This window comes from Xenorhabdus innexi, assembly GCF_002632485.1.
GTDB lineage: Bacteria > Pseudomonadota > Gammaproteobacteria > Enterobacterales > Enterobacteriaceae > Xenorhabdus > Xenorhabdus innexi.
The window spans coordinates 1-57,671 of sequence record NZ_NIBU01000022.1 but is presented as its reverse complement, the minus strand read 5'-3'; the positions used below and the strand labels follow the sequence as shown (position 1 = coordinate 57,671).

General features: G+C 42.7%; 47 protein-coding genes, 1 tRNA gene and 1 rRNA gene (1 of these 49 running past the window's edge). 14 read left to right on the top strand and 35 right to left on the bottom strand.

Annotated features, from left to right (window positions below):
• Both otnK and ltnD read right to left on the bottom strand, forming a co-directional pair.
• On the bottom strand, positions 1-352 hold the beginning of the coding sequence (gene otnK / locus Xinn_RS10805) for a 3-oxo-tetronate kinase (RefSeq protein ID WP_086955372.1). It extends 941 nt beyond the left edge of the window; 352 of the gene's 1,293 nt are visible here — the first part of the coding sequence; its start codon is at positions 350-352; its stop codon lies beyond the left edge, outside the window.
• Positions 349-1,257: an L-threonate dehydrogenase gene (gene ltnD / locus Xinn_RS10800; RefSeq protein WP_086955371.1), complete on the bottom strand. Its 909-nt coding sequence runs from the start codon at positions 1,255-1,257 to the stop codon at positions 349-351. Before ltnD ends, otnK begins: the two co-directional genes overlap by 4 nt.
• A 385-nt stretch (positions 1,258-1,642) precedes the next feature.
• Here ltnD and Xinn_RS10795 point away from each other — a divergent pair, with 385 nt between their 5' ends.
• The gene (locus Xinn_RS10795; RefSeq protein WP_086955370.1) at positions 1,643-2,035 is read left to right on the top strand and encodes a YidB family protein; all 393 of its coding nucleotides are present in this window, start codon (positions 1,643-1,645) and stop codon (positions 2,033-2,035) included.
• 57 nt (positions 2,036-2,092) lie between these two features.
• Here Xinn_RS10795 and metE read toward each other — a convergent pair whose 3' ends face one another.
• Complete coding sequence (gene metE / locus Xinn_RS10790; protein WP_086955369.1) at positions 2,093-4,372, bottom strand: 5-methyltetrahydropteroyltriglutamate--homocysteine S-methyltransferase; 2,280 nt, start codon at positions 4,370-4,372, stop codon at positions 2,093-2,095.
• 108 nt (positions 4,373-4,480) lie between these two features.
• Between metE and metR the strand changes: the two genes are divergently transcribed.
• The gene (metR, locus tag Xinn_RS10785) at positions 4,481-5,437 is read left to right on the top strand and encodes an HTH-type transcriptional regulator MetR (protein WP_143706538.1); all 957 of its coding nucleotides are present in this window, start codon (positions 4,481-4,483) and stop codon (positions 5,435-5,437) included.
• Here metR and Xinn_RS10780 read toward each other — a convergent pair.
• The 3 genes from Xinn_RS10780 to Xinn_RS10770 form a co-directional block, all read right to left on the bottom strand.
• Positions 5,322-6,221 carry a carboxylate/amino acid/amine transporter gene (locus tag Xinn_RS10780; protein ID WP_086955368.1) on the bottom strand — a complete coding sequence of 300 codons (900 nt, stop codon included), beginning with the start codon at positions 6,219-6,221 and terminating at the stop codon, positions 5,322-5,324. The two genes, metR and Xinn_RS10780, sit on opposite strands and share 116 nt — an antisense overlap.
• A 2-nt stretch (positions 6,222-6,223) precedes the next feature.
• Entirely contained in the window at positions 6,224-7,873 is a 1,650-nt protein-coding gene (locus Xinn_RS10775) for a Na+/H+ antiporter (protein ID WP_099137651.1), read from the bottom strand.
• A 270-nt stretch (positions 7,874-8,143) separates the two neighbouring features.
• Complete coding sequence (locus tag Xinn_RS10770; protein ID WP_086955367.1) at positions 8,144-9,490, bottom strand: NCS2 family permease; 1,347 nt, start codon at positions 9,488-9,490, stop codon at positions 8,144-8,146.
• Between the two features lie 499 nt (positions 9,491-9,989).
• Between Xinn_RS10770 and Xinn_RS10765 the strand changes: the two genes are divergently transcribed.
• The gene (locus Xinn_RS10765; RefSeq protein ID WP_086955366.1) at positions 9,990-11,330 is read left to right on the top strand and encodes an MATE family efflux transporter; all 1,341 of its coding nucleotides are present in this window, start codon (positions 9,990-9,992) and stop codon (positions 11,328-11,330) included.
• 99 nt (positions 11,331-11,429) lie between these two features.
• On the opposite strand, the gene Xinn_RS10760 is transcribed toward Xinn_RS10765, so the two are convergent.
• The 3 genes from Xinn_RS10760 to Xinn_RS10750 are packed head-to-tail and all read right to left on the bottom strand — an operon-like array spanning position 11,430 to position 13,160.
• The gene (locus Xinn_RS10760; protein WP_086955365.1) at positions 11,430-12,098 is read right to left on the bottom strand and encodes a DUF799 domain-containing protein; all 669 of its coding nucleotides are present in this window, start codon (positions 12,096-12,098) and stop codon (positions 11,430-11,432) included.
• Positions 12,098-12,454 (bottom strand): DUF4810 domain-containing protein, encoded by a 357-nt coding sequence (locus Xinn_RS10755; RefSeq protein WP_086955364.1) that lies wholly within the window; start codon positions 12,452-12,454, stop codon positions 12,098-12,100. The genes Xinn_RS10760 and Xinn_RS10755 overlap by 1 nt, the downstream gene beginning before the upstream one ends.
• A 34-nt stretch (positions 12,455-12,488) precedes the next feature.
• The gene (locus Xinn_RS10750; RefSeq protein ID WP_086955363.1) at positions 12,489-13,160 is read right to left on the bottom strand and encodes a CsgG/HfaB family protein; all 672 of its coding nucleotides are present in this window, start codon (positions 13,158-13,160) and stop codon (positions 12,489-12,491) included.
• A gap of 1,094 nt (positions 13,161-14,254) precedes the next feature.
• On the opposite strand from Xinn_RS10750, the gene Xinn_RS10745 reads away from it, so the two are divergent.
• Together Xinn_RS10745 and Xinn_RS10740 are read left to right on the top strand one after the other, a co-directional pair.
• Positions 14,255-15,580 carry an SLC5/6 family protein gene (locus tag Xinn_RS10745; protein WP_086955362.1) on the top strand — a complete coding sequence of 442 codons (1,326 nt, stop codon included), beginning with the start codon at positions 14,255-14,257 and terminating at the stop codon, positions 15,578-15,580.
• Positions 15,581-16,493: 913 nt separating this feature from the next.
• Complete coding sequence (locus Xinn_RS10740) at positions 16,494-17,057, top strand: tyrosine-type DNA invertase (protein WP_086955361.1); 564 nt, start codon at positions 16,494-16,496, stop codon at positions 17,055-17,057.
• A 524-nt stretch (positions 17,058-17,581) separates the two neighbouring features.
• Here Xinn_RS10740 and yjiA read toward each other — a convergent pair.
• The gene (yjiA, locus tag Xinn_RS10735) at positions 17,582-18,535 is read right to left on the bottom strand and encodes a GTPase (protein ID WP_086955360.1); all 954 of its coding nucleotides are present in this window, start codon (positions 18,533-18,535) and stop codon (positions 17,582-17,584) included.
• A 197-nt stretch (positions 18,536-18,732) separates the two neighbouring features.
• Between yjiA and Xinn_RS10730 the strand changes: the two genes are divergently transcribed.
• Together Xinn_RS10730 and Xinn_RS10725 are read left to right on the top strand one after the other, a co-directional pair.
• Positions 18,733-20,490, top strand: a complete 1,758-nt coding sequence (locus Xinn_RS10730; RefSeq protein ID WP_211286011.1) for a flavin monoamine oxidase family protein — start codon at positions 18,733-18,735, stop codon at positions 20,488-20,490.
• Between the two features lie 103 nt (positions 20,491-20,593).
• Entirely contained in the window at positions 20,594-21,847 is a 1,254-nt protein-coding gene (locus tag Xinn_RS10725; RefSeq protein ID WP_086955359.1) for an FAD-dependent oxidoreductase, read from the top strand.
• A gap of 98 nt (positions 21,848-21,945) precedes the next feature.
• Here the strand turns inward: Xinn_RS10725 and Xinn_RS10720 are convergent, their stop codons facing one another.
• The 4 genes from Xinn_RS10720 to map form a co-directional block, all read right to left on the bottom strand.
• Positions 21,946-22,149, bottom strand: a complete 204-nt coding sequence (locus Xinn_RS10720; protein ID WP_047678653.1) for a YbdD/YjiX family protein — start codon at positions 22,147-22,149, stop codon at positions 21,946-21,948.
• A gap of 257 nt (positions 22,150-22,406) precedes the next feature.
• Positions 22,407-24,560, bottom strand: coding sequence for a carbon starvation CstA family protein (locus Xinn_RS10715; protein ID WP_086955358.1), 2,154 nt, complete (start codon positions 24,558-24,560; stop codon positions 22,407-22,409).
• A 238-nt stretch (positions 24,561-24,798) separates the two neighbouring features.
• On the bottom strand, positions 24,799-26,358 hold the full coding sequence (locus tag Xinn_RS10710; protein ID WP_169923565.1) for a phosphoethanolamine transferase: 1,560 nt from the start codon (positions 26,356-26,358) through the stop codon (positions 24,799-24,801).
• Between the two features lie 339 nt (positions 26,359-26,697).
• Positions 26,698-27,483: a type I methionyl aminopeptidase gene (map, locus tag Xinn_RS10705; protein WP_086955356.1), complete on the bottom strand. Its 786-nt coding sequence runs from the start codon at positions 27,481-27,483 to the stop codon at positions 26,698-26,700.
• 182 nt (positions 27,484-27,665) lie between these two features.
• Between map and Xinn_RS10700 the strand changes: the two genes are divergently transcribed.
• Both Xinn_RS10700 and Xinn_RS10695 read left to right on the top strand, forming a co-directional pair.
• On the top strand, positions 27,666-28,271 hold the full coding sequence (locus tag Xinn_RS10700) for a plasmid pRiA4b ORF-3 family protein (RefSeq protein ID WP_086955355.1): 606 nt from the start codon (positions 27,666-27,668) through the stop codon (positions 28,269-28,271).
• Between the two features lie 114 nt (positions 28,272-28,385).
• Positions 28,386-28,751, top strand: a complete 366-nt coding sequence (locus Xinn_RS10695; protein ID WP_086955354.1) for a GFA family protein — start codon at positions 28,386-28,388, stop codon at positions 28,749-28,751.
• Positions 28,752-28,830: 79 nt separating this feature from the next.
• Here the strand turns inward: Xinn_RS10695 and Xinn_RS10690 are convergent, their stop codons facing one another.
• Positions 28,831-31,377 carry a TonB-dependent receptor domain-containing protein gene (locus tag Xinn_RS10690; RefSeq protein ID WP_086955353.1) on the bottom strand — a complete coding sequence of 849 codons (2,547 nt, stop codon included), beginning with the start codon at positions 31,375-31,377 and terminating at the stop codon, positions 28,831-28,833.
• Positions 31,378-31,967: 590 nt separating this feature from the next.
• Between Xinn_RS10690 and mutS the strand changes: the two genes are divergently transcribed.
• Both mutS and miaE read left to right on the top strand, forming a co-directional pair.
• Positions 31,968-34,529 carry a DNA mismatch repair protein MutS gene (gene mutS, locus Xinn_RS10685; protein WP_086955352.1) on the top strand — a complete coding sequence of 854 codons (2,562 nt, stop codon included), beginning with the start codon at positions 31,968-31,970 and terminating at the stop codon, positions 34,527-34,529.
• A 26-nt stretch (positions 34,530-34,555) separates the two neighbouring features.
• Complete coding sequence (miaE, locus tag Xinn_RS10680; RefSeq protein ID WP_086956574.1) at positions 34,556-35,359, top strand: tRNA isopentenyl-2-thiomethyl-A-37 hydroxylase MiaE; 804 nt, start codon at positions 34,556-34,558, stop codon at positions 35,357-35,359.
• Positions 35,360-35,547: 188 nt separating this feature from the next.
• Here the strand turns inward: miaE and rpoS are convergent, their stop codons facing one another.
• From rpoS to Xinn_RS10655, 5 genes are all read right to left on the bottom strand, one after another.
• Positions 35,548-36,543 (bottom strand): RNA polymerase sigma factor RpoS, encoded by a 996-nt coding sequence (rpoS, locus tag Xinn_RS10675; RefSeq protein ID WP_086955351.1) that lies wholly within the window; start codon positions 36,541-36,543, stop codon positions 35,548-35,550.
• Between the two features lie 53 nt (positions 36,544-36,596).
• Positions 36,597-37,649: a murein hydrolase activator NlpD gene (gene nlpD / locus Xinn_RS10670; protein ID WP_086955350.1), complete on the bottom strand. Its 1,053-nt coding sequence runs from the start codon at positions 37,647-37,649 to the stop codon at positions 36,597-36,599.
• Between the two features lie 153 nt (positions 37,650-37,802).
• The gene (locus tag Xinn_RS10665; protein WP_086955349.1) at positions 37,803-38,429 is read right to left on the bottom strand and encodes a protein-L-isoaspartate(D-aspartate) O-methyltransferase; all 627 of its coding nucleotides are present in this window, start codon (positions 38,427-38,429) and stop codon (positions 37,803-37,805) included.
• Positions 38,423-39,187, bottom strand: coding sequence for a 5'/3'-nucleotidase SurE (gene surE, locus Xinn_RS10660; protein WP_086955348.1), 765 nt, complete (start codon positions 39,185-39,187; stop codon positions 38,423-38,425). The genes Xinn_RS10665 and surE overlap by 7 nt, the downstream gene beginning before the upstream one ends.
• 271 nt (positions 39,188-39,458) lie before the next feature.
• Entirely contained in the window at positions 39,459-40,022 is a 564-nt protein-coding gene (locus Xinn_RS10655; protein WP_086955347.1) for a P-loop nucleotide/nucleoside kinase family protein, read from the bottom strand.
• Between the two features lie 350 nt (positions 40,023-40,372).
• On the opposite strand from Xinn_RS10655, the gene Xinn_RS10650 reads away from it, so the two are divergent.
• Positions 40,373-41,116, top strand: a complete 744-nt coding sequence (locus Xinn_RS10650) for an SDR family NAD(P)-dependent oxidoreductase (RefSeq protein WP_086955346.1) — start codon at positions 40,373-40,375, stop codon at positions 41,114-41,116.
• A gap of 68 nt (positions 41,117-41,184) precedes the next feature.
• On the opposite strand, the gene truD is transcribed toward Xinn_RS10650, so the two are convergent.
• From truD to cysJ, 11 genes are all read right to left on the bottom strand, one after another.
• Complete coding sequence (truD, locus tag Xinn_RS10645; protein WP_086955345.1) at positions 41,185-42,234, bottom strand: tRNA pseudouridine(13) synthase TruD; 1,050 nt, start codon at positions 42,232-42,234, stop codon at positions 41,185-41,187.
• Positions 42,235-42,236: 2 nt separating this feature from the next.
• Positions 42,237-42,710 carry a 2-C-methyl-D-erythritol 2,4-cyclodiphosphate synthase gene (gene ispF, locus Xinn_RS10640; RefSeq protein ID WP_086955344.1) on the bottom strand — a complete coding sequence of 158 codons (474 nt, stop codon included), beginning with the start codon at positions 42,708-42,710 and terminating at the stop codon, positions 42,237-42,239.
• Positions 42,707-43,477, bottom strand: coding sequence for a 2-C-methyl-D-erythritol 4-phosphate cytidylyltransferase (ispD, locus tag Xinn_RS10635; RefSeq protein WP_086955343.1), 771 nt, complete (start codon positions 43,475-43,477; stop codon positions 42,707-42,709). Before ispD ends, ispF begins: the two co-directional genes overlap by 4 nt.
• A gap of 72 nt (positions 43,478-43,549) precedes the next feature.
• Positions 43,550-43,870, bottom strand: coding sequence for a cell division protein FtsB (gene ftsB, locus Xinn_RS10630; RefSeq protein WP_086955342.1), 321 nt, complete (start codon positions 43,868-43,870; stop codon positions 43,550-43,552).
• 191 nt (positions 43,871-44,061) lie between these two features.
• Positions 44,062-44,706, bottom strand: coding sequence for an adenylyl-sulfate kinase (gene cysC, locus Xinn_RS10625; protein WP_086955341.1), 645 nt, complete (start codon positions 44,704-44,706; stop codon positions 44,062-44,064).
• Positions 44,707-46,149 carry a sulfate adenylyltransferase subunit CysN gene (cysN, locus tag Xinn_RS10620; RefSeq protein ID WP_086955340.1) on the bottom strand — a complete coding sequence of 481 codons (1,443 nt, stop codon included), beginning with the start codon at positions 46,147-46,149 and terminating at the stop codon, positions 44,707-44,709. It abuts the gene before it with no gap.
• A 12-nt stretch (positions 46,150-46,161) separates the two neighbouring features.
• Positions 46,162-47,070 (bottom strand): sulfate adenylyltransferase subunit CysD, encoded by a 909-nt coding sequence (gene cysD, locus Xinn_RS10615; RefSeq protein ID WP_086955339.1) that lies wholly within the window; start codon positions 47,068-47,070, stop codon positions 46,162-46,164.
• A gap of 24 nt (positions 47,071-47,094) precedes the next feature.
• Positions 47,095-48,558 carry a siroheme synthase CysG gene (cysG, locus tag Xinn_RS10610; protein ID WP_086955338.1) on the bottom strand — a complete coding sequence of 488 codons (1,464 nt, stop codon included), beginning with the start codon at positions 48,556-48,558 and terminating at the stop codon, positions 47,095-47,097.
• A 345-nt stretch (positions 48,559-48,903) separates the two neighbouring features.
• Positions 48,904-49,638 (bottom strand): phosphoadenylyl-sulfate reductase, encoded by a 735-nt coding sequence (locus Xinn_RS10605; RefSeq protein WP_086955337.1) that lies wholly within the window; start codon positions 49,636-49,638, stop codon positions 48,904-48,906.
• Entirely contained in the window at positions 49,635-51,371 is a 1,737-nt protein-coding gene (cysI, locus tag Xinn_RS10600; protein ID WP_086955336.1) for an assimilatory sulfite reductase (NADPH) hemoprotein subunit, read from the bottom strand. Before cysI ends, Xinn_RS10605 begins: the two co-directional genes overlap by 4 nt.
• 75 nt (positions 51,372-51,446) lie before the next feature.
• Positions 51,447-53,264: an NADPH-dependent assimilatory sulfite reductase flavoprotein subunit gene (gene cysJ, locus Xinn_RS10595; RefSeq protein WP_086955335.1), complete on the bottom strand. Its 1,818-nt coding sequence runs from the start codon at positions 53,262-53,264 to the stop codon at positions 51,447-51,449.
• Positions 53,265-53,518: 254 nt separating this feature from the next.
• On the opposite strand from cysJ, the gene queD reads away from it, so the two are divergent.
• Positions 53,519-53,884: a 6-carboxytetrahydropterin synthase QueD gene (queD, locus tag Xinn_RS10590; RefSeq protein WP_186435707.1), complete on the top strand. Its 366-nt coding sequence runs from the start codon at positions 53,519-53,521 to the stop codon at positions 53,882-53,884.
• A gap of 57 nt (positions 53,885-53,941) precedes the next feature.
• Here queD and queE read toward each other — a convergent pair whose 3' ends face one another.
• Positions 53,942-54,613 carry a 7-carboxy-7-deazaguanine synthase QueE gene (gene queE, locus Xinn_RS10585; protein ID WP_086955333.1) on the bottom strand — a complete coding sequence of 224 codons (672 nt, stop codon included), beginning with the start codon at positions 54,611-54,613 and terminating at the stop codon, positions 53,942-53,944.
• A gap of 204 nt (positions 54,614-54,817) precedes the next feature.
• Between queE and Xinn_RS10580 the strand changes: the two genes are divergently transcribed.
• Entirely contained in the window at positions 54,818-56,203 is a 1,386-nt protein-coding gene (locus Xinn_RS10580; RefSeq protein WP_086955332.1) for an amino acid permease, read from the top strand.
• 98 nt (positions 56,204-56,301) lie between these two features.
• On the opposite strand, the gene Xinn_RS10575 is transcribed toward Xinn_RS10580, so the two are convergent.
• From Xinn_RS10575 to rrf, 3 genes are all read right to left on the bottom strand, one after another.
• The gene (locus tag Xinn_RS10575; protein WP_086956573.1) at positions 56,302-57,090 is read right to left on the bottom strand and encodes an endonuclease/exonuclease/phosphatase family protein; all 789 of its coding nucleotides are present in this window, start codon (positions 57,088-57,090) and stop codon (positions 56,302-56,304) included.
• Positions 57,091-57,443: 353 nt separating this feature from the next.
• A tRNA-Asp gene (locus Xinn_RS10570) sits at positions 57,444-57,520 on the bottom strand.
• A gap of 54 nt (positions 57,521-57,574) precedes the next feature.
• Positions 57,575-57,671: ribosomal RNA gene (gene rrf / locus Xinn_RS10565) — 5S ribosomal RNA — on the bottom strand; the annotation flags it as partial.

Sequence of the window (57,671 nt, the reverse complement as noted above, 5' to 3'; positions counted from 1 at the left end):
AAATCAAACAAAGATCTATTTGAAGCTCATCCATTAAAACATCTGTAACTGGACCAATATTTCCTTTTATTGTGGAATCAAAAGTAGAACAATACTTAAAAAACAATCTTGAGCAATTAGCTTTTTGCCTCAGCCATCTACAAGCTTTAAGGGATTGCTCAATGGATTCATCAACAGGGCATGAACGACTCTTTAAACTAATAATAATGGCATCTACATCATGTGGGATAAATGTGCTGTCATCAGGAATACTCAATAATAAAGCAACCTGCCAGCCATTTTGTACCATAAGACTGGCGATATCAGTTGCTCCAGTGAAATCATCAGCAATGACTCCCAACTTAATAGTCATGATTTTTTCTCTGGTAAAGTTATTCCTTTAAATGTCTTGATAACAGCACTATCATCCCACTGACCAAACCCTTCATTACTGGCTGCTAGAAACATCTGATGTGCTGTTGCAGCCATTGGCAGCGGAAATTTCATCGTCTTACCGGCTTCAAGTACAATACCCAAATCTTTAACAAAAATATCTACAGAAGATTTAGGTGTATAATCTCCAGACAAAATGTGAGGAATGCGGTTTTCAAACATCCATGAATTTCCCGCTGCATGCGTTACAATATCGTACATTAAGTCCAATGAAATTCCTGCCTTAGCGGCAAGAGCCATACTTTCTGCCGCAACAGCAATATGTACTCCTGCCAATAATTGATGGATCATTTTAACCGTTGAACCCTGACCAATTTTATTACCAATGTAATATAGACGCTCTGAGGTAACATCAAAAATTGGTTTCATTTTTTCAAACAACTCAGAAGAACCAGAGACCATAACAGTTAATTTCCCCTGTTCAGCTTTAAGTGCCCCTCCTGAGATTGGAGCATCAAGCATATTGATATGATACTCCTGTAAACGAATAGCAAAATTTTGTGCCTGCTCGGCAGAAATAGTGCTATGTATAACAATACAAGCCCCAGCTTTAAGCTGTTTGACTAGTGGATTTTCTCCACCAAACAAAATATTTTCGACTTGTGCACCGTTAACCACAACGAACAAAAGAGCATCCAGTTCTGATACACTCCTTGCTGGACTATTAGCTACCTCTATTGCTCCTATTTTTTTTAATTTTTCGCAGGCTTTATTATTTATATCAAATCCATAGGTTGAAATACCTGCTCTTATTAAAGACTGCGCGATCCCCATACCCATCGCACCCAGTCCTATTACCCCTATTTTTTGTATTAAATTTTTCATGAGGTTCCCTGGTGTTTTTTGATACCTTTGTTACCTTTCTGATCTTCACATAGATAATTTCACAAAAAAACGACTGATGTCACATTAAAGATGCGTCTATCATAAGATGGTAATTAACTAATTAATTGAATTTAATAATTTTATTTTCATGATATTGAAAATACTATTTAACACAACGTTGTGACTCACATAAGTAAAAATACTCAATGAAGAAGTATTCCATTTTTCTAAAATAAACCAGCTTAAAAATACTGTGCTATTTTATAATTAAATATTGAATTATCCTTTTCTTTATAGCATTTACACTTATTCATTCCTGTTAAAGCACAAATATTAGTGTTTTATATTGAGTGAGTTGGTAATACCTCAAAAAGGGGGAATTACGATGAGCTTTTTTGATCAGATTTCAAATATGCTGAGTCGGGATAAAAGCCAACAAATCCAGCATATAATGGACTGGGTTGAAGGTCAGGGAGGAATAAGTGGAGTTGTTGAAAAATTTTCCCAACAAGGATTGAACGACACAATTCATTCGTGGATTGGTACAGGAGAAAATACGGCGATTCATGCCGATCAGGTTTCTTCTGTTTTTGGCTCTTCCACCATCCAGAAATTAGCAGAGAAAATGGGTATCGACCCCAATGAAGCTTCATCACTCATTTCACAACATTTGCCTAATCTGATCGATAAGGCCACACCAAATGGTGAAGTCCCTGAAAATCTCGATCTGAAATCAGTAGCGATGAATTTATTGAAAGATAAGTTACTGACCAAATAAATTAATTAGCCCGCCTCAATTATCTTTTTCTGATCCTGAGGCGGGCTGGTTGAAACCTTAGTTATTCACTGAATCACGCAGACGTTTTGCTGCTTCAACCATATTTGCCAATGACTGGCGGGTTTCTACCCAACCTCTCGTTTTCAAACCACAGTCGGGGTTAACCCATAAACGTTCAACAGGGATACGTTCAGCAGCTTTACGCAATAAGGCTTCAATCCATTCAACACTCGGCACATTCGGTGAGTGAATGTCATACACCCCCGGCCCGATCTCATTCGGATATGAGAAGTCTTCAAACGAATCCAACAATTCCATATCTGAGCGAGAAGTTTCAATGGTGATAACATCCGCATCCAGTGCTGCAATGGAAGGCATGATGTCATTGAACTCGCAATAACACATATGGGTATGAATCTGGGTATCGTCTTCCGCAATGGCTGCACTGAGCTTAAAGGCATCTACTGCCCAGTCCAGATATGCCTGCCACTCTTCCCGGCGCAGCGGCAAACCTTCGCGCAGTGCTGGTTCATCAATCTGGATAATGCCAATACCAGCCTTCTGCAAATCATCCACTTCATCACGCAGAGCCAGCGCAATCTGTTTGGCAATAGTTTCCCGGCTGATATCTTCCCTCGGGAATGACCAGCAAAGAATGGTTACCGGCCCGGTTAACATGCCTTTTACTGGCTTATCGGTCAGGGATTGTGCATAAGTTGCCCAATCGACGGTGATGGCTTGCGGACGGCTGATATCTCCGATAATGACCGGTGGTTTAACACAGCGGGAACCATAACTCTGTACCCAACCGTTTTGGGTAAAGACGTAGCCGTCAAAATGTTCACCGAAATATTCCACCATGTCATTACGTTCGGCTTCACCATGCACCAGCACATCTAACCCCAGTCGCTCCTGCTCAGTGATCGCCTGTTTAATATGTTCACTGATATTAGTGCGATAATGATTGCCATCAACACGGCCTTTCTTGAAATCCAGACGTAAGCCGCGAATCTCTGTTGTCTGGGGGAAAGAGCCTATCGTTGTTGTCGGCCACAAAGGAAGTTTATAACGTTGACGCTGAAGTCTGGCACGTTCCGAATAAATTTGATTACGTTCGCTATCCTGCGCCTGAATCTTGTTAAGACGTTCTGCTACAGCCGGATTATTCACTCTCACAGAGCTGCGGCGGGCACGAATTGGCGCACTGTAATGGTCCAGTTCAGACTGTTTGCTGCCTTGCGGAGCATTCAATGCCTGAGATAACAGAGAAAGTTCCGCACATTTTTGTAATGCAAAGGCAAACCAACTCTTAACTTCTTCGTCCAATCCCGTTTCATCATTTAGATCAATCGGGCTGTGTAATAATGAGCAGGAAGTCCCGATCCAAATATCCCGTTTACCGAGTAACGGCGTAACAAGATCATATTTTGCACTCAAATCTGCTCGCCAGACATTACGCCCGTTTACCACTCCCAACGAAAGCAGAAGTGTTTCAGGTAACGATTTATGCAGTTCATCCAGTGAATCCTGCCCTGCAACTAAATCAACATGCAGACCCTGTACCGGCAATGATTTGATGGTCGCCAGATTATGACTAATGCTATCAAAGTAAGTTGTCAGCAGTAACTTAACCTGCCCCTGAATTGCCTGATAAGCAGTCGGGAATGCAGCCAGCCACTCTTCTGGCAGTTCCAGTACTAACGCTGGTTCGTCTATCTGTACCCATTCAATGCCACGTTTTGCCAGTTCACTCAGTACCTGTTGATATACCGGCAGGATGTCCGCCAGCAAAGAGAGGCGTTCAAAAGCTTTGCCTTTGACTTTTCCAAGCCATAAGTAAGTAACCGGCCCCAGTAAAACAGGTTTGACGTTATATCCCAATGCCAGTGCTTCATCGACTTCATCCAGCAATTGAGTCCATCCCAGTTTGAATTCCTGCCCTTCCTGAAACTCTGGGACAATATAATGGTAATTCGTATTGAACCACTTCGTCATTTCTGATGCGGCAGCCGGAGTACCTGTCGGTGCCCGACCACGAGCAATGCGGAATAAGGTATCTAAATCAATATTTCCATCTTCATTTTGATGGCGGGGAGGAACGTTCCCCAACAGCAGGCTGGTTGTCAATACCTGGTCATACCAAGCGAAATCACCAACAGGAATTAAATCTACTCCTGCTTCTTTTTGCTGCTGCCAGTGACGTGCACGTAATTCACGGCCTGTTTCCAGCAATTCTTGTTGAGAAATTTTACCTGCCCAATAGCTTTCTTGTGCTTTTTTTAGCTCTCTTTTCAATCCGATACGTGGAAAACCCAATGTATGATTTAAAACTGTCATGTCGTCACCCTGCAAATTTTAGCCGTCTAGATGTTTACACTTCTATAATCAACAGGTAATGTATAAACCTCAAGCGCAAATTATTCATCATCAACCTGAAGGTTTTTCATGATCGAGATTAAACACTTAAAAACATTGCAAGCATTAAACCTCTGTGGCTCATTAGCAGCAGCGGCGAATCATTTACATCAGACTCAATCTGCTCTTTCACATCAGTTCAGTGAATTAGAACACCGTCTGGGATACAAACTTTTCATTCGTAAAAGTCAGCCGCTGCAACTCACACATCAGGGAGAAGTTCTGCTGAAGCTGGCTGAGCAGGTGTTACCTATGATCAAAGCATCCCTGAGCGAGTGCAATGAGCCGGAGGAAACTAATCTGCGCATTGCGATTGAATGTCACAGCTGTATTCAATGGCTCACGCCAGCATTAAAGCTTTTCCGGGAAAGCTGGCCTCTGGTGAATGTGGATTTCAAATCAGGGGTAACGTTTGATCCACAACCGGCACTGCAACAAAAGGAGCTGGATATTGTACTGACATCCGATATTATTCCCGACAGTAATTTCCACTATACGCCGTTGTTTGATTATGAAGTAAAGTTAGTGGTAGCACCGGATCATCCATTAGCTAATCAGCGGGATATTCAGCCACAGGATCTCGCGCCGGAAACATTACTGATTTATCCTGTTCAACGGCAACGTTTTGATATTTGGAGACGCTTTCTCCAGCCTGCCGAAGTTACTCCAACCCTGAAAACCGTTGATAACACTCTGTTACTCATCCAAATGGTGGCAGCTCGCTTAGGTATTGCAGCATTACCTCACTGGGCTGTGGAAACATTTGAAAGGCAGGGTTTAGTTGTCACACAGACGTTGGGAGAGGGTTTATGGAGCCGGTTGTACGCTGCCTGCCGTAAAGGAGAGCAACACCAACCGGCTATTGATACATTTATTCGTTCTTCGCGCCAGCACGCGGTGGATAACCTGCCGTTTGTAAAGCGGGTTTCAGTATCCAGCGGTGATGCACCCAAAGCGATGCAACAATCAAGCTGCCTCCAATGGTGAAGTTCAGCCAATCAGGATGCTGCTGCCAGATTACAAAGTTAACCAGTAAACCAGCCGGAACCAGCATATTATTCATAATTGCCAGTGTTCCGGTATCAACCTGAGTTACGCCATAGTTCCACATAAAGTAACCAATACCCGAGGCGCCTGCACCTAACCAGATCAGAACCCCCCATTGTAATTGGGTTGTCGGTAGCTTCTGTGGATTACCAAAAACTAACCAGCCGATAATTGCAACAACACAGGCACCTAAATAGAACCATGAAATTGCCACTCTCTGTGGAAGCGGGTTCGTTTCCATCAAACGCTTATAACCAACCTGACCAATAGCAAAGGAAATATTTGCCAATTGCACCAGAATCAAACCTATCCAAAAAGATTCACTCAGCCGGTCATAACGGATAATCGCCGCTCCAGCAACAGCCAGCAGTGAACTGAGTGCATAACCCCAACGCAACCGCTGACGCTTCAGTAAATCGTATATCAGTGTGACATACAGAGGTGTCATGACCGTAAACAGCAAAAACTCTGCCACTGTCAGATAGTGGTACGCATGAAATACAAACAGGTACATCACACCCAGCTGGCAAGCACCCACTGCCATATATAGCGAAATCACTTTCAGTGATAACCCGCGCCAGCGCAGGAATGGCAGGAATACCAAAGCAGCCAGCACGACTCTGACCAGTACGGAAAACCAACTATCAACCTGACCGGCAAGATAAGCTCCGATCAGGCTGAATGAAGCGGCCCACAAAAGTGTTGTGATCGTTAATAGCCACATATTTATTGGGATTTATCCACTAGTAATGCTTCAAGCAGATCAAGGTCATGCAAAAGTGTCTGTAATGTTTCGTTACTGACTTTACGGGTTGCGCGCAAGTGGTACAGCTCCCCTCTTTCAGCCCGTAACGCAGTCAGACGGAAACGGCGCTCCAACTCTTCAATCTGCAAGTTGTGTTCGCCCTCATCTGTCCCCGCAGTACGACGCCGTAAGTAGCCGGTAACCCGGGAAGCGACTTCACTAATCACTTCGGCATCCAGTTTTTCTTCTGTGCTGGCAGACAGGCGCTCTTCCATTTTATTCATACTGACAATCGCAACTTCAGCCATTGCTGCTTTTGCCATTCTGATTTCATCAAGATCAGCCTGTTTATCTCCCACTTTCATGCCTCTCAGCAAGAGTGGCAAAGCAATAACACCAACAAACAGTGAGAACAGGATCACCCCTGCGGAAATAAAGATCAACTGATAACGGGCAGGGAACGGATCACCATCCGGCAGGAAAAGCGGGACGGACAGTGCACCAGCCAGAGTAATGGCACCGCGGACACCTGCAAATGAAGCCAGCCATAATTCACGTGTCGTGTAGGTTGCGAATTCCAGAGGTTTTTTCTTCATCATGATCCTGCTGATATTCTTCATCAACCATAACCAGCAGAACCGCAGCAATAACAGAGCGCCATAAATGATACCTACCGCAGCGAACAACATCCAGGTTTCTACATGCGGGTCGAGATCGGCCTGAGCAACAGACGTTTCCCAAATCCCCGGTAACTGTAACCCCAGCATGATGAACACCAGCCCGTTGAACACGAACGCCAGCATTCCCCAGACATTATCAGCGCGCAAACGCATATCCAGAGGTGCATTGCGGATCACACCAGCCGTACTGATAGTCATACCCGCCGCAACAGCAGCCAGAATGCCGGAAACACCGATATGTTCAGCAATCATGTAAGACGCAAATGGCAACAGCATCATAAACATGATTTGAGTAGCAGGATCATCCCCACTCCAGCGGCTCATCAGTCGCAGTGATTTACTGTACAACCAAGTGACAGCAACACCCGATGCCAGACCACCAATCGCAACTTTAAAGAATTCGAATGTTGCGCCGGTTACTGTAAATGCCATTGTTCCCATGGCAATTGCCACGGCAAACTTCAGAGCAACCAGACCCGAAGCATCGTTCATCAACGCTTCACCTTCCAGCACACTCATCATATTTTTAGGGATGCGACCTTTCCCTACAATCGAGGATAAAGCAACGGCATCGGTTGGTGACAACACGGCAGCCAGAGCAAAAGCCGCAATAAGCGGAATACTCGGCATTAACCAATAAATCAAATAACCGATACCAACAACTGTGACTAAAACCAGTACTAAAACCAGAATAACGATTTCACGCCCATGGTGAAAAAATTCTCTGGTCGGTGTTTTCCAGCCATCAACAAATAACAAAGGAGGGATAAGTAAAACGAGGAATAATTCAGGGTCGAAAGTAACGTGTAAACCAAAATGAGGCCAGGCCAGCAACGCCCCCATTGCTATTTGCACTATCGGCAAAGGGACACGGAACGGGATCACTTTAGTAAGAACACCAGAAACTGACACCACCAAAATCAAGATCAAGATAGTAAAGAATATTTCCATGTTACCCTTACAAATTGCCAAAAATCCGTCGGTGAAGAGATTGTGACTGTTTTTCCCTTTTAATAACAGCGCTAATAACCACATAAATTGAAGTTATTCTGGAAAATCAAAAAACAATCACATTGTGAATCAATGACCCGCAAGCCATTTTCTTATTTTATACTTATCTTAGGAGTTTTGTCGAAAATTTGACAGGTTTTAAAAATTATCTGGCAGGGAATAAATGCGCAGGACTTAACCACCTGCGCATCATTTTCAGGATCGTGCTGGTCAAATAGCCCAACTACTGGCATAGAATACCACCAGTACGGTGGCAATGACTACCGTACTAATATTCAGCTTACGCCATTCACCAGCAAAAAAACGACCGATAACTAACGTACTGAAACCCAACATAATTCCTGTCACGATATTACAGGTCAGAACGATAAATACCGCGCACAGCAGCCCTGATACAGCATCAACAGAATCATCAAAATTCAGCTTTCTCACATTACTCAGCATCAACAGACCGACATACATTAAAGCTGGTGCAGTAGCATAAGCCGGAACCAGATATGACAATGGAGAAAGAAATAAGATCAGCAGAAACAGAATACCGACAATTGCGGCAGTCAACCCTGTTTTTCCGCCTACTGCGGTTCCTGCGGCAGATTCAATATAAACGCCAGCAGGCGAAGAGCCGATTGCACCGGCAAAAATACTGCTGACAGAATCGGCAGTTAATGCCCTGCTACCATTGATAATCTGTCCACGTTTATCCAACAGATTAGCCTGTCCGGCTACGGCTCTGATAGTGCCTGTAGCATCAAATACGGCTGTCATCAGCAGCGCAAGAAGACTTGGCAGTACAACAGGCTGTAAAGCGCCCATGATATCCATACTGAACATCAGAGAAAGCCCGTCTTCTCCTAATGTTGGTAATTTAAAAAACCCCTGATATTTCACAGTGGGATCGAAAATCAGGCCAATGATTGAAATAGCGATAATAACCAGCAAAATTCCACCGGGTACTTTTTTCTTCTCCAGACCGATAATCGCAGCCAGACCAAGCAAAGTCATAAAGACTGGAAAAGCGGTCAATGAACCAAAAGCAACCGGTAACCCTTCATTCGGATTTTTAATCACCAGACCGACACCATTTGCTGCAATCAGCAGCAAAAATAAACCGATACCAATTCCTGCTCCATGTGCAATTCCCATTGGAATATTACGTAATAACCAGGCCCGGATGCCACTAACAGAAATAAAAGTAAACAAACATCCCATCAGAAAAACAGCACCCAATGCGACAGGGATACTAACCTGCTGCCCTAATACCAGACTAAAAGCCGTGAAAGCTGTTAGTGAGATGGCACAACCAATCGCCATCGGCAGATTAACCCATAACCCCATCAGCAATGAACCAATACCGGTCACAAGACATACTGAAATAAATACGGCGGTATGAGGGAATCCTGCTTGTCCAAGCATACCCGGTACAACAATCACGGAATAAACCATGGCCAGAAATGTTGTTAACCCCGCAAGAACCTCCTGACGTACCGAGCTTCCACGTTCAGTTATCTTAAAATACTTATCGAGTTTGGATTGAGTTGGTGCCTGCATGCCAGACATGTTTATCCCCTGCCAGTATGTTAAATATCAATCATTATTTTTCTCATCATTTATTGCCTCTCTTCCCGACGAAAACGATTACGTTCTCTGATAACACGAAAAATGCTGGATCTATCAATTCAGCCACTTTCCATACGCAATCGTTTGGCTTATGAGACAAAAAAATGGTGAGATAATTTGAGGCAGAAGATTATCCAGTGAATCGGGGATAATAATCAAGTCATAGTAATAAATTTTATCGCCGCTTATCTATCAGAAAATGGTGTGTCTTGCCTATCAATCAACCAATAAACCAAGTAAGATTGCGGCTGTTTTTTTGAGTATACCCAATGGATTTCAAAATGCTCGCGGCAGCAAGGGAGTAAATCCCCAGGAGCATAGATAACGATGTGACTGGGGTGAGCGAGCGTAGCCAGCAAAGAGGCAGCTTGAAAGACGAAGTGTATAGTCACACCACAAAAAGACCACTCATTTCAATTCAAACAATAGGTTTTTTATAATGCATCAATCTGATGTTGCGGATCGCTCGCTTTTTTCCCTGAGCTGGCCGATCTTCATTGATATTTTTCTTCATATGGCGACGCTGTTAATCAATACCTATATGGTCAGCCATATTTCTTCGGCTTATCTGGCCGCGATGGGTGTCGGGAACCACGTTTTTGATCTATTCATTACTATCTTCAATTTCATCAGCGTTGGTTGCAGTGTTGTAATTGCGCAATACCTCGGTTCAGGAAAACGGGATAAAGCCAGTCAGGCGATTCACATTTCTATCGCCTTTAATTTTGTATTGGGTTTTGCCTGCGCCTTAGTGACGGTTTTCTTCGGCTACAAGATCCTGCATATCATGAATCTGCCAGAAAACCTGATGGATGATGGGTTCGCTTATCTGCATATATTAGGTATCTGCCTGATACCGGAAGCCATTTCAATTATTCTGGCGGCTTGTCTGCGGGTATATGGCAAATCAAAATCGGCCATGTATGTCACTCTGGTTGCCAATCTGCTGACCATTGTCGGCAATATGATTGTTTTGTACGGGTTCTTCGGGCTACCTAAATATGGGCTGGAAGGCGTAGCATGGTCTACGGTATTCGGCCGTACCGTTGCCGTCATTCTCCTGTGCGGGTTGTTATTTTATGGCCTGAAAATAAAACTGGTACCAAAATTACTCGTGTGCTGGTCAAAGAATATGCTTGGTAAAATCCTGCATATCGGCTTGCCTGCTGCCGGTGAGAACCTCGTATGGATATTGCAGTATATGACTGCACAAGCGTTTATCGGCTTGATGGGCGAAACATCTCTGGCAGCGCAGACGCTGTATTTCCAGTTATCCTTATTCATTATGCTTTTTGGGATTTCCACCAGTATTGGTAACGAAATAATGGTTGGTCACCTTGTCGGGGCGAAACGTTTTGAAGATGCCTATATCCGTGGCATAAAAAGCCTGAAAATCGGTGTTATTGTCACGATTGGTGTAGTTTTATCTTTCTGGGCTTTCCGGCAGCCACTTCTCGGCCTGATGACAGAAGACCAAAAAATCATTGAGCTTTTGCTGCCACTTTTCCTGTTATCTGTATTTCTGGAACCGGGGCGTACTTTTAATATCGTCATGGTTAACGCACTGCGGGCTTCAGGCGATGCCAGATTCCCACTTTATACTGCAATAATTTTTATGTGGGGTATTTCTATTCCTGTTGGCTATTTTCTGGGAATTACCATGGGAATGGGTATTCTGGGGATCTGGATTGGCTTTTTCTGTGATGAATGGGTACGCGGTCTGGTGAATGCATGGCGCTGGAAATCCAAAAAATGGCAAACTAAGCGATTGGATGTTTAATCAGGTTAACAAGTTCGAAAAAAATAAACGTAAAAAAATGCCGCAATTAATCACTGCGGCATTTTTATAATCAGGCAATCTGCAAGATGACAGAAATAATTATTCTGTTTTTTCTTTACGATAAAATTCTGAACGTGGCCCATACAGCAGGTGGCCATTCCAATATTGCCCGGCACTTAACAGGCGGTTGCTGGTAATACCTGCAATATCGTGCCCTCGATCAGCTACCGTATTAACAATTTGCTCAATAGCCGCAGACACTAACATGCCAATAATTCCACCACCGCCATTGTTACGATTTTCTGCGCTGGATGCTGTTGCTATACCCCCCCAGATTTTTTCACCTGTACGCAAATCAACCAGACGAGCTGTGGCAGTCACACGAGTATCACTACTGATGATCTGATATTGTGTACCGTATTGTGTGATATCCAGATAAAGCGCGGCATCTGCACCAAAAATATCATACAGCTTCTTATAGCTGATATTTTGAATATCCTGAGCATCAGCCACCCCATTCTGGCGGAAGGTTTCTTCTACTACCGCAACAGGAAAAACATAATACCCTGATTCTGCCAATGGATAAGTCACCTGAGAAATCACACTACCCGCAGCTTTCACATCTACAGACTTATTCACAGCGGGCAAAACCAGAATTGATTTTGGATCACTTCCCCTCAAGGCAGAATAATCATAGGGTGTCTGTTTGACACATCCGGTCAGCATCAGCAAACATAAAGCACCAATCACGCCTAAAATACGGTTCATTATTTCACTCCCTTATTTTTACTCAGCAAAAAATCCATATAAGGTGAAGATTCTGGAAATAACTTCTTCTCTATTTCAAACTGCTGAAAGGCATCCTCAATATTGCCTGTTTTGCTGTACAGTAACCCCATTTGTGCATGCAGGCCGGGAGGAACAGGTTTATCTTTGGCTCTTGCCTGTTCAATCACTTTTTGCAGAGCCTGTATCTGCTCCTGTGGCCCGGTTTTATCCTGTTGGTAATACTGGTAAAGCGCTGACTGATAATCCCCCCATTCATAAATGGTTTTAGGTGCCTGTACACATCCAACCAATAATAATGTTCCCAGTAACATCCCCGTCTTTTTCATCAAAAACATTAAATAATCTTTCCTATATAATATTTATTATTAATTAGTTAGTTGGCTTCCAAGCGCCATTTTCAACACCTGACACAAGATCATTAACCGCTTCACGAATTGCCAAATCCAGAACCTTGCCGTTCAGAGTGGAATCGTACCCGGAAGCGCCGCCAAAACCGATAATTTCACGGCTGGACAATTTATATTCCCCTGCGCCTGCTGAAGAGAAAACAACTTCGGAAGTTTCCACATTCACCACATTCACCATCACTTTTGCATAAGCGATCTGTGATTTACCACGGCCTAAAATCCCCCATAGCTGGTGATCGCCTACTTCTTTACGACCAAATTCAGTAACCGCACCAGTAATAACATAATTTGCCCCTTTCAGCTTCTGTGCTTTACCCTGCAATCCGGCTTCTGCTTTTAATTCAGCCATATTCGTGCGCTCCAGCACATTAAAACGACCGGTTTGCTGCAAGTGTGTCACCAGAATCGTTTTTGACTGATTCCCCAAACGATCAATACCATCAGAGAAAATACCATTCTGGTAGCTTGAACGGTTTTCAAACTTACCTATTGCGATAGGGCTGCGAATACCTTTGTAGGTCGTGTTATATGAAGAAACTTTTTGAACCTGAAGTGTTGATGATGATTCCGTTGCACATCCGGCCAGCATGAGTGAAGCCAGACAAAGAGACGCTACGGTAAGTTTACTTTTCATTATTATCTTCCTGCGAATTTTTTGATTAAAAGCCTGTCAGATCAGTTATACCCTTCCATTATCTTGCTGGTTTCTATTTAAACAAAATTGGGTATATACAGGCAGATATGACCAAGATAAAACGATCAAATAATAGATTTTATGATAAAAAAAGTCTATGAAATAAAACATGATATTATCGATTATGTTTAAGCAGCATAGTTAAATAAAACTGAAGATATTAAATATTAATATATCATTATGCCAATATCACATATTGCGGAATATTATTTTAAAATACTCTCCTGAAAATAAGAATAGTCATATAAGCTATAATTTAAGTAATACTTGATAAAAACGCCCTGCCACCATTACCGGCTCATCATATACAAAGCCCATCCGGCTGCACTATATACAATAAACGTTGCGTTTAGTCATGAAAGAAAAAATGCTAATCCTAATCTAAAAATATAATCTACTCGCTACAAAAGTGGAAAAAACAAAATAAATACATTCGCTATCTTAAGATGATAAAAAATGTGAATAAGTTGAATTAATAATTCAATAATACTTTATAGTGTTCTATTCATTATTTTTTATTTCATACGTTAACTTCATACTAATTTCTGACCATAAGTTGATTAAACTCAAATAAAGTATAAAGATGAATAAATACAATTCCCCCATAAAATAGGTGGATTTTCATCCAAGCCTTATCGTTCACAAGAAAAAAACTAGATCAGCACTCTAAATTATATCATAATGAAATCAATAAAAAGGATTTAATACTAACGGGATGTTCTTGAGTAAACTTGAATGTGATAAATCGTATCTCCTTCTCTATAGCTGTTTAAATATTCAATATTACAATCAATTACAACTCACTGATATAAGAAGAAAATGATGAACCGCTCTCATTTATACACAAAAATGACTCTTTCAAAAATCGTATTAACTCAGAGTCTTTCGGAAAACATTTTCTTCATGAAATTCTTTAATATCAACACACAACAATTCATTTTCTGAGCAAACAATTTTTTGGTGTTTATATGGTACATCTCTCTGTTCTTAGTTAACCCCTTGCTAAAACACCAAAAATGTAAGCGGGAACTATTATGAAAACAGTAACAAAAAGTAATCAGGCCATGTCTCATATTTCTCCGGCGGCAAAACGCGCAAATATGACGGAAACCGAATGGAAACAAGCCATAAAGTTTAATGGCACCGACATGGGTTGGGTGATCATGAGTATCGGCATGGCGATAGGTGCAGGTATTGTTTTCCTTCCTGTTCAGGTTGGTCTGATGGGGTTGTGGGTTTTCCTGCTTTCTTCAATCATCGGCTATCCTGCTATGTATCTTTTTCAGCGACTGTTCATTAATACACTTGCCGAATCACCTGAATGCAAAGATTATCCCAGCATAATCGGAGGCTATCTCGGTAAAAATTGGGGGGTGTTATTAGGTGTACTCTACTTTATTATGCTGGTAATTTGGATTTTTGTTTACTCCACCGCAATTACCAACGATAGTGCTTCATACCTGCAAACCTTCGGCGTGACCGATGACTTACTTTCCGAAAACCCTTTTTACGGGTTGGTCTTAATCTGTATTTTGGTCATGATTTCTTCCCGTAGTGAGCAATTACTATTTAAAATTTCCAGCCTGATGGTTACAGTAAAATTAGTTGTTGTCGCTGCATTGGGTCTTTCCATGATCGGTATGTGGCATCTGTACAATATCGGCGCGCTCCCCCCTGTTTCCATGTTGATAAAAAAGGCTATTATCACACTACCTTTCACACTGACTTCCATTCTGTTTATTCAGACACTCAGCCCGATGGTTATTTCTTACCGAAATCATGAAAACAACCGTGAAGTTGCCCGTTATAAAGCACTGCGGGCGATGAACATTGCCTTTTCCGTCCTGTTTTGTACGGTATTTTTCTATGCCGTCTCTTTCACGTTGGCGTTGGGACACGATGAAGCAGTTAAAGCTTATGAGCAGAACATTTCCGCACTTGCAATTGCCGCCCAATTCTTCCCCGGCGGCTGGGTTATTGTTGTCAGTGTTATGCTCAATGTTTTTGCTGTCATGACCGCTTTTTTCGGAGTTTACCTCGGCTTCCGCGAAGCCAGTCAGGGAATAGCCATGAATCTTCTCGGACGATTATTGCCTGCTGCAAAAATTAATGAAAAATGGGTGCAGAAGGGAATTATGATATTCGCTATTTTACTGGCATGGGGAGCTATTATCCTGAATGCACCGGTTTTAAGTTTCACTTCTATCTGTAGCCCAATATTCGGGATCGTCGGCTGCCTTATTCCTGCCTATCTGGTTTACAAAGTTCCCAGCCTTCATCACTATAAAGGCGTATCATTAATTCTGATTATTTTCACCGGGGTCTTGCTGTGTATTTCTCCTTTTCTGGCTTTTTCCTGATGTGATAAACACAGCCTCTGGCTGCTTTACCATTCCATCAAAGTCTTACAACTAACGGCCTTCCGATACGGGAGGTCTTTATCTCTCATATTCAAAATTATCACTTTTTATCTCTGTTCATTTATCTCTGACATCATTTTTATAAATATACGACGCCCTTCTTCCGAAGATTATTGCCATAATAGAGGCATTTTTAATTAATCATAATTCATATATATTTAACACTCCTTCCGGCCTCAATAAAAATAAGAGAGGCTAATTTAATAACCATAGAAATAGTAACTCATAAAATAATAACCATAAGCAATAATTACCAATCATACACCTGTTGATCATTTAATACCCGTTCATCCTTCTGTTATTGGCATTAACATATCTACTATCATCATTAAATATTAAATATTGAAATAAAATATTGCATATTCAGAAAACATAATATTTTAATCTATAAAATAACATATGAAGTCTTTTTGAAGATATTTAGCACACAAAATAAGTGCATATTTTGATCCAATTAGATAAATCATTTACTTTTTTCACTAAATGCAGTAAAAAGACGAAACCATTACACCATAAAGGAACAATATAAGAATAAAAAACTAAAAATAAAACTCAGAAAAATGTTTAGTTGCAAAATTTAACCAAACAACATTCTTAGTAGAATTATCTTTATAATTAGCCCATTCTATTCGCGAGGGTTACATAACAAATACTTACACTTTCTCAATAAATATTTTTATTAAAAAAAGATAAATAGAAGCAGCAAATTTTTTCACTGTCTGTTTTCTAATTATATTAATCTGGTATTTATCCAATCATGCTAAAAAGCGCTGATAGCTTGTTGTATTCGATTAGTTTAAATATCCCCGTTATTTATAGCTAATCTATCTGATGTAATAGGAATGATAATTTCATGAAGCAACGTAAATTTTTAACCCGATATGAAATAGATGCAATTTTGGCAGAAACAAAACAAGGACGTCATGCAGAACGTGATTATTGCATGTTATTGATGTGTTTTATTCATGGGTTTAGGGTCAGTGAGCTATGTAATTTATGTTTATCCGACCTCGATTTAAATTCAGCTATTATACATATCAGACGATTAAAAGGCGGCCTGTCAACAACACATCCGCTGATCCCGGAAGAGATTGAAGCACTAAAAAAATGGCTGGATGTACGCCAAAAATGGCGGGAAGCCGATTCTCCGTGGGTTTTCCTCTCCCAAAAATCGGGAGCGGTTTCACGCCAACAAGTTTACGGATTACTCAAACGTTACGGCAAACAGGCTGCAGTCAGTGTTTCCCCTCACCCTCATATGTTAAGACATGCCTGTGGTTATGCACTTGCCGACCTTGGCCGTGATACACGTTTAATTCAGGATTATCTAGGACACCGTAATATTTCACATACGGTGATTTACACGGCCAGTAATGTAAAACGTTTCTCTAATATTTGGGAGACACACTCTAAGTGAATTTTCATCTGTTTTCCCGTTTTTACTAACATGACCTGTTATTGCGACAATCTCCACTACACTCTCTGTGGAGATTGCAGGTAAACAAAATAGGCAAATTAATCATAATACAAATATGATCTTTGACGTATGATAAATCTGATTTATGAATAATATTTGTCTTTATTGTTTTGTGTTTGTTAAATTACTGCTTTATTTTTTTATAAAACTTAAACTCCAGGTTAGAATTTATAATATAAAACTCTATTTAAATACATACAGAAAATGCCTACCTCTACCTAATATACTCAATGGATTTCAGGTTGAAACCAGCAATACTGCAATCTGAAAGGTGGATATAGCAAAGTGTATTGCCAGGCATCTCACTACAATGAATTGATTTCATCAGTAAAGAGGCCGCTTGAAAAATGAAGGGAATCTTCCCTTCATTTTTCAAGTTCATATAAGCAGGGACCCTGTTATCTATGCTCCTGGGGATTCATTCCCTTGCCGCCGTAATACAACTTGAAATCCATTGAGTATAACTATAATTGTGCAAATTTTTCCCTGATTTTCTGTTCCGGCAAGTCTATTCCAATAAAAACCAGCACACTGTGACGCTGTTCATCACTCCCCCATTCACGATCCCAATCGGCACTGTATAAACGCTGTACCCCTTGGAACAACAATCTGCGTGGTTCTCCCTGAATAGCAATAATTCCTTTATAACGCAGTAAATTATCAGCAAAACTCAGTAACAATTCTTCCATCAGATTTGAAATTTCAGTTAATTCAACTGAATGGTTCAGGGTGATAACTATCGACTGGACACTATTTTGCTGTTGAGGAATAAAGCGAAAAACAGGCTTTGAAACAGTCAGCCTATCATTAAGCATGAAACCTTCCAGATCGAACAATAGTGCTAAATCTGCTTTACCATGTACGATCTTATGGATAGGCGCTTTGGCATTCATCCTCTGCAATCGCTCGATTAATGCGTCATTCTCTGGGGCAACATCCGTTTTCGTCAACAAAAGCCTATCAGCATATCCCACCTGTGATTGTGCAATGGAAAAACCATCAAGCTGCTGTTCTGCGTGAACCGCATCCACCAGTGTGATAATACCATCCAATAAAAAACGCTGACACAAAACCTCGTGAGAAAAAAAAGTCTGCGTGATTGGGCCGGGATCAGCCATTCCTGTACACTCAATAATCAGGCGATCAAACACAAACTGCCCGTTATCGATACCATCTAATAAATCAAGTAAAGTATCTTCCAACTCGTTCGAGCGGCTACAACAAATACAACCATTGCTTAGTGTTTTAATTTGTGTTGCCCTGTCCCCGATTAGTTCATTATCAATAGGAACTTCACCAAATTCATTCTCTATGACAGCAATTTTGTAACCATGTTCAGCATTGAGAATATGCTGTAATAATGTTGTTTTTCCTGATCCTAAAAATCCTGTGAGGATCGTTACTGATATAGGTTTCATTTTTTCCTGCTTTACTATAAAAATTGTTTACTTTAAAAGAGATTTCATCTGATACCTACAATAATACACGATTTAAACAATCAGATTAATCCAGTTACCTCAATATTTAAAAAAGAATACCATATGAATATCCTTTCTCAACTTTGTATTAAAAAATAACTCCAGCAGAATACTATTTATATTAATGGAGATGTCTCATGAAAAAAAACAAAAGAATTGAGATGGATCAAATTCCTTATAGTATTGGTACTCAGGAAGATCTATCAATTGATATTGCTATTGTTGGTTCTGGCGTATCTGGTTTATATACAGGATATCGTCTGTTAAGTGGCCATTATTCTGACAATTCCCGTTCCCCTGCAAGTGTGCATATTTTTGATTTAAATAATATTATCGGAGGAAGATTGCTCTCCGTGAACTTACCCGGAATGGATATTATTGGGGAGTTAGGAGGAATGCGTTATTTGTCATCACAAAAAATTACTACTTCATTGATTGAAGATGTTTTTAAATTAGATTATGGACTCTTTCCAGAAAGTGATTCAGAAAACAACTTTTTCTATTTACGAGGTCAACGTTTCAGAGCTGACATATGGTCTGAAATGCAAAAACAGAATAAGAAATTCAAAACTCGTTATTTCCTTAATGATGAAGATAAAGGGTATAGTGCCTCACAATTATTTAATAAAATAATATATGATGTCTTGGTTTCAGACCCGTGGTTTAATAAAAACTACGGTAATCTTATTGAAAAAATAAGTAAATATGATTACAGATTTAAAATCAGTCTCCGTCAATGGGATGTGATTAAAAAGAACATTACGTATATTAAAAAAGGAAGCCCCTATGACAGAATGAAAGTTAAAGATATTGGATTCTGGAATTTAATTAAAGATCAAGTTGGACAAGAAGGGTATAACTTTTTATCTGATGCCGGAGGGTATTATTCCAATACCATTAACTGGAATGCCGCTGAATCAATGTCTTATATGGTGGGTGATTTTACACAAGAGGGTATAGAGTACCGAACTATTAGCAATGGATATGACCAGTTAGCCTATGCTTTAGCCAAAGGCTATACAAATCAGAATGGTGCTAAGCTATGGTTAAAAAATACCTTAATAACATTTAAACATAATGATAGTGGAAAGCGTCGTTATTCCTTAACATTCAGGAATGAAAGCAGCCAGACTTACTGGACTGTACATACTGATACTATTATTCTGGCGATGCCAAGGAAATCCCTTAAGCTTCTGGATCAACACAACTTCTTCTTTGATAAACATTCACAACCAAAATTACACAGAAATATTAATAGTGTGATCTCTGAACCATCGTTAAAATTATTAATGGGATTTGAGTATCCATGGTGGAAAAAACAGTTTAAGGCCAAATCCGGTGCATCAATTACTGATTTAGCGATTCGCCAATGTTACTATTTCGGCACAGACGATCACAATTCACATTCCTTATTTCTATCAAGCTATAACGACATGCGTACTGTGACATTCTGGAAAGCTCTGATGGAAATAAAAGATAAAGATTCCATCTATGAACCTTATGGAACCAATATAATATCAAAAGAAAAATTGAAAGAATTTCCTTTACCCGGTGAACCCGTATCTAAACACCTGGTTGAGGAGGCAATGAATCAGGTTAAAGAGTTACATGGTATTGATATCCCTCCTCCTTATATTGCCAGAATTCAGGACTGGTCTCAGGAACCATATGGAGGCGGATATCACGCATGGAAAGTCGGTGTATCCGTTGAAGAAGTCATGCCTTTTATGAGGCACCCAATAAAAAATGAATCAGTGCATATTATCGGAGAAGCCTATTCTGGGGATCAGGGCTGGACTGAAGGCGCATTTTGTGTCACGGAAAGATTATTACAAGAAAAATTTCGCCTTAATTGGCCTGAGTGGTTAGATAAAGAATATTATTTAGGGAGATAATATCTCACAAAATATCATTTATATTATTTGGCGTGCAATCTGTGTCTGGTTTTATGGTTAATAATAATTAAATTTTAACAATAAATAAAATTGGAGAATATAGATGAATCGACATAACGTGATGAAACCGGAATCATTATTAACACAAGATGAAAGTAAACACATTAATAATAAAAAATATGATATCTGTATAGTAGGAGGAGGAATTATTGGCTTATGCACCGCATATTATGCGGCTAAAACGGGTAAAAATATTCTACTGATAGAAAGAAATACACTGGGAACTCAAGATTCAAGCTCAGCAGGTCATGTCAGAATGTGGAGAACAATTTATGATGATCTTGAACATGCTGAATTATCTTTCAAATCTGGCGGACTTTATCATGATTTAGAAAAAGAGCTGGCTTCTAAATTCATACATATGAATGGATTACTCAATTTTGGTATATCAACAGGTGATACACCACAGGGTACGCTATTCGGGCCAATAAAAGTATTGAAAAAGCTCAATAAAAAATATGATATCATCTCCAAAAAAGAGCTGGAAAGTAAATATCCTTTCAAAAATCTGCCAGAAAACTATATGGGGTTATATAGCCCTGATAATGCCACTATAGATGTTAAGCATATTATCAGGAAACTTGGTCAATATTTAAAAGAAACTGATCATGTCACTGTTGCTGAGAAAACAGAAGTCAGTAAAATAACCAGTCATCACAACGGTGTTTCAATTATAACAAACAACGGAAGCTATCAATCTGACAAAATAGTTATTACCTCTAATGCTTTCACCAATAGAATATTACCTCAGTCAGTAGGAATAAAAATAAACTATATCATTTGGGATATGTGTTTTTCATATTATAAACTGACAGGAGAAATCCCGGAAAAAAACTATCCGATGTTTTTCCAGTTTGAAAACCCTAAAAATGGTTACAGTAATCTATTCTATGGTTTTCCTAGTTATGACTTTGCACGAAAAGGTTTTATCCGTCTGGCGGTAGATTGGGCTTCACATAAATTTTATGATGTAGAAGAAAGGTGTTTCGCACCAAAAGAATTAGATATTGATATAACCAGAGATTTTGCCATCAACCATATGAGAGGTGTTGATATAACACCCATTGATATGGCAAGAGCATTACATGCCGATTTACCTGATAATACCGCTGTATTGGATTTTATACCGAAGCAGTACGATCAATATCAAAATATTATTTTATCATTAGGTGGCTGGGCATTTAAATTTGCGCCACTATTCGGGCAAGCTTGCGCCGACCTTGCATTAAACGGAAGCGCTTCTTTTAATATCTATCCATTCAGGATAAATAGAAAAAATATCATTCAGCCCATTTAACAGCCAGTTTTATCTCACTTAGCCTGAGGCACAATCAACACTTTTTGCTGTAGATAAGATTGTGAGGAGCTTCAGGCTTGTACCACCGGCTACACTGATTAGCAGCAACGCATTCCCCCTTTGCCATCGCCGCCATAACGTGCGTTCTGGCGTTCGCGGAAGAACTCCTCATAAGTCATATAAGGTTGGTCAGGATGATTATCCTTCATATGCTGCACATAAGTATCATAGTCAGGTACTCCCACCAACATACGGGCTGCCTGCCCTAAATATTTTCCGGCACGGCCAAGATTACCAAACATAACACTCTCCCATAACTGTTCTCAAAAGTGGATTTCCTTGATGCTATACACAATGGATTTCAAGATGCGTCGCGGCGGCAAGAGAGTAAATCCCGAGAGCATAGATAACTATGTGGCCGGGGTGAACGAACGTAGCCAACAAAGAGGCAACTTGAAAGACGAAGTGTATATACCTTAAAGAAAGACCCCACATAATACAAAGCCTATTATGTGGGGTCTTGTGATAACCAAAGCCACTCTATGGCTTAGATACTACATCAGTGCGTAGAAGAAACTTTTACTCCGCCTTCCGGAACAGGAACATAAGGCGTTTCTTTATCTGTACGCTGCGGGTTTTTATTCGCTTTTATCGCCGTCTTAATCCCATAAATAATGATGCTATAGACGACAACAAGGAACAAAATACTTAAACCAGCGTTGGTATAGTTGTTCACAACAATATGGTTCATATTGCTGATCTGCTGTGCGGTCAGGTCTGTTCCGCCTTCAGCAATACGTCGCTTGTATTCGTTCGCCAGAAAAAAGAAACCTTCCAGTTTGGGATTATCGCTGAATAACTTCAGCCCCAATGCCCACGTAGTACAAATCAACAGCCAGATAGCAGGTACAACCGTTACCCAAATGTACTTGGTACGTTTCATCTTAATCAGTACAACAGTACCCAATACCAGCGCTACAGCGGCCAACATCTGGTTTGAGATACCAAACAATGGCCACAGGCTCTTAACACCACCCAGCGGATCGACAACACCTTGATACAACAGGTAGCCCCACATTCCCACACAGCCCGCTGTACCAATGATACCGGCAATCAGAGAATCCGTTTTTTTCAGGAATGGAACAAAATTCCCCAGTAGATCCTGCAACATAAAACGACCGGAACGTGTTCCCGCATCCAGAGCAGTCAGAATAAACAGAGCTTCAAACAAAATACCAAAGTGATACCAGAACCCCATATCTGCGGCCGGAATGATCTGATGGAATACGTGCGCAATACCCACCGCCAGCGTTGGTGCGCCACCTGCACGATTCAGAACCGAAGGTTCACCAATGTCTTTTGCTGTTTGCAGAATTTGGTCAGGTGAAATCACAAATCCCCATGAACTGACCGTGGCTGCTGCCTGAGTGGTAACATCCTGCAACGCTACCATAATCGCCGGAGCCTCAGATGTTCCCAGATTATGCAGATCCGGCATGGTAATCCCCAGTGCCGCCGGTGGTGTATTCATAGCAAAATAAAGCCCCGGCTCGATGATGGATGCTGCAACTAAGGCCATAATCGCAACAAATGATTCCATCAGCATTGCACCATAACCAATGAAACGGGCATCCTTTTCGTTTGCCAGCAATTTAGGTGTCGTACCGGAAGAAATCAGAGCATGGAAACCAGATACCGCACCACAGGCAATCGTGATAAACAGGAATGGGAATAATGTCCCTTTCCAGACTGGCCCTGAACCATCAATATATTGTGTTACATCCGGCATTTTCAGATCAGGATTGAGGATCACAATGCCAATCGCCAGACCCACAATCACACCTATTTTCAGGAACGTTGCCAGATAATCACGAGGTGCCAGAATCAGCCAGACCGGTAGTAATGCAGAAATAAAGGCATAGCCAATCAATGCGTAAGTAATGGTGGTATCTTTAAAAGTTAAAGCAGGCCCCCAATAAGAGTCAGCGGCAACAACACCCCCAAACCAAATCGCGGCAATCAGCATCAGGATACCAATAACGGAAACTTCCCCCACGCGTCCCGGGCGGATATACCGCATGTAAATCCCCATGAACAGGGCAATCGGCACGGTAGAACAAACGGTAAAGACGCCCCACGGACTTTCTGCCAGCGCTTTCACGACAATCAGTGCCAATACTGCCAGAATGATAATCATGATCAGGAAGCAGCCGAACAGGGCAATTGTTCCCGGAACACGCCCCATTTCTTCTTTAACGATCTCTCCCAGTGAAGCACCATTACGGCGGGAAGAGATAAACAGCACCATAAAATCCTGTACAGCACCGGCAAGAACAACCCCTGCCAGTAGCCACAACGTTCCCGGCAAATAACCAACCTGTGCCGCCAGCACTGGCCCGACTAACGGCCCCGCTCCGGCAATAGCCGCAAAATGGTGACCAAACAGGACATTTTTGTTGGTCGGAACATAATTGAGGCCATCATTATTAACAACCGCCGGTGTTGCCCGTGTCGCATCCAGCTTCATCACCTTAGTGGCGATATAAAGACTGTAATAGCGATAAGCGACCAGATAAACTGCCACCGAAGCAACAATTATCCATAACGCACTAACATGTTCTCCCCGACGTAGTGCAACAACCCCGAGGCAAAATGCCCCAATTATCCCCAATATCATCCAGGGGATATGTCTTAAAAATTTATTATTGTTCATAAAGCACCCTTTTTAAGGTAAGACGAACAGCAAGTTACTCTTTCATTTCTTCCTCTTCTATAAGCCAGTTATCTGACCACCGCAGGAAGTGATACTACTCGCCACACTGTACTATGATACGAAACTTCCTCCGGCAGGATGGGAAGGATCTGCGCCAACGGTGGAATAACACATTAAGCGGTCAGAATCCTTCCATCAGTGGTTTTACAATGACGTCAGGACAGCTGTTTCATGAAGCTTAAAAACCAAAATCAATGGCATCATCTTTCAGGTGGTTAAAGTCAGCATATTGGCCATCAAATGAAATTACTGTGTGCTGATCGCTGCATTGCTGTTCAGAAAACCAATTACATTCAGAAGCTAACCGTGGCTCTTCGACCCCCAACCACGTGGATAGCATAGGTAAAAGATGAAACCCGCTACGGTGAGCATCGATTCTGGTCTTAGCGTTATAGTCATAACCAGTGATGACGAACGGCACCTGATAATTCTGTTTGTTAGCATCGCTATGGTTCAAGTTTTCTTTGTCCGTACCTTTGCGCACAAAAGACAGACCATGATCAGCAAAATAGAGCATTGTCCAGTTCAGTTGGTTATGTCTGGCGACATTCTCAACTTCAGCCAACAAACTGTCCGTATTATGGATGCTCTGTACATAACAGGAGATATCTTTGGAATGAAAATAGTGGCTGTATTTATTATTCGTTCTGGCACAGGGCTGTGGATGTGACCCCATCAAATGAATAACAATCAATTTCTTTTTGTGATCCTGTTTCAGAGCATTACGGATATAGGGCAACAAATTTTCATCCGGCATGTAGCTCCTGTCATCAGAACTTCCTTCTTTCAGGAAAACAGAGTGCGTGGCCTGCTGCCCTATCATCGCCGAGGGAGAATCAAACCCGCCTTTCATTCCCTGATTGGAAATCCAGTGAGTTTCAAAACCGGCCTTATTTGCCAGTGTTACGATACTGTTATTCAGGTTAATCTGATTTTCCTCACGAATCGCCAGTGAGTTCGTCAATGAAAGCTGAGTGGATGGCGCAGCAGAAATATAATTAGTTAATATTGTTGCATGCGTTTTATCCAGCCAGGGGGTGTTTTTTTCAGGAAAACCGTATTCCGCTAAAAAATCCCGGCGGACACTTTCACCAATAACCATGATGTAGGTGTCATATTTTTCATCTTTAACTGTGGGCTGCCAGTCATCCTGATATTTGATGACTCTGGCAAACCGGTTATTTTCAGACATGACCTTCACATAACTCTGGTAAGCATCTTTGAAAAAGCGGACTTCAGGTAAACTGGTATTCAGAATCTCGGTGTTATCCACAAAACCCGATTTCACATACCCTTTCACGGGTGACCAGAATGCAGAAATAAAGAACAGTGCCAATAACCACTGTTTTCCTTTTGCTGAAATCACCGTATTTAATTTCACCGAGAACCACATCAGAACAACAATAGCAAACACCGTCATATAAGTTGATGCCGGAAATCCGCTGATATATTCCAATGTTTCATTTTGGTTTGTATAAAGCACTGAACCGACGGCATTGATATCTGGAAAACCGTAGTTAAGACCAAGTGGCGCATACAGTATTCCAATAATAGAAAATAGAGAAATCAGTACGACATATAAACGTTTATTAATGGAGGCAAGAAATAAAAATAATGCAAAGGCACTAAAAACATATATTAACTTTAACTGGTATCCCAAACATTTATGGATCAGCAACACCAGCAGAATAAGAGAGATTGAATAAAAAATATTTTTATTTTTATACAGTGAGGACATAATATTATCGGTATTCCTTATAACCATAAATATTGTTGTAAGTCAGTTCCTTTGATTACTTATATAACCAGAAAGACTGGTGGGTATATCAAACAATAGACTTTAATTCCCAATAATACTACGTCATAGCAGGCTGTTAGAAAACAAAAAAACAGCCTGCTTAAGATCAAATTATCTATACATAATGGATTTCAAGATGCGGCGCGGCGGCAAGGGAGTGAATCCCCAGGAGCATAGATAACTATGTGACTGGGGTGAGCGAGCGTAGCCAACAAAGGAGCAGCTTGAAAGACGAAGTGTATATTCGTTAATTATGTACAGACCTGAAAAACACTACGCTCAAAATACATCCCGCTCTTCATCCCGTAAAGTCAAAACCCGGAAGCCATCATGTGTAACCAAAATAGTATGTTCAAACTGAGCTGATAAACGACGATCTTTCGTTGTCACCGTCCAGCCATCTTTATGCAGCTTAACCTCTTTTTTACCCTGATTGATCATCGGCTCAATCGTGAATGTCATACCTTCTTTCAGCACAATCCCTTCACCTGCCCTGCCATAATGCAATACCTGAGGCTCTTCGTGCATGCTGCTCCCGATACCATGACCACAGTATTCGCGGACAACACTATAATTATTCGCCTCAGCATGCTGTTGTATTGTCTGCCCGATATCCCCTAATGTGATGCCCGGCTTTACCATTCTGATGGCTTTATAGAGACATTCTTGTGTGATATCCACCAGCCGGATGGCATGAGAGGGAACTTCTCCGACGCAAAATGTGACACTGCTGTCACCATAGTATCCCTCTTTTTTTACTGTCACATCCACATTAACAATAGCACCATTTTTCAGTCCCTTATCTGAGGGCCAGCCATGACAGACGACATGATTGACTGATGTATTAACGGTATAAGGGAAACCGTACTGCCCCAGACTACCGGGAATTGCCCCCAGCGTATTGACAATATAATCATGACAAAATGCATCGATTTCTAATGTCGTCACGCCGGGGACAATAATCGGACGAACAGCTTCCAGAACCTGCCCCGTCAGACGTCCGGCAATTTCCATTCGTTTTATTTCTTCGGTGTTTTTTATCAATATGCCAGTGCTATCTATCATTAATTTTCTCTTATTTTTGAGTAAGTAGAGTCTTATATAAATAATGCCCTTGCATAAGTGAATAACTCAAGCTATTTATTAAAATTCGTTCGGAATATTATTAGAGGGAATCCATACTGCAATACAGTCTGGATGCACTAAAAATATTCCTTTATCAATTATTCAAGTATTAAGGGCGATAAATGAAAAAATTTTATCAGTTAAAAATTACACTTACAGAAATGAACCCCGCTATATGGCGTCGTTTTATTGTTCCGTCAAATATTTCACTGGATAGATTACATGATGTCATTCAAGTTGTAATGGGCTGGGAAGATAGTCATTTGCATGAGTTTATTTTTGATTCTAAACGTTTTACCGAAAGGCCGGAAACGCCAGAAGAAGGACATGAGGAAGGAAAATTCAAACTTGAGTCACTCATCAAACGTAAAGGAAGTAAATTCATTTATCTGTATGATTTTGGTGACTCTTGGGAACATGAAATCTTGTTGGAAAACAGTAATTATTCACCGGAAGAACTCCCCATGCCGATTTTTTGCCTTGAAGGAGAACAAGCCTGCCCACCGGAAGATTGTGGCGGAATCTATGGCTATATGGAGCTGCTCAATATTCTCAAAGATCCAGCTCATAAAGAGTATCAGGAAATGTTTGAATGGGTAAATGGTGAAACTGAAATATCTCCGGATAATGCATTTTCACCTGAAAAGTTTTCTCCCGAAGAAGTCAATAATATGCTGGCGTTATATTATCGCTGGTCGCGAGATCGTTATCTTTCTCTGTTTGGATGAGTTATCTAATTCAGTAATATAAAGGGTCTTTGCTATTTTATCTCCGTTAATAAAATAGCAAGGGCTTTTATTAACGCACAGTATGGGTATTTTTCGATTAATAAGAGAAAGACTATGACTGAATATGAATATCAGGGTGGGTGTTTATGCGGTAATATCCGATTCATTGCGAAAGGGCTGCCTAATAACCCGCACACCTGTTCATGCACTATGTGTCAGAAACACTCAGGAGCATTAACTCTCTGCTGGGTGGAATTTCCTAAAGACTCAGTTCAATGGGTTGGCAAAGGAGGAGTTCCTTCTTTATATCGATCTTCAGATTATTCCAGCCGTGCATTTTGCAGTCATTGCGGAAGTTCACTGGGAGCTATTGATGAAGGCCCGACTATTGGGCTGATTCTGGGTAATTTTGATCACCATGAGTCAAAAGAGTTAATCCCGATGTCCCATTCTTACCCCCTCTCACCAACTGAAATATGAATAACACAGATAAAGAAAAAGAAAATGCCTACTCCGAATAAGAATAGGCATTTCCATCAGACGATCACAATGATTGGAATTAAAACTTAACGGTAACGTTCGTTCTGAAAGTACGTCCCGGCCCCGGCATTAATCCCATTGCTAACGGATCGAGATAATAGACATCAGTAACGTTATCAATACCCGCCTGAATCCTGATGTTTTTATTAACTTTATACTTCACAAACAGATCAACCGTTGTGTAAGGTTCCCATTCGACATGAACCAACACACTTCCTACACGGCTATTTTTATCATCCTTCAGGCCCACACTGGGACGGCTACCCATATAAGTCAGCGTTGCTCCCATATCTAAATCCTTATCGAAAGCACGCCCGCCCAAAGTCACTGTATAGCTATTTTTTGGCTGAATATGGTTAACAACATAACTGTCCGAAATTCCCCCCGGATTACAGCGATTTTTAGGATCGATGGATGCCTGTTCTGGTGTTAAACAAAATAGGGTATGTGTGTAATACGACCAGCCTAATTCAGCATAGGCCATTCCCACATCATAACTTGATGAGAGTTCTAAACCACGCCATTCCGCTTTATCAACATTTATCATTGTAAGATTGGGGCCGAATCTGCCGAGCTTTGGCTTGTTTATCCTAGTCAGATAATCCTTGACCTGAGTATCAAAGTAACTCAGTTTGGTACGTAATTTATCGCCATCCACCAACAGATCATTTTTCAGGATATTAACCCCAACTTCCCATGACAGGGAACGCTCAGGGGATAACAAAATGTCTGTATCCGGCGTTTGTGACCAGCCTTTGGTTGTTTCAAACAGGCTTGGTAACCGAATAGCAGAGCCATATTTGCCGTAAAACTGAAGGCCTCCTAAAGGCTCAAGTGTCATATTGATGATAGGAGACCAGCCGCCAGAAGTACGTTCTAACGCCTCTCCGTAGGTTACCTCGTTAGACAATGCCCTCATACTGCAAGTTTTAGAATCATAATCAAATTCTGGAAATATAGGGTTATTATCATGGGACTTAAAATATGAGTAACGCAAGCCACCATCTAAGGTCAGCCAATCCAGAGGCTTCCACTCAGCATTAGCAAAAGCGCTGTATTCATTTTTCCAGCCATCCCGAAACGCATCACTCGAATTTGCATTAAAAGATTCTTCTTTCGGAAAACCGATTGTTTCATGTGAATAAGATGCACCATAGATAAATGAAAGATCACCATAAGGAAATAGGATCTCTGACGTATTGTTAACACCTATTCCCCATTTATCTACCTGACTATAAGTGTGACCGACTGATATGTTATAAGGCTCACTTCTTGGTGCGTTTTCCTTTGGAGAACAGGACACTGTTATAGGATTTGAGGAATTAATGCGACTTACAGCACGGTTATAAAACGCATTAGCTTTCAGATCGATAAAATAATTATCCTGTGGATTGAAACGATATTGTGCCGTATGTGAGCTGACATTGATCTTATTCATAAAACCTTCATAAGGATCACCCCAACGTGCTATTGCTGACGGCATGATTTCACCATAGCGGCTGATATATTCGTTTCTGGCTAACTCAAGATTATGGCCTTCAGAGAATTTCAATTTTCCCTTCAGCAAATGAGAAATATTATCCATAGAGGTATTGAGTATCTCCTCACTTGCTCTGTAAGGAGTTAAGCTCTTCGATAATGAAGCATAACTCCAGCCTTTAGGATAAGAAGGCCCGATTGTTATCTGAGGAACATTTTCTCCTTTTTTACCTGCATAGTAATTACCATTATGTCTGCGGGCGAAAGCAGCTACCATATCCAAATATTGGCTTTTGATCCCCAGAGCAATACTACCATTTCCTCCCGTTGGCCTGAATCCGCCATGCCGATCCATACCATCTGTCTCGCCAAACGCTGTATAGACCTGATCATTACGATAACGCTTGCCTTTAGGATAGCCGCCACGCGTACCTATTGCCGGAGGTGTCGTACTATTATTATTAAACCCACCGGTCATTCTCACACCGAATGTTTGTCCATGCAAAACAACATCATTTACATTAAGTGTACTTATCCTGACGACTCCGCCAATGGCTCCATTCGCGTCAGCCCCTGTACTCGGGCCTTTCTCAATATCTACCGAACTGATCAAATCCGGATCAATATAAGTACGTCCGGCAACACCTGAATATCCCCGGTAAATCGTCGTTTCCTGCATGGCACCATCAACAATAACCGGCGTTCTTCCCTGCCCCTGCATCCCACGAATATTGACATCCAGTGCACCAGAGTTACGGTTATCACTATTCAGAACACCCGGTGTTCCTTTCAGAAAATCACCCACCGATGTGCCACGGCGCTGTTCTACCTGCTCTGCTGAGATATGGGTGCTGGAACCGGGTGTCATATAAGGCAAGTCAGCATTTAGCTGTGCTTCACTGAATCCTGAAACTTTAAGCTCACTAAGTACTATTGTTGCTGGTTTATGAGAGTTCTCTGGTGCAGTTTTCGGTGATTTATCTGTGTCTGCTGCATAAGAGGGGAAAGCCGTGTTTCCCAGTAATGCTAACAAAATCCCTGTTCTCAGGTTCAGTGGGGAACTGAACGAGTTTGTTGATGACTCCATTATTCATACTTCCATTTTATGGTTATAAGTTCGGTGTGATAATTAGTTCAATTTGAATTCGGGGCAGAAATTAAGAATGAAGAAAATAATAAAAAACAAATGCGGGTGATTAAATCGGAAGATGGTAGACATATTCATTATATTTGTTGTGTATTGCTGACATTTTTGTCTCATTTTTATCAGTACGCTAATGATAATTAATGTCAAAAATAAATGCAAACAATAATGATTATCATTGATGTAATCATATATTTAGTCTGACTGAGTCAAAAACGACAAGAATCAATGCATCAGAGAAAAAGATTTAACTCGAGCCGCTTCGCAATCCCGTTTAATACTCAAAAAATCCGATACATTCCCAATCACAATCCTGATAACCTACCGTATGACTTTTCCTCTTCATATCAGCAATTGAATCCGCAGATGAATCACACAGATTATCAGTGATAAGATAGTGTTTTCGCCCAGCAGAGGTTCACTGGTGTTCTATCCTTAGCTGATTATATTTAGGTTTTGTCATTTCGATGGGTTGACTGAGCGTCGATAGCCCAACAGAGTCAACAGGAACAATAAAATTGAATCAAATCAACATGAAAGAATCTCCAGCAAAGGATACCGTTACCCACACCCCCATGATGCAGCAGTATTTGCGCCTGAAAGCGCAACACCCCGATATTTTACTGCTTTACCGCATGGGGGATTTTTATGAACTGTTCTATGACGATGCGAAAAAAGCAGCAAAGTTACTGGATATTTCTCTGACCAAACGTGGGCAATCCGCAGGCCAGCCAATCCCGATGGCCGGAGTTCCTTATCATGCAATTGAAAACTATCTGGCAAAGCTGGTTCAACTGGGTGAATCTGCGGCAATCTGTGAGCAGGTTGGCGATCCGGCCGCCAGTAAAGGCCCTGTTGAGCGTAAAGTCGTGCGCATTGTTACGCCGGGAACGGTCACTGATGAAGCTCTGCTGCAAGAGCGTCACGACAATCTTCTGGCAGCTATCTGGCATGACAGTCAGGGGTTCGGGTACGCCACTCTGGATATCACTTCCGGCCGTTTCCGTGTTTCTGAAATGCCTGACGAGGATACCATTGCGGCTGAACTCCAGCGCACCCGTCCGGCAGAGTTACTCTACCCAGAAACCTTTGAGCACATGGGGTTGATTGAGCGCTGTAACGGTCTGCGCCGTCGTCCGATGTGGGAATTTGAACTGGATACCGCAAAGCAACAACTGAATCTGCAATTCGGCACCCGTGATCTGATCGGCTTTGGTGTGGAAAAAGCGCCACAGGCACTGCGGGCAGCTGGCTGTCTGCTGCAATATGTCAAAGATACTCAGCGTACTGCTCTGCCCCATATCCGCAATATTACAATGGAAAGCCAGCAAGAAACGGTCATCATGGATGCCGCTACGCGCCGCAATCTTGAATTGACTCAGAACTTGTCAGGAAGCACTGAAAATACACTGGCCTCTGTGCTCGATCAGTGTGTGACCCCAATGGGCAGCCGGATGCTGAAACGCTGGCTTCATACTCCAATTCGTAACAGAGATATACTGGAAAATCGTCAGCAGGCCATTTCAGCACTTCAGGAGATTGGCTTTGAGCTACAGCCGTTTCTGCGTCAGGTGGGTGATTTAGAACGTGTACTTGCCCGTTTGGCTCTCCGCTCTGCCCGTCCCCGTGATTTAGCCAGAATGCGCCACGCTTTCCAGCAATTGCCGGATATCCACCAGATCATGGGTTCCTCTGACTCACCCTATATTCAGGCACTGCAACAACGTATCGGTCATTTTGATGAGTTACAGCTATTGCTGGAAAACGCAGTTGTCGAAACCCCGCCGGTACTGGTGCGGGACGGTGGTGTTATTGCCCCCGGTTATAATGCAGAACTGGATGAATGGCGTGCATTAGCTGACGGTGCCAGTGATTATCTCGACAAACTGGAAATCCGTGAACGTGAAAAGCTCGGTATCGATACCCTGAAAGTCGGCTTCAATGCAGTGCATGGTTACTACATTCAGGTTAGTCGTGGGCAAAGCCACCTTGTGCCGATTCATTATGTACGTCGCCAGACCCTGAAAAATGCAGAGCGCTACATTATTCCTGAGCTAAAAGAGTATGAAGATAAGGTTCTGACTTCCAAAGGCAAGGCTCTTGCCATTGAAAAAGCCCTGTATGAAGAATTGTTCGACTTATTACTCCCTCATCTGGCTGCCCTGCAAACCAGCGCCGAGGCACTGTCAGAACTGGATGTGCTGGCAAATCTGGCTGAACGTGCTGAAACACTGAATTATACCTGTCCGACATTAACAGACAGAACCGGCATCCAAATCACGGGAGGCCGCCATCCGGTTGTTGAACAGGTTCTCAGCGAACCCTTTATCTCAAACCCGTTAACGCTCTCTTCACAGCGCCGTCTGTTAATTATCACCGGGCCGAATATGGGCGGAAAAAGCACCTATATGCGTCAGGCTGCTTTAATTACATTGCTGGCGTATATCGGCAGTTTTGTCCCGGCTGAAAAAGCGGTGATTGGGCCTGTAGACCGTATTTTTACCCGCGTGGGTGCATCTGATGATCTGGCATCCGGGCGCTCGACCTTCATGGTAGAAATGACGGAAACTGCCAATATTCTGCACAATGCAACAGAGCATAGTCTGGTGTTGATGGATGAGATCGGGCGTGGTACATCAACTTACGATGGCCTGTCTCTCGCGTGGGCCTGTGCTGAGAATCTGGCTAACCGTATTAAAGCAATGACGCTGTTCGCTACTCACTATTTTGAATTGACGACACTACCTGAAAAACTGGAAGGTGTGGTCAATATCCATCTGGATGCAGTTGAACACGGCGATACTATCGCCTTTATGCACAACGTGCAGGATGGTGCAGCCAGCAAGAGTTACGGTCTGGCAGTTGCTTCACTGGCCGGTGTTCCCCGTGATGTTATCAAACGGGCACGTCAGAAATTAAAAGAGCTGGAGTCACTCTCCAACAATGCAACCGCAGGTCATGTCGATACACCACAACTGACACTACTGGCGGAAGAAACATCTCCGGCCGTAGAAGCACTGGAAAATCTGAATCCGGACTCCCTGACACCACGACAGGCTCTGGAATGGATTTACCGTTTAAAAGACATGGTGTAAGAATGACGGATGCACAAATGACGGGGATGAAAATAACTGGTTTACAAATAAAAGGTGATACCAGCCTGTTAGAACCCATTTATCAATTTTTACAGTGTGAAACACCGGATCAATGGGTGGAAAAAGCACGGCAACCGGAAAACCTTCCAGTTTTACTGCGCGATCATCTTTTATGCGAACTCAAGGCAGCACAGAGCGCAATGTTCCTGATCCGCAAATATGCTGTTGATCCGGCAAGTGCGGATGCTCTGCTGGCATGGTTTCAACCCTATGAAGATTTTGCCTATAAAAAAATTGGTAATATCCATTCGTTAAAAGGCAAGAGCCAAATTACGAAACAAATTACCGCACGGGAAAAGTCCCCTTATAGCCAATCGTTAATTGATAAAATGGTGATGCTGATTAAAGAAGAACTGCATCATTTTTATCAGGTACTGGAAATTATGGAAACCAGAGGAATAAGCTATGAGAGCATCAGTGCAAGCCGCTATGCCAAATCATTATTCCAGCATATTACCAATCACGAGCCTTACACTCTGGTGGATAAATTAATTATTGGTGCATATATTGAGGCACGTTCCTGCGAGCGTTTTGCCAAATTAGCCCCTCATTTAGACGAAGAGTTGGGAAAATTTTATATTTCCCTGCTGCGTTCAGAAGCGCGCCATTATCAGGATTATTTAACGCTGGCTGGATCTATATCTAAGAATGATATTACAGAAAGAGTGAAATACTTTGGTCAAATAGAAGCTGAACTTATTCAGTCAGCCGACCCTGATTTTAAATTTCATAGCGGTATACCTATACCCAATGAATTTCAAGATGCATGACGGCGGCAAGGGAATGAATCCCCGGGAGCATAGATAACTATACGACTGGGGTGAGTGAACGCAGCCAACAAAGAGGCAATTTGAAAGACGAAGGGTATATAAATTAAAAATATGTCTATACGCTAAGAAAGGTGGGTTTATTTTACCCACCTTTTAATTTAATTATGCCTTTATCTCAGGTATAAGATTTAAGTGCGGAATAAGGACTCGATATTCAACCCTTGGGTATGCAGAATGTCTCTGAGACGGCGCAATCCCCCAACTTGAATCTGGCGAACTCTTTCTCTGGTTAGCCCAATTTCTCGTCCTACATCCTCTAATGTTTCCGCTTCGTATCCAAGCAGGCCAAAACGACGAGCCAGAACTTCACGTTGTTTTGCGTTGAGTTCAAACAACCATTTGACAATACTTTGTTTCATATCATCATCCTGAATAGTTGTTTCCGGCCCGGAGTCGTTTTCATCAGATAAAATATCTAGCAATGCTTTATCTGAATCCCCGCTAATCGGAGTATCCACAGAAGTAATTCGTTCATTAAGCCGCATCATACGGCTCACATCATCAACTGGCTTATCCAGTTTTTCAGCAATTTCTTCAACTGTTGGCTCATGATCTAATTTATGCGCCAATTCTCTTGCAGTACGTAAATAAACATTCAGTTCTTTAACGATATGTATGGGCAAACGGATAGTACGAGTTTGATTCATAATTGCCCGTTCAATTGTCTGACGGATCCACCAGGTAGCATAAGTAGAAAATCTGAAACCTCTTTCCGGATCGAATTTTTCTACTGCTCGAATAAGACCAAGGTTGCCTTCTTCAATTAAATCCAAAAGCGCTAATCCTCGGTTGCTATATCTTCGGGATATTTTGACTACCAGCCGCAAATTACTTTCGATCATGCGTTGGCGCGCAGCAATATCTCCCCGCAATGCCCGTCTAGCGAAAAGAACTTCTTCCTCTGCCGTCAACAGAGGAGAAAAACCAATTTCTCCGAGATAGAGTTGAGTTGCATCCAGAACCCGTTGATTGACTCCTTGCAACAATTCCAAATCTTCATCAAAACTGGTTAAATCATCCTCGTCTTTCAGCAACGCTTCATCAAAGTCATTGGCTTCCGTGCCATTTTCGTCTAAATCCGCCTCTTCATACAACTCATTAACTTTAAGCGTACTTTGGCTCATCAGCTGCTCCTACCCATGATAATGCGGACAGGAGTTCAGATTCCTGCCCCGGTTTATCGCTGCGGAAGATAACGCAGCGGGTTTACGGATTTTCCCTTGTAACGAATCTCAAAATGCAATCTTACTGAACTGGTTCCGGTGCTACCCATCGTTGCTATTTTCTGCCCTGCCTGTACATCCTGCTGCTCTCGCACCAGCATAGTATCGTTATGAGCATAAGCACTCAGGTAGTCATCATCATGTTTTATTATTATTAGATTTCCATATCCGCGTAATGCATTTCCGGCGTAAACAACTTTCCCACTGGCGGTTGCAAATACGGGCTGGCCACGATTACCCGCAATGTCAATGCCCTTATTTCCACCCTGAGAATCCGAAAAACCTTCAAGAATTTTTCCTTCCGCAGGCCATCTCCAATTATTAATAGGCCTACTCGCATTTAAATCTGCTGCTGACGATGCTTTATAAGGGGCATCGTCACTACCAGAAATTGTTTCTCTTGGCAACGTTTTTTGTGAATTATGCCTGTCAATATTTGCAGGATACGCATTACTTTTTTGAAAATCAACCTGCTCAATTTTAGATTGAGTGCTATTTGATGCTACTGATACACCATTAATGGAGTTTACATTGCCAATTCTCAGGACTTGACCAACATTTAAGCCATAAGGTTCTGAAATGCTATTTATGTGAGATAGTTCACGAAAGTCCTTACCTGTAATCCATGCAATGTAAAATAAAGTATCTCCATGTTTAACTGTGTAAGTTTTGCCGTTATAACTCCCTTTAGGAATGTTCCCATAATTGCGGTTATAGACAATTCTCCCCTGCTGTAAACTATTACCCCCAGCACGATTATCTAGATATCGACTATTTGAAGCATTATTATCTGTTGCCCTATTTTTGGAAATAACCGGGGGAGATGATGGCATTGGTGTCGAAACCGATGAGGGACGGGAGGATATTATTCTATTTTTTTCCTGATTATCCACACTCACTATTGGGGCAGGATGATTGGGTGTATTACTACAACCAGCCAGTATTGTGCCTGCAATTGTATAGATTATTATCCACTGTATTTTTTTCATTAAGTTTCCTACTTTCATACCTTATTCCCCCATAAAGGCAAATATAAGTGACAAGCATGATGATTTATAAAGAAATTAAGATTAAAAAAAATATTTAAGGAAAAATACTTTTTTTTTATCTCAAAAAAATGACTGCTAATTTAAAAATAGCGGTAAAAATAAATCAGCAGATTATGCCAATTCGCCCTGAATAAGAGGTACAAAACGAACAGACTCGATCACTTCACTATGGAAATCGTTCCCATAACGCCGTACCACTTTCAGCGATTGAGAACTTTCACCAACCGGCACCACCATCACACCGCCATCTGCCAGCTGATGTAATAGTGCCTGTGGTATTTCTGGAGGTGCTGCTGTGACGATGATGGCATGAAATGGCCCTTTTGACGGCCACCCATTCCAACCATCTCCATGGCGGGTTGAGATATTATGTAAATCGAGTTGCTTTAACCTGCGTTTAGCCTGCCACTGCAATCCCTTAATCCGCTCTACGGAAAAGACATGTCCGGCTAAATGAGCAAGTATCGCAGTCTGATAACCAGAGCCCGTTCCAATCTCCAGTACATTAGATTCAGGCGTTAAATCCAGCAATTCAGTCATACGGGCAACGATATATGGCTGGGATATAGTCTGCCCGTGTCCGATAGGCAATGCTGTGTTTTCATATGCCTTATGCGCCAGGGCTTCATCGACAAAACATTCTCTGGGTACTTTGGATATCACTTCCAGCAGGTGTTCATCATGTATTCCCTGCTTGTGTAGCTGTGTCAGCAAATTTTTCATTAACCGACTTAACATTCTCCGACATCCCCGACTTTCAACAGCCAATCAGTTATCAGTTCCTGTGCTTGATAGGCTGTCAAATCTACCTGCAAAGGAGTAATAGAAACAAACCCTTCCTCCACCGCTGCAAAATCAGTTTCCGGGCCGGCATCATTTTTTTCTCCCGGAGGCCCTATCCAATAAAGCATATTGCCTTTAGGGTCTTCCAGAGAATAAACCTCTTCTGCGGCACACCGACAACCACAGCGAGTGACCTTGAACCCTTTAATTTGTTCGATAGGGATATCAGGGACATTAATATTCAGAATATTACCGGCTCTCAATGGCAATTTTTGTAACATATTCAATAAACGAACAGTCACTTCCGCCGCTGTTTCGTAATGCTTGTCACCATCAAGTGACACAGCCAGAGCGGGTAATCCCAAATGACGCCCTTCCATCGCAGCAGCAACGGTTCCAGAGTAAATCACATCATCTCCCAGATTAGGGCCACAGTTGATCCCTGACACGACAATATCTGGCCGGGGGCGGACTAACTTATTGACGCCCAAATAAACACAGTCTGTCGGAGTACCTTCCTGAACAGCAACATCACCATTATTCAGCGTGCTGATACGCAAAGGACGATCCAGAGTTAAAGCATTCGACGCACCACTGCGGTTACGATCAGGCGCGACAACCTGCACATGATACTGTTCCCGCAATTTGGCCGCTAAAGTTTGAATACCCGGAGCGGTAACACCATCATCATTACTCAGCAATATCCGCAGCATTGATATATCTCATTGAATTCAATTTAAAATGGTAAACATACATAGATTAATACTGTAACATTCCCTGTACGCTACTCTGCCTGCGTCTTGCTCGACCTTTGATTAAACAGCATCAGGGTTTGCCATAAAATCGTTTGATCTTAGCATGACGTAAGCAGTTTTGTAGAGCGCTTTGCATCCCGTTAACCTAAATAAGAGCATACCTACACTCATCGTCTTTTAGGTTACCCTTTTGTTGGCTACGCTCACTTTCAATCAGAGGTTTATCTCTTTAATTACTATGTAACACAATATTAAACCCTTCTTCTTCCTGAGGGACGACAAAAGAGCGAGTGATAGCAGCAAATTGCTCATCTGTGACCAAAAACTGATGTTCACCGGACTGATTGCGCAGGAGTAGACGCTCGAGACAGACACTATCAGGAACGTCAAGAAAATGGAGGCAGTGCTCGGCCCCTGTTGTATCAATGATTTTCTTCATCCATTTCCGGTTTTCAACCGTGTTAGCCGGGAAATCAAGAATGATGGAAACACCTGCATTTAATAAAGAGATTAAATGAGGCTCCATTGCATCTCTGAGTTTTGCTGAATAAAGCACATAATCAGACACGGTTTTCATTTCACTACCATAAAGTGTTGATAACCAATAGTCTTCGCTCATGGTAATTACCATTGGCTGTTGAGACAACTTTGCAGAGAGAGTTGATTTTCCCGAAGCAATTTTTCCGCATAATATATGAAGCACTGCTCTTTTCTGATGAATTATTTTTTCCTGATAAACAGATTTATCTTGGTGCGAAATATTTCCTGATGAGAATGTTTTCGATAAAGACATTAAGTCACCTTTCATTAATTATGAGAAATATAGAAATTAATATCCTACAAGAGCATTTTTATTTGAGTTCCATCCTGATTAAATATTACCTACTTTATTTCATTAAGCATGGAATAAATAAATCCATAGAATTTAATTAATTGCGTCAATCACTCACCAGAAATTAATATAGAAAACTTCAACCGTAATAACCAGATTAAATGCCAGATAAGTTAAACAATCTCAACATAAAAGTAATCATCCGTATTATCCCGCCGAATAATTTTCACTAAAGCAATTATATTGTTCTAGAATAGTTAATACCACTTAAGAGTTATTATCTGCATTACATAGAAATAACAGAGGCTTATATGAGATTCCAAAATAGTGTGGTGATTATTACCGGCGGAGCAAGTGGAATTGGTGAAGCAACAGCAAAAGCATTTGCTGCTGAAGGTGCACATGTTGTGATTGCCGATTTTTCAGATCACGGGAAAAAAGTTGCTGAAGAACTCAATACAAAAGGCAATGAAAGTATTTTTATTAAAACCGATGTAACGAGTGAAGAGAGCATTAAGTATATGGTCTCGAAGACGGTTGAAAAATTTAAGCGTATTGATGTCTTATTTGCCAACGCAGGGATAGCGATGGATAACAGTGCAGATAACCTTACTGTTGCCAATTGGCAGAAAACGATTGATGTGAACCTGACCGGGGTTTTTCTGTGTGATAAGTTTGTTATTCATGAAATGCTTAAACAAAAATCGGGAGGCGTGATAGTCAACTGTGGTTCGATCCACAGCTTTGTCAGCCGCGAGGCTATAACAGCGTATACAGCTTCCAAAGGCGGAGTAAAGTTATTAACTCAAACCTTAGCGATTGATTACGCCAAAAATCATATCAGGGTGAATACGGTTTGCCCCGGCTATATTAATACTCCGTTATTAAGCAAGATACCCGACGACTTGAAAAAACAGCTTATTTCGCTTCATCCGCTGGGCCGTTTAGGTGTGCCGGAAGAGGTTGCCAAGGCAGTATTATTTCTGGCAAGTAACGATGCATCATTTATTACCGGTACGACATTAATTGTCGATGGCGGATATACCGCACAGTAGTATCTATTCCCCATCACCTTTCAAGTTGCAGCTTTATCAGTAAGCGGCAACTTGAAATCCATCAGGCCTTACTCCGAAATATCAGCCGTATTATTTTGTTTCTGATTAATCAGTTCTCTGATAACACTGGTGGCAAAGCTACCCGACGGCAGAGAAAAATTCAGGGTAACGGTTTGATCATCCTGCCATTTCCAATGCAGATTAAGCGGTTTCACTAACATCGCTCTGCGAACACTCTCAACACGCTCACGTTTCACCAATTCCCAAAGAGATTCGTAATCCTGCAAACATTGCTGTTCGAAATCCAAAGCCTGATGTTGTGTTCCTAATGCCTTGTCACCCGGCAATGGCGCGGTAATCTGTAATTCGCCATCCATAACCCGCTGCTGTAATACAGCCAGTTCAGATTCATCAGCCACAAACCAACTGCCACGCCCGGTTAACTGCAATGCGTCACCACTTTGTACCTGCTGATGTTCACCTCGCCCGATACGTATGCTGGTAATTGCATTAAACATAGCGCTACGGCTGGCTGAGAGGTAAAAACTACGGCGATTGCGCTCCTTAACCTGAATTTCATTTGTCGCCCAGCGCTGTGCCTGAACCAGATTCTGCCCATCGCGCCCAAAACGCTGTTCACCGAAGTAATTAGGAACGCCTGTCCGGGCTACCTGCTGCAAACGTTTTTCTACAGCCTGACGATCAGAAACTTCTCTTAATACCAGCGTAAAATCATTACCTTTCAGTGCACCAATACGTAGTTTACGCTTCTGGCGGGCAGTCGCCAATATTTCACAGCCTTCAAGCTGAAATGTAGTCAAATCAGGATCTTGTTTTCCCGGTAGGTGCAAGCAGAACCATTGCTCAGTCACTGCATTACGATCTTTTAAACCGGCATAACTGACAGAACGGGCGGGGATTTTGGCAAAACGGGCAAGATTATCCGCAACAAACTGTGTGTTACAGCCAGTCTTGCGAATATGCACCATTAAGTGCTCACCTTCTCCGTCAGGAGAAAAACCCAAGTCTTCCCGGACAATAAAATCTTCCGGAATCGATTTAACGATACCTGTAGCTTCTGGACACCCATGCAGCCAATGTAATTCATTCAATATCATGCTTATTCCTTCACCAGCAAAGCAACTGCTTCACAGGCAATACCTTCTTTACGGCCAACAAACCCGAGTTTTTCAGTCGTTGTTGCTTTAACATTAATATCATCCATATGGCACTCAAGATCTTCTGCCAGATTGACACGCATCTGGGGAATATGAGGCAACATTTTAGGTGCCTGAGCAATAATGGTGATATCAAGATTGCCAATCCGATAACCTTTTTCACGAATGCGACGATAGGCTTCTTTCAGCAATTCCCGGCTATCCGCTCCCTTAAAAGCCGGATCAGTATCTGGAAACAACTTCCCGATATCACCCAATGCTGCTGCTCCCAACAATGCATCTGTTGCAGCATGTAAGGCAACATCACCATCTGAGTGTGCAATCAGTCCCTGCTCATAAGGTATGCGGACACCGCCAATGATCAGTGGCCCTTCTCCGCCAAATTTATGTACATCAAAACCGTGACCAATTCTCATACGACATGTTCCTTTGATTTTCGGGATAGATAGAACTCAGCCAGAGCCAGATCTTCAGGCTGGGTTACTTTTATATTGTCCGCCCGTCCGTTGACCAGAACAGGGTGGTAACCACAATACTCCAGTGCAGAAGATTCATCTGTAATACAGGCCTGTTCGGACAGAGCTTTAATCAGGCAATCACGTAATAACTGCAACGGAAATAGCTGGGGAGTCAACGCGTGCCAGAGACCACTGCGATCAACGGTGTGATCGACCGTTGGTGATGCTATTTCAGCTATTCCTTCCGCAGAAGCTGCCAGCATACGTTTCATGGTATCCCTGACAGGTGCGGCAAGTAATCCACCACAAAACCGTTCTCCACTCCGTACAGAATAAATTTGTTTTTTATCAATTATTTGAAGCAAGTTATCAAGATCATTCCGATGTAAACAGGGGCGGGCGGCATCATGAACCAAAACCCAATCCGGGAATTCCGGTGATAAACCAGACAGATAATTCAGCCCGGCTAATACTGAATCCGCACGTTCATCACCACCGATAACCGTTGTAATACGCGGATCAGAAGCAATAGGTAATTGGTTAAACTGTCTGTCAGCAGGGTTTAACACAACAACGGCCTGCTGTATGCGGGGATGTTCAAGCAGTGCAGATAATGTATGTTCAATAATCGTTTTTTCGGCAATGCTGAGATATTGTTTCGGACACTCTGATTTCATCCGGCTACCAATACCGGCAGCAGGAATTAAGGCAACTATTTCAGTCATAAAGTTCAGTCATAAAAATATCAGCGGGAGAATAAAGAATTGAGTGATTCATTTGAATTATTGTTCACTGTTTTATTTCTCGTTATTTTGCCCCGAAGCCTGTTGTACATTTTGTTTCGTTGTATCCGGTACCATACGATAAAAATATTCACCGGGTTTAATCATGCCTAATTCATTGCGGGCACGTTCTTCGATTGCCTGCTGACCACCTTTCAAATCTTTAATTTCCGCAAATAGTTGGTCGTTACGCGATTTCAGAAAAAGGTTATCGCTCTCTTGTTTTGCGACCTCATCCTTAACCCGCATATAATCGTGTATTCCATTTTTGCCGATCCACAGCGAATACTGTAACCAGCCAAGTAAAACCAGTAATAGTAGCGTTAGTTTACCCATTTCCGCCCCCTGAAAAACCCGCTAATCATCCCATAACTCAGGGGATGACGCCACTATCACAAGCGAATCACAAATAGATCACAAAAGAATACAGGTGACATGAGTGTAGAAACACATTACCGGACTCGCAATAATGTGTTTTTACTTTGCTAAAAAAATAGATTCAGGGAATGGAAAATAAAAATGGGATATCAGAGAGTCAGAACACTTCGTTTGTTAAGCGAAACAAGTAATTTCTCCAGCAAGAACTCAATGGATTGTGAGCCATCTAAATGAATATCAGGGAGTTCCGGTGCCTCATAATCTGAATCAATGCCAGTAAAATTCAGGATTTCTCCGGCTCTTGCTTTCTTATATAAGCCTTTCGGGTCACGGGATTCGCAAACGGCCAAAGGTGTATCAACAAATACCTCAATAAATTGCCCCGGCTCCATTGATTGACGTATTTTTTGCCGCTCAGTCCGACTGGGAGAAATGAATGCCGTCAATACCACCAGCCCGGCATCAACCATCAGGTTTGCAACTTCTCCCACACGGCGGATATTCTCCTGCCTGTCTGTTTCAGAAAAACCTAAATCATTGCACAGACCATGACGCAGGTTATCCCCATCCAATAAATAGGTTCTGATCCCCTGTGAAAACATTACCTGTTCCAATAGCCCGGCAAGCGTTGATTTACCTGAACCTGATAACCCGGTAAACCAGATAACTAAAGCCGGATGCCCGTTCACGGCTTCCCGCTGCTTTCTGCCGACAGAGTGTGAATGCCAGACTATATCAGGCGAGATATGATTAGATGAGATATTATCGGGAGAATCCTCCCTGATCTGAACCATTTATTTCCCTCCCAATAAATCACGGGCTCCCCAATGTGGGAAGTGGCGGCGAACTAATCGGTTGAACTCCAGTTCAAACTCACTATACTCTTGCGGCTCCTGATAAACATCAGTCTGAATTTCCCGCACCAACCCTGCACCCACGGTAACATTTGTCAGGCGATCGATCAGAATGATGCCACCGGTATCTGCATTTTGCTGATAACTGTCGATCAGCAGCGGCTCATCAAATGAAAATTCCACCAGTCCAATCGCATTTAACGGCAGTTCAACCGCAACTTTCTGAGTCAGGTTATTGATATCAAACTGATATTGAACATTGTCAATTTTTGCACGGCTCTTTTTACCAGCTACCTTGATATCCAGACTTTGCCCCTGAATCAGCGGCTTTTCTGACATCCAGACAACATCTACCAAAGCATGGTGTGTTACCGTCATTTGGTTTTCAACCGCAACCAACAGATCACCACGGCTGATATCAATTTCATCTTTCAATACGACAGTGATCGCCTCCCCCGGCACGGCAAAAGGCAAATCACCATCAAAAGTCACGATCCGCTCTACCGTCGAAACTCTGCCTGATGGCATCACTTTAATTTGCTGTCCCTGACGTAAAATTCCCGATGACAATGTGCCGCTATAACCACGAAAATCAAGATCAGGACGGTTAACGTACTGCACAGGAAAGCGTAAAGGCTGCTCTGCTGCATTTTTCTGCACATCGACTGTTTCCAGGAGATCCAGCAATGTCGCACCGGTGTGCCACGGCATTTTCTCACTGTAACTGACGATATTATCCCCTTCCAGCGCGGAGATAGGGACAAAATAAATTTGCAGATCAGCAGGTAACTGGCTGGTGAAACTCAGATAATCCTGTTTGATCTGATCGAAAATATCCTGCCGGTATTCCACCAGATCCATTTTGTTTACTGCGACCACCAGATAACGGATACCCAACAGCGTACTGATAAAACTATGGCGGCGAGTCTGCTCCTGCACGCCTTTACGCGCATCGATCAAAAGAATGGAGAGGTCGCTGGTTGATGCGCCTGTTGCCATATTACGGGTATATTGTTCATGCCCCGGCGTATCCGCGATAATAAATTTGCGTTTTTCCGTGGAAAAGTAACGGTAGGCAACATCTATGGTAATACCCTGCTCCCGCTCAGCCGCAAGACCATCGACCAAAAGCGCCAGATCCAGCTTTTCTCCCTGAGTTCCCAGTCGCTTGCTGTCAGTTTGTAAAGTCGCCAGCTGATCTTCGTAGATCTGACGGGTATCGTGTAACAGACGGCCAATCAAGGTACTTTTGCCATCATCAACGCTGCCACAGGTGAGAAAACGCAGTAACCCCTTTTCCTGCTGTGCTCTCAGATAAGATTCAACACCGCCTTGCTGTCTGATTTGGTTAGCGATGATTTCATTATGTGCAAATGCCGACATTTTCTGCTCTCCTCAAAAGTAGCCCTGACGTTTTTTCAGCTCCATTGAGCCGGACTGATCACTATCAATAAGCCGACCCTGCCGTTCGCTGGTTGTCGATATCAGCATTTCTTCAATAATTTCCGGCAGTGTTTCCGCTTCTGATTCCACGGCACCAGTCAAAGGCCAGCAGCCCAGCGTCCGGAAACGCACTTTGCGCTGGCTGATAACCTCACCGGCCTGCAAATCAATACGATTATCATCAACCATGATCAGAGTGCCATCGCGCTGAACAATCGGGCGAGGTTTCGCAAAGTAGAGAGGAACAATATCTATCTGCTCTAAATAGATGTACTGCCAGATATCCAGCTCAGTCCAGTTAGAAAGGGGGAATACCCGGATACTTTCACCTTTATTTATCTGGCCATTATAGTTGCGCCAGAGTTCCGGACGCTGATTTTTGGGGTCCCAGCGATGGGAGCGATCACGGAAAGAATAAATACGCTCTTTCGCGCGGGATTTTTCCTCGTCACGTCGGGCGCCACCAAATGCGGCATCGAATCCGTATTTATCCAGCGCCTGCTTCAGACCTTCCGTTTTCATAACATCTGTATGCTTGGCACTACCGTGAATAAACGGATTAATTCCCAGCTCTTCGCCCTGCGGATTTCGATAGACCAGCAATTCAAAACCGTATTTCTCTGCTGTTTTATCACGAAATTCATACATTTCCCGGAATTTCCACCCTGTATCGACATGTAACAGAGGGAAAGGCAGTTTTCCCGGATAAAATGCCTTACGTGCAAGATGCAGCATCACAGAAGAATCTTTACCAATGGAGTAAAGCATCACCGGATTAGCAAATTCGGCAGCAACTTCGCGGATAATATGGATACTTTCAGCTTCAAGCTGCTGCAAATGGGTCAGTCTTTTTTTATCCATTAATGTTCTCCCATTAATTATTCTTTATGCTAAATCAACAACAGCAGGGCGATTTGCCGACTTAGTAGATTGTGTTTGTTCTGCCAGATTTTTATGGTCAGCTGCTCGCTGCCCGAACCACGCTAATTGATGATGAAGCTGAGCTACCTCTCCCACCACCAGCAATGCTGGCGATGGAGCATCCTGCGCCAACTGTTCCAGTTCGGACAATGTTCCGGTCAACACCTGCTGTTCAGCGCGGGTTCCACAGCCAATGACGGCAACCGGTGTACTGGCATTCCGCCCGTGTGAAATCAGTTTCTGGCTAATCAGGGCTGATTTGATGATCCCCATATAAATTGCCAGTGTCTGGTTACCCCGTGCCAGTGCGGGCCAGTCCAGTTCATTGCCATTTTCACGACAATGCCCGGTAATAAAGGTGACACTTTGGGAATGTTCACGGTGTGTCAGAGGAATACCCGCATAGGCTGAAGCTCCAACCGCCGCCGTAATCCCCGGTACAACCTGAAAAGGAATACCTGCGGATGCGGCAACCTGTAACTCCTCTCCACCACGACCAAAAATAAAGGGATCGCCTCCTTTCAGACGAACTACTTTTTTCCCCTGATGTGCCAGCCGGACGATCAGGGCATTTGTCTCTTCCTGTGCAACAGAGTGACTGCCTGCTCTCTTACCTACGCAAATTTTGTCTGCATCGCGACGAACTAATTCGAGAATTTCATCACTCACCAGATGATCATAAAGCACCACATCGGCCTGCTGGATCACCTGTAATCCTTTCAATGTTAACAATCCCGGATCACCGGGACCTGCACCGACTAATACCAGCTCTCCCTGCTTACTGGTCTGTTTCTGTTGTTCATCAGCAATCTGTTGAGCCAGTTGCTCTTCTGCCTGTTGTAACTGCCCATTAGCAACTAATGCGGCAAAATGCCCGTTAAATGCTTTTTCCCAGAAGTAACGTCGCTGACGCAGAGAATTCAGGCTCTGTTTTACTTTCTCACGCCAACGACCTGCAATTTCAGCCATCGCACCGAGATGAAAAGGCAGCAGCGATTCCAGTTTCTCCCGCAGTAGTCGTGTTAATACCGGTGATTTTCCGGCCGATGAGATCGCCACCATAATCGGAGAACGATCAATAATTGAAGGGAAAATAGCAGAACAGAGTGACTGATCATCTACCACATTGACCAAAATAGCGCGGCGATTGGCTTCAGCAAAAATAGACTGGTTCAGGCTGTGATCATCAGTCGCTGCCAGCACCAGAAATACACCATCAAGATAATTCGTGTGGAATGTTCCCTGTCGCCATTCAAACTCCCCTTTTTGATGGCGCTGTTGCAGTTCAGGATGTAATTCAGGAGCAACAACTGTTAAAGCCGCCCCCGCACGCAATAACAAACCAGCCTTACGGGAAGCGACTTCACCACCTCCAACCAACAAAACAGCACGTGATTTCAGCTCAACGAATAAGGGTAAGTAATCCACAATGACATGCCATCCAGAGTTTAATTTATTAATAATTATCTAAGAGATGAATATATGAGGCTGTGATAGGGTTATGAAATGTCAAAAAGTAATTATTAGTTCCTGAATCGTATAAGGTCAGTTTTTGTATGAGCATACAGAATCTCGATATGCAAAATATTCAAGGGAAATAGCTATTCTTTGATGCTTCATTTCCCTATATACCCTATAGATTTAATTGCATCGCGGCGGCAAGAGAATGAGTCCCCAGGAGCATAGGTAACTATGTGACTGGGGGAAATGAGCGCAGCCAACAAAGAGGCAGTTTGAAAGATGACGGGTATAACAAAAAATTCAGGGTACAATTCATCCCTCATGCAATCCACATTCACGCTTTAAACCGAAAAATCGGGTTTGCTCTTCACTCATGCCCGGCTCCCATTTTTGCGTGGTATGAGTATCCCCTACAGAAAGATAACCTTGTTCCCACAGTGGATGGTATTCAAGGCCATGCTGAGTCAGGTATTGATGTACTTTTCGGTTATCCCAATCAATGATTGGCAGTATTTTGAAAACGTTACGCTGAATTGCCAATACCGGCAAGTTAGCGCGGCTTTCTGATTGCTGGCGACGCAAACCTGCAAACCATGTCTGCGCATTCAGAGATTGTAATGCGCGGTTCATTGGCTCAACTTTATTGATTTGGTTATAACGCTCAATACCCTCTACTCCCTGTTCCCACAGTTTGCCATAACGCGCTTCCTGCCACGCCGGGCCTTGTTCTGCCCGAAATATTTTCAGGTTCAGATTCAATTTGTCAGCCAGCTTATCGATAAATTGATAGGTTTCTGGAAACAAGTAACCAGTATCCGTCAGGATAACCGGAATATCAGGGTACTCCTGTGTGACCAGATGCAGGCAGACTGCCGCCTGAATACCAAAACTAGATGAAAGAACGAGTTCTCCGGGCAGATGCTCCAGTGCCCATAAGACGCGCTGGCGGGCATCCAGTAGTTCCAGTTGCCGGTTTATCTCAGCGAGCGCTTCCGTGCGCTGCTCAGGTTTAAAAGCCAGTAACTCAGCTAAATGTGGCCGGCTCATACCGCCTCCTGCCAGTCGTAAAAATCGACGGCTGAGTTTAAGACTGGTTTGATAATGTCGGTTCGGATCAGGAAGTCACCGAAATCTTCATTTTCATGACGTTCTGTTGCCCAGTGACCAATGAGTTCATCCAAAATTGTCAGAATTTCAGCAGAAGTGATGTTTTCCCGATACATGCGAGGGATCCGGCTGCCATTGCGGTTTCCGCCAAGATGCAGGTTATAGCGATCTGGCGCTTTACCCACCAGCCCGATTTCTGCCAACATCGCTCTGCCACAGCCATTAGGGCAACCCGTTACACGCAGAACAATGTGTTCATGACTGACACCGTGTTTTGCCATTAAAGCATCGACATGATCAACAAAAGTTGGCAGGAAACGTTCAGCTTCCGCCATCGCCAACGGGCAAGTCGGAAATGAAACGCACGCCATAGAATGGTGACGCAGAGAAGTCACACCGTCATCAATCAACCCATGAGCGCGGGCGATTGCTTCAATATGTGCTTTTTCGCTTTCCGCCACTCCCGCCACAATCAGGTTTTGATTAGCAGTCAGTCGGAAATCACCTTTGTGAATTCTGGCAATTTCTGCCATACCGGTTTTCAATGGCTTATCCGGATAATCCAACAAACGACCGTTTTCAATAAACAAGGTCAGATGCCATTGATCATCAATACCTTTTAACCAGCCAATTTGATCTCCCCGTCCGGTAAATTCATAAGGACGGATAGACTCAAATTTCACGCCAGCGCGCTTTTCAACTTCTTGTTTGAAAGTCTCAACGCCGACACGTTCGAGGGTATATTTGGTTTTGGCGTTTTTGCGCTCAGTTCGGTTGCCCCAGTCACGCTGTGTTGTCACTATGGCTTCAGCAACGGCTAAAGTATGATCCAATGGAATGTAACCAAATTCACTCGCCAAACGCGGGAATGTGTTTTTATCGCCGTGAGTCATAGCCAATCCGCCACCCACCAGCACGTTAAAGCCGATCAGCTGATCATTCTCTGCGATAGCAACGAAATTCATATCATTAGCATGCAGATCGACATCATTTTGTGGCGGGATCACGACGGATGTTTTGAATTTACGTGGTAAATAGGTTTTGCCGAGGATCGGCTCTTCATCAGTTGTAGCGATCTTTTCTTTATCCAGCCAGATCTCAGCGTAAGCGTTAGTACGGGGCAGAAGGTGTTCGGATATTTTTTTCGCCCACTCATAAGCCTGCTGGTGCAAAGCCGACTGTACAGGGTTAGAGGTGCATAATACGTTGCGGTTAACATCATTGGCTGTTGCCAGAGAATCCAGCCCCATTTGAGCCAGTAATTGGTGCGCCGGTTTGACGTTGTTTTTTAGAATGCCATGGAACTGGAATGTCTGACGATTAGTCAGCCGGATACTGCCATAAAGCGTGCTTTCTGTCGCAAACCGATCGATGCCCAGCCATTGACGGGGAGTAATAATACCTCCCGGGAGGCGGCAGCGCAGCATCATTGCATGGCGGGGTTCCAGTTTTTGTTCTGCACGTTCAGCCCTGATGTCACGATCATCCTGCTGATACATACCGTGGAAACGAATGAGAAGAAAATTATCGCCTTCAAACCCGCCTGTCAGCCCATTTTTTAGATCTTCGCTGATCGTTCCACGTAAGTAGTTACTTTCTAACTTCATGCGTTCACTGTCAGCGAGTTTACCTTCAACAATCAAAGGACCTTGCTTTTCATTATTATTGCTCATTGTGTTCCATTGCCCGTTGGTTTTTATTGTTTACAGTTTTTCGTTACTTTTACCAGTACCAGTAAACATCTCTCGCTAGTAAACATCTCTCTGATAACGACGTTCAAGGCGCAGTTCACTTAAGAATTCATCGGCCTGTTCAGCATCCATTCCACCCTGCTGTGAAATGATATCCAGCAATGCCTGTTCTACATCTTTCGCCATACGATTGGCATCGCCACAGATGTATAAATGTGCCCCTTCACTGATCCAGCGCCAGATTTCCTTACCCTGCTCGCGCAGTTTGTCCTGCACATAAACTTTATGCGCCTGATCCCGTGACCACGCTAAATCAATACGGGTTAGTAACCCCTCTTTGACATAACGCTGGAATTCCACCTGATACAAAAAATCTTCTACAAAATGAGGATTGCCAAAGAACAACCAGTTTTTACCTTCTGCACCCTGATTATCCCGTTGTTGTAAGAATGCCCTGAATGGAGCTATACCGGTGCCGGGTCCAATCATGATGACCGGAGTTTGTGGATTGGCAGGTAAGCGGAAATTATCGTTATGCTCGATAAAGACACGAATATTGTCATCCTCCTGTAGCCGATCAGCCAGATACCCTGATGCCCCACCGGTACGAGCCCGACCGTCTATGTCATAACGAACTACACCCACTGTAATATGTACTTCATTTTCAACTTCATCCTGCGAGGAGGAAATAGAATATAGACGTGGCGTTAATGGACGTAATAGATCGATAAATTGCTGGGCATCGGGTTGTTGAGCGGTCTGCCTGACCATATCCACAATAGGTGTTTTTTGTGCGTATTGCTGTAGTGCTGATTTATCAGTAATCAAAGCAAGCAATTTTTCATCTTTCGTCAGAGCTGCATATTTTTCGACAATGACCCCTGTGTTTTGCGTCAATTCAAGATAGCCAGTCAGAGCTTCACGCAAAGCAAGCGGTTTTCCATGCACGGTAACAGATTCCGTTCCTTCCTGATGAAGCAGGCCGAGCAATTCATCCACCAATGCCGGATCGTTTTCAAACCAAACTCCCAGTGAATCACCGGGCTGATAACGTAAACCTGAATCCCCCAGATCAATTTCAATATGCCGGATATCTTTATCAGATGCGCGTCCGGTAATTTTCTGGTTGACCAGCAGAGAAGCCGTTAACGGAGCTTCTTTGGTATAATTGTTGGTAATGGCTGTACTACCGATTACTTCTGCCGATGTTGCCGCTATTGTGCTGTTTGTCTGGGCCGGTAAGCGCTGTTTAAGGATATCTGTCAGTTGTTGGCACCACTGGGCTGCAATATCCTGATATTCCACGTCAGCATCAATTCTATCCAGTAGTCTCTGCGCGCCTAATTCATTCAAGCGGTGATCGAAATCTTTACCTGACTGGCAGAAATGTTCATAAGAGGTATCCCCTAAACCAAATACCGCGTAAACCGTCTCTTTCATTGATGCTGCTTTTTTGGAGTGCAGGTATTTATGGAGTGCTACGGCTTCTTCGGCTGGTTCACCCTCACCCTGTGTCGATGCAATAATAATCAACACCCGCTCTTTTGCGATCTGTTTGAATTTATAATCACCGGCATTAATTAAGTTCACACTCAAGTTATGCACCAATAAGCCATCTCTGAGTTGCTCTGCCAGACGTCTTGCATTACCCGTCTGAGAAGCGGAGATCAGTGTCACTGTTTCCTGTTCAGACTCAGGCGAGTTTGATACGGATGGAACCGTATCGGTTTTCGGTTGAGTGTTTAACATTCCCCAAAAATAGCCCGATAACCAAGCGAGTTGGTGCGGAGAAAAATCACTGACCTCTGATTGCAGGCGTGACAGTTGTTCCTGAGAAACAGGTAGTAGTGCAGTTGAAGGTGGTTTTGCAGTCATTATCCGGTGCCCTTTGCTATAGCCGATTCCCATGATTAGCAGTCACAAACATGGATTAATCATAAGGTTATCCCAGAACAGGCATTGGAATTAAAGAAAGGTTAGCAATATCTAATAACTAAATTACCTAACTTTATTTACAGATTTAATATATCGATAAAGTTGTTAAACGCTGGATTTTATTTCTACAGAAAAATCACGTTCGGAGCGAAAGTTCAGGTAGAATAGCCGGCCTTTTGAATTCAGGAAAAAGTATTATGAGCACTACCATCTTTAAAGATTTTCAATTTGAAGCGGCGCATCGCCTGCCACATGTTCCTGAAGGACATAAGTGTGGCCGTTTGCATGGGCATTCATTTATGGTTCGTCTGGAAATCACCGGTGAGATTGATCCTCATAGCGGATGGCTCATGGACTTTGCCGATGTGAAAGCGGCCTTTAAGCCGATTTGGGAACGACTGGATCACAATTATCTCAATGAGATCCCCGGTCTGGAAAACCCAACCAGCGAAGTGCTGGCTAAATGGATCTGGAAAGAGGTACAGCCTGCTTTGCCACAGCTCAGTGCCGTTATGGTTAAGGAAACCTGTAGCGCCGGTTGTATCTATCGTGGAGAGTAAGACATTCAGCACCAAATTTTGGTGCTGAATGCACAATAAGCAAGTACCAAATGCACATCAGGCGATATTTAAGTATTTGTGTGTCTGCATCGAAAAACGCCAGTTACGGGCAATGCAGGTTTCAATACATAAGCGGGTTGCTTCTTCTTTCTGACTGATAGGCTGTAAGGCAATAACCGGCTTATTACTCTCATCCAGCATAGTCAGTAGATCATCCAATGACTCAATATCGCGCTCACGCCCGACAGGGTGTTTAATTTCATTTGCGCGGTTCATCGCTTCAGGCAACACTTTGTATCCGCCCCGCATTTTCACTTTTGGAGAGACGGTTACCCAAGTGTTGTCAGAACAGAGGATCGCGTGTGTGCCACTCGTTTCTATCTGACACTGATAACCTGCGTTTTCCAGTGCTTCCGTCAGAGGACGTAAATCATACAAACACGGCTCGCCGCCAGTAATGACGATATGACGAGCGGTATACCCCTGACGAGCGAACAAGTTAATGATCTGCTGTGGAGTGGCAACGCCCCATGTATCGCTATCCTGCGTTTTTACCAGTATGTTCTCCATCGTCTGCTGCTTATCAGCTTCTTTTTCCCAAGTATGCTTGGTATCACACCAACTGCATCCTACCGGACATCCCTGTAATCGTATGAAAACAGCAGGAACACCAGTAAATACTCCCTCTCCCTGCAAAGTCTGAAACATTTCATTTATTGGGTAAATCATAAAAAAACTCTGGTTTTAATAAACTGCCCGTTATTATTACAGATATCTATCCCGCGGACATCCATCTTTATGGTATCGTATCAGGTTGCTTTTGCTGGTATCTGACACCAGACAGGGCATTGTATACCTGAAATAGCATATGCCTGAAATAGCATTGTATGCCTGAAAATACGCTCTGGCATGAAAGATAGATGGGATTAACGAATGCAAGACAATGAAAACCAGCTTAAAAAGGGTCTGAGTGTGAGGCATATCCGCTTCATGGCTTTAGGCTCCGCAATAGGCACAGGGCTGTTTTATGGCTCAGCAGCAGCAATACAGCAAGCAGGACCGGCTGTATTGCTGGCATATTTAATTGGTGGTGCTGCCGTATTTATGGTGATGAGGGCACTCGGCGAAATGGCCGTTCATCATCCTGTTTCCGGTTCCTTTTCTCAATATGCCAGTCATTATCTGGGGCCATTAGCCGGTTTCCTGACAGGCTGGCTCTATGTTCTTGAGATGCTATTTGTCTGCCTTGCTGATATCACTGCATTCGGCTTGTATATGAAATTTTGGTTCCCCCATGTTGATCAATGGGTTTGGGTTTTGGGTATCGTCTGTTTTATTGGTGCACTTAATCTATGCCATGTGAAGATTTTCGGTGAAATGGAATTCTGGCTTTCTATCGTCAAAGTCATTGCCATTATCGCCATGATCGTGGGTGGCCTGTTCATTATGTTCTTTGGTTTCGGTCAGACAACAGAGCATGCCACAGGGATCGCTAATTTATGGGAACATGGCGGTTTTATGCCACATGGCATTAGCGGTGTGATCGCCTCATTTGCCATTGTAATGTTTGCGTTCGGCGGAATAGAAGTCATTGGAATTACCGCCAGTGAAGCGAAAGATCCCGCAAAAACAATACCTAAAGCAATTAATGCAGTCCCATTCCGTATTTTAATCTTCTATGTTCTTACCTTATGTATCCTGATGTGTATCTATCCGTGGGATCAGATTGGTCAGAACGGAAGCCCGTTTGTACAGATTTTTGCTGATCTGAAAATTAGTGCGGCTGCACATATTCTGAATGCTGTTGTTATTACTGCTGCTATTTCTGCCATCAACAGCGATATTTTTGGAGCTGGACGAATGATGTATGGTATGGCTCAGGAAGGTCAGGCACCTGAGGCATTTAAAAAACTGACCCGTAATGGGGTGCCGTGGATGACAGTTCTGGTCATGATTTCTGTTCTGCTGCTCGGTGTAATATTAAATTGGTGGCTTCCCAAGAATATCTTTATTCTTATTGCATCCGTCGCTACATTTGCCACGGTCTGGGTATGGTTAATGATCCTGCTTTCTCATGTGGCTATGCGCCGTAAAATGAGTGCAGAAGACGTCAAAGGCTTGAAATTTCCGGTACCAATGTGGCCAATTGCTCCCGTCATTACGATTGTTTTTATGAGTGCAATTATCCTGCTACTCGGCTTTTTCGAGCAAACAAGAGATGCTTTATACATTGGGTCTGGCTGGGTGATTATCCTGATTCTTGCGTATTTTCTCAGTATAAAGAAAAAAGTTGCTGTGTCTCATCGTTCTAATCAATAAAGCTTACCTCTAAAACGCCGGAAAAATTTCTGGCGTTTTGCTCTTTGCATCCTTTTCCACTTTTCATTTTTTCCCTCACACTTGGTTATTCTCGTACTTTATAACGAAAACCTGACAATCAGCGGATTATGATCAGAAGCGATGGTTGTTAAAACAGTTGCGCTCTGGACAGTTAATTCACGATAAAAAACAAAGTCTAACGGTTTACCAAATACAATTGTTCTATGATCATCATTAAAATAGACTTCTTTGAGCCCCATACGCTGCGCAAAACGCTCCAACACTCTAAATCGACGACGACTCCACGCATTAAAATCACCAGCGAATATCACCGGCCCATCATGCAAATTAATATAGATGCCAATGTTATCTAATTGTCGGCTATAAACGTCAATCCCAAGGCTGAAGTTAATAGCGTGTACGTTAACCACCATCAGCTGTTGCTCAGCAGCTAAAGGATACATAGTAATAAGAGAAGATTTAGAGAGCCTGATGATTGGTTCTTTTTCCCTCAATGGACAACAATAAATAGGCGAAGAAGAGGCTAAAGTCATCACTCCTGATGGATGTTGAGGGATGGCAAACGCAGGCACCTGATCTGCAACCAGACCACTGGCTGTAATAAATTTCAGTAGGTCAGGTGTTGTTTGCGCTTCTTGCAGTAAGATAAGATCACTTTTTTCAATTAAGGAAGATAAAACATTTTGCCATCGTGGGCGCTGCTGTTTATGGATATTCCAAATAGCAACAGAGAACGCATTATTATCAGCAAAAAATGGTTCTCCACATGGTAAGAGTGCTTCCTCAAGCAATCGCTTAGAAGTAGGAAAAACTCGCTCTACAGGCTGCCCTGCAACATATCTTACTGCATAGTTTTTTTGAGACAGATTTTTTTTCTCACGACCTCTTCTTACATACCTATTTCTTATCAAGTTACACCCCAACCGACCTTAACGCAGCACTTTCATTAATATGACATCTCTATAATTGATTGCAATCCTTGGCGCTAAAAACAAAGTATGAGCTATAAGGGCAAGTATCAGTATAGATTTTATACATAAAATCTATTCCATTTACTAAAAAGTAACGCTCTGATAATAAACTTATGATGAGGAGATATTACAATATTCGAGTATACAGAATACAGAAGGGCTGATTTAGAATCGAATCAATATCCTGATAAATATATCAGATATAGAAAAAACCCCTGAGATTTCTCTCAGGGGCTTCTCTAAATCGGTGGCGGTGCGGACGGGACTCGAACCCGCGACCCCCGGCGTGACAGGCCGGTATTCTAACCAACTGAACTACCGCACCACCGAATTTCTTTCTCAGGCTGCCTTTTGGGCGGGCAACGTGATTTAATTTAATGTCTGGCAGTGTCCTACTCTCACATGGGGAGACCCCACACTACCATCGGCGCTACGGCGTTTCACTGCTGAGTTCGGCATGGGGTCAGGTGGGACCA

What these genes read in the sequence shown, in the direction of transcription:
- ltnD (WP_086955371.1), bottom strand. Translation starts at nt 1,257, where the DNA reads ATGAAAAATTTAATACAAAAAATAGGGGTAATAGGACTGGGTGCGATG.
- Xinn_RS10795 (WP_086955370.1), top strand. Translation starts at nt 1,643, where the DNA reads ATGAGCTTTTTTGATCAGATTTCAAATATGCTGAGTCGGGATAAAAGC.
- metE (WP_086955369.1), bottom strand. Translation starts at nt 4,372, where the DNA reads ATGACAGTTTTAAATCATACATTGGGTTTTCCACGTATCGGATTGAAA.
- metR (WP_143706538.1), top strand. Translation starts at nt 4,481, where the DNA reads ATGATCGAGATTAAACACTTAAAAACATTGCAAGCATTAAACCTCTGT.
- Xinn_RS10780 (WP_086955368.1), bottom strand. Translation starts at nt 6,221, where the DNA reads ATGTGGCTATTAACGATCACAACACTTTTGTGGGCCGCTTCATTCAGC.
- Xinn_RS10775 (WP_099137651.1), bottom strand. Translation starts at nt 7,873, where the DNA reads ATGGAAATATTCTTTACTATCTTGATCTTGATTTTGGTGGTGTCAGTT.
- Xinn_RS10770 (WP_086955367.1), bottom strand. Translation starts at nt 9,490, where the DNA reads ATGTCTGGCATGCAGGCACCAACTCAATCCAAACTCGATAAGTATTTT.
- Xinn_RS10765 (WP_086955366.1), top strand. Translation starts at nt 9,990, where the DNA reads ATGCATCAATCTGATGTTGCGGATCGCTCGCTTTTTTCCCTGAGCTGG.
- Xinn_RS10760 (WP_086955365.1), bottom strand. Translation starts at nt 12,098, where the DNA reads ATGAACCGTATTTTAGGCGTGATTGGTGCTTTATGTTTGCTGATGCTG.
- Xinn_RS10755 (WP_086955364.1), bottom strand. Translation starts at nt 12,454, where the DNA reads ATGTTTTTGATGAAAAAGACGGGGATGTTACTGGGAACATTATTATTG.
- Xinn_RS10750 (WP_086955363.1), bottom strand. Translation starts at nt 13,160, where the DNA reads ATGAAAAGTAAACTTACCGTAGCGTCTCTTTGTCTGGCTTCACTCATG.
- Xinn_RS10745 (WP_086955362.1), top strand. Translation starts at nt 14,255, where the DNA reads ATGAAAACAGTAACAAAAAGTAATCAGGCCATGTCTCATATTTCTCCG.
- Xinn_RS10740 (WP_086955361.1), top strand. Translation starts at nt 16,494, where the DNA reads ATGAAGCAACGTAAATTTTTAACCCGATATGAAATAGATGCAATTTTG.
- yjiA (WP_086955360.1), bottom strand. Translation starts at nt 18,535, where the DNA reads ATGAAACCTATATCAGTAACGATCCTCACAGGATTTTTAGGATCAGGA.
- Xinn_RS10730 (WP_211286011.1), top strand. Translation starts at nt 18,733, where the DNA reads ATGAAAAAAAACAAAAGAATTGAGATGGATCAAATTCCTTATAGTATT.
- Xinn_RS10725 (WP_086955359.1), top strand. Translation starts at nt 20,594, where the DNA reads ATGAATCGACATAACGTGATGAAACCGGAATCATTATTAACACAAGAT.
- Xinn_RS10720 (WP_047678653.1), bottom strand. Translation starts at nt 22,149, where the DNA reads ATGTTTGGTAATCTTGGCCGTGCCGGAAAATATTTAGGGCAGGCAGCC.
- Xinn_RS10715 (WP_086955358.1), bottom strand. Translation starts at nt 24,560, where the DNA reads ATGAACAATAATAAATTTTTAAGACATATCCCCTGGATGATATTGGGG.
- Xinn_RS10710 (WP_169923565.1), bottom strand. Translation starts at nt 26,358, where the DNA reads ATGTCCTCACTGTATAAAAATAAAAATATTTTTTATTCAATCTCTCTT.
- map (WP_086955356.1), bottom strand. Translation starts at nt 27,483, where the DNA reads ATGATAGATAGCACTGGCATATTGATAAAAAACACCGAAGAAATAAAA.
- Xinn_RS10700 (WP_086955355.1), top strand. Translation starts at nt 27,666, where the DNA reads ATGAAAAAATTTTATCAGTTAAAAATTACACTTACAGAAATGAACCCC.
- Xinn_RS10695 (WP_086955354.1), top strand. Translation starts at nt 28,386, where the DNA reads ATGACTGAATATGAATATCAGGGTGGGTGTTTATGCGGTAATATCCGA.
- Xinn_RS10690 (WP_086955353.1), bottom strand. Translation starts at nt 31,377, where the DNA reads ATGGAGTCATCAACAAACTCGTTCAGTTCCCCACTGAACCTGAGAACA.
- mutS (WP_086955352.1), top strand. Translation starts at nt 31,968, where the DNA reads ATGAAAGAATCTCCAGCAAAGGATACCGTTACCCACACCCCCATGATG.
- miaE (WP_086956574.1), top strand. Translation starts at nt 34,556, where the DNA reads ATGAAAATAACTGGTTTACAAATAAAAGGTGATACCAGCCTGTTAGAA.
- rpoS (WP_086955351.1), bottom strand. Translation starts at nt 36,543, where the DNA reads ATGAGCCAAAGTACGCTTAAAGTTAATGAGTTGTATGAAGAGGCGGAT.
- nlpD (WP_086955350.1), bottom strand. Translation starts at nt 37,649, where the DNA reads ATGAAAGTAGGAAACTTAATGAAAAAAATACAGTGGATAATAATCTAT.
- Xinn_RS10665 (WP_086955349.1), bottom strand. Translation starts at nt 38,429, where the DNA reads ATGTTAAGTCGGTTAATGAAAAATTTGCTGACACAGCTACACAAGCAG.
- surE (WP_086955348.1), bottom strand. Translation starts at nt 39,187, where the DNA reads ATGCTGCGGATATTGCTGAGTAATGATGATGGTGTTACCGCTCCGGGT.
- Xinn_RS10655 (WP_086955347.1), bottom strand. Translation starts at nt 40,022, where the DNA reads ATGTCTTTATCGAAAACATTCTCATCAGGAAATATTTCGCACCAAGAT.
- Xinn_RS10650 (WP_086955346.1), top strand. Translation starts at nt 40,373, where the DNA reads ATGAGATTCCAAAATAGTGTGGTGATTATTACCGGCGGAGCAAGTGGA.
- truD (WP_086955345.1), bottom strand. Translation starts at nt 42,234, where the DNA reads ATGATATTGAATGAATTACATTGGCTGCATGGGTGTCCAGAAGCTACA.
- ispF (WP_086955344.1), bottom strand. Translation starts at nt 42,710, where the DNA reads ATGAGAATTGGTCACGGTTTTGATGTACATAAATTTGGCGGAGAAGGG.
- ispD (WP_086955343.1), bottom strand. Translation starts at nt 43,477, where the DNA reads ATGACTGAAATAGTTGCCTTAATTCCTGCTGCCGGTATTGGTAGCCGG.
- ftsB (WP_086955342.1), bottom strand. Translation starts at nt 43,870, where the DNA reads ATGGGTAAACTAACGCTACTATTACTGGTTTTACTTGGCTGGTTACAG.
- cysC (WP_086955341.1), bottom strand. Translation starts at nt 44,706, where the DNA reads ATGGTTCAGATCAGGGAGGATTCTCCCGATAATATCTCATCTAATCAT.
- cysN (WP_086955340.1), bottom strand. Translation starts at nt 46,149, where the DNA reads ATGTCGGCATTTGCACATAATGAAATCATCGCTAACCAAATCAGACAG.
- cysD (WP_086955339.1), bottom strand. Translation starts at nt 47,070, where the DNA reads ATGGATAAAAAAAGACTGACCCATTTGCAGCAGCTTGAAGCTGAAAGT.
- Xinn_RS10605 (WP_086955337.1), bottom strand. Translation starts at nt 49,638, where the DNA reads ATGAGCCGGCCACATTTAGCTGAGTTACTGGCTTTTAAACCTGAGCAG.
- cysI (WP_086955336.1), bottom strand. Translation starts at nt 51,371, where the DNA reads ATGAGCAATAATAATGAAAAGCAAGGTCCTTTGATTGTTGAAGGTAAA.
- cysJ (WP_086955335.1), bottom strand. Translation starts at nt 53,264, where the DNA reads ATGACTGCAAAACCACCTTCAACTGCACTACTACCTGTTTCTCAGGAA.
- queE (WP_086955333.1), bottom strand. Translation starts at nt 54,613, where the DNA reads ATGATTTACCCAATAAATGAAATGTTTCAGACTTTGCAGGGAGAGGGA.
- Xinn_RS10580 (WP_086955332.1), top strand. Translation starts at nt 54,818, where the DNA reads ATGCAAGACAATGAAAACCAGCTTAAAAAGGGTCTGAGTGTGAGGCAT.